General features: G+C 65.5%; 56 protein-coding genes, 1 tRNA gene and 1 pseudogene (1 of these 58 running past the window's edge). 25 read left to right on the top strand and 33 right to left on the bottom strand.

Annotated elements, in window-relative coordinates; genetic code table 11:
- The 3 genes from mgtE to QUV11_RS13340 form a co-directional block, all read left to right on the top strand.
- Positions 1–658: the 3' end of a magnesium transporter gene (gene mgtE / locus QUV11_RS13350; RefSeq protein WP_300883386.1), read on the top strand. The gene continues 770 nt to the left of window position 1, outside the view; only the last 658 of its 1,428 coding nucleotides appear in the window; its start codon lies off the left edge, out of view; it ends in the stop codon at positions 656–658.
- 3 nt (positions 659–661) lie between these two features.
- Entirely contained in the window at positions 662–1,063 is a 402-nt protein-coding gene (locus tag QUV11_RS13345) for a DUF1489 domain-containing protein (protein WP_300883385.1), read from the top strand.
- An 87-nt stretch (positions 1,064–1,150) separates the two neighbouring features.
- Complete coding sequence (locus QUV11_RS13340; RefSeq protein ID WP_300883384.1) at positions 1,151–1,486, top strand: GIY-YIG nuclease family protein; 336 nt, start codon at positions 1,151–1,153, stop codon at positions 1,484–1,486.
- A 95-nt stretch (positions 1,487–1,581) separates the two neighbouring features.
- On the opposite strand, the gene QUV11_RS13335 is transcribed toward QUV11_RS13340, so the two are convergent.
- Together QUV11_RS13335 and QUV11_RS13330 are read right to left on the bottom strand one after the other, a co-directional pair.
- Positions 1,582–2,247: a DsbA family oxidoreductase gene (locus QUV11_RS13335; RefSeq protein ID WP_300883383.1), complete on the bottom strand. Its 666-nt coding sequence runs from the start codon at positions 2,245–2,247 to the stop codon at positions 1,582–1,584.
- 87 nt (positions 2,248–2,334) lie between these two features.
- Positions 2,335–3,204 (bottom strand): 3-hydroxybutyryl-CoA dehydrogenase, encoded by an 870-nt coding sequence (locus QUV11_RS13330; RefSeq protein ID WP_300883382.1) that lies wholly within the window; start codon positions 3,202–3,204, stop codon positions 2,335–2,337.
- A gap of 86 nt (positions 3,205–3,290) precedes the next feature.
- Here QUV11_RS13330 and QUV11_RS13325 point away from each other — a divergent pair, with 86 nt between their 5' ends.
- Positions 3,291–4,337, top strand: a complete 1,047-nt coding sequence (locus QUV11_RS13325) for a DUF1176 domain-containing protein (RefSeq protein ID WP_300883381.1) — start codon at positions 3,291–3,293, stop codon at positions 4,335–4,337.
- A 6-nt stretch (positions 4,338–4,343) separates the two neighbouring features.
- Here the strand turns inward: QUV11_RS13325 and QUV11_RS13320 are convergent, their stop codons facing one another.
- A complete protein-coding gene (locus QUV11_RS13320) occupies positions 4,344–4,826 on the bottom strand; it encodes a GNAT family N-acetyltransferase (protein WP_300883380.1) in 483 nt (160 codons plus the stop codon).
- Between the two features lie 180 nt (positions 4,827–5,006).
- Between QUV11_RS13320 and QUV11_RS13315 the strand changes: the two genes are divergently transcribed.
- Positions 5,007–6,071, top strand: a complete 1,065-nt coding sequence (locus QUV11_RS13315) for an isoaspartyl peptidase/L-asparaginase family protein (protein WP_300883379.1) — start codon at positions 5,007–5,009, stop codon at positions 6,069–6,071.
- Between the two features lie 3 nt (positions 6,072–6,074).
- Here the strand turns inward: QUV11_RS13315 and QUV11_RS13310 are convergent, their stop codons facing one another.
- From QUV11_RS13310 to QUV11_RS13285, 6 genes are all read right to left on the bottom strand, one after another.
- Positions 6,075–7,883, bottom strand: a complete 1,809-nt coding sequence (locus tag QUV11_RS13310; RefSeq protein WP_300883378.1) for a DUF885 family protein — start codon at positions 7,881–7,883, stop codon at positions 6,075–6,077.
- Between the two features lie 226 nt (positions 7,884–8,109).
- Entirely contained in the window at positions 8,110–8,562 is a 453-nt protein-coding gene (locus tag QUV11_RS13305; RefSeq protein WP_300883377.1) for a MaoC family dehydratase, read from the bottom strand.
- A gap of 230 nt (positions 8,563–8,792) precedes the next feature.
- Positions 8,793–10,712 (bottom strand): acetyl/propionyl/methylcrotonyl-CoA carboxylase subunit alpha, encoded by a 1,920-nt coding sequence (locus tag QUV11_RS13300; protein WP_300883376.1) that lies wholly within the window; start codon positions 10,710–10,712, stop codon positions 8,793–8,795.
- On the bottom strand, positions 10,706–11,122 hold the full coding sequence (locus tag QUV11_RS13295) for an endonuclease domain-containing protein (RefSeq protein WP_300883375.1): 417 nt from the start codon (positions 11,120–11,122) through the stop codon (positions 10,706–10,708). Before QUV11_RS13295 ends, QUV11_RS13300 begins: the two co-directional genes overlap by 7 nt.
- A 160-nt stretch (positions 11,123–11,282) precedes the next feature.
- Positions 11,283–12,884: a carboxyl transferase domain-containing protein gene (locus tag QUV11_RS13290; RefSeq protein ID WP_300883374.1), complete on the bottom strand. Its 1,602-nt coding sequence runs from the start codon at positions 12,882–12,884 to the stop codon at positions 11,283–11,285.
- A 157-nt stretch (positions 12,885–13,041) separates the two neighbouring features.
- The gene (locus QUV11_RS13285; protein ID WP_300883402.1) at positions 13,042–14,190 is read right to left on the bottom strand and encodes an acyl-CoA dehydrogenase family protein; all 1,149 of its coding nucleotides are present in this window, start codon (positions 14,188–14,190) and stop codon (positions 13,042–13,044) included.
- Between the two features lie 108 nt (positions 14,191–14,298).
- Between QUV11_RS13285 and QUV11_RS13280 the strand changes: the two genes are divergently transcribed.
- Complete coding sequence (locus QUV11_RS13280) at positions 14,299–15,228, top strand: LysR family transcriptional regulator (RefSeq protein ID WP_300883373.1); 930 nt, start codon at positions 14,299–14,301, stop codon at positions 15,226–15,228.
- Here QUV11_RS13280 and QUV11_RS13275 read toward each other — a convergent pair.
- Both QUV11_RS13275 and QUV11_RS17200 read right to left on the bottom strand, forming a co-directional pair.
- Entirely contained in the window at positions 15,217–15,921 is a 705-nt protein-coding gene (locus tag QUV11_RS13275) for a hypothetical protein (protein ID WP_300883372.1), read from the bottom strand. The genes QUV11_RS13280 and QUV11_RS13275 overlap by 12 nt on opposite strands.
- 65 nt (positions 15,922–15,986) lie before the next feature.
- Positions 15,987–16,118 carry a helix-turn-helix domain-containing protein gene (locus QUV11_RS17200; protein WP_367279861.1) on the bottom strand — a complete coding sequence of 44 codons (132 nt, stop codon included), beginning with the start codon at positions 16,116–16,118 and terminating at the stop codon, positions 15,987–15,989.
- A gap of 3 nt (positions 16,119–16,121) precedes the next feature.
- Between QUV11_RS17200 and QUV11_RS17195 the strand changes: the two genes are divergently transcribed.
- Positions 16,122–16,301 carry a hypothetical protein gene (locus QUV11_RS17195; RefSeq protein WP_367279860.1) on the top strand — a complete coding sequence of 60 codons (180 nt, stop codon included), beginning with the start codon at positions 16,122–16,124 and terminating at the stop codon, positions 16,299–16,301.
- Positions 16,302–16,825: 524 nt separating this feature from the next.
- Here the strand turns inward: QUV11_RS17195 and QUV11_RS13265 are convergent.
- The 5 genes from QUV11_RS13265 to QUV11_RS13245 all read right to left on the bottom strand — a co-directional run bounded on the left by QUV11_RS13265 (position 16,826) and on the right by QUV11_RS13245 (position 21,865).
- Positions 16,826–17,347, bottom strand: a complete 522-nt coding sequence (locus QUV11_RS13265) for a tetratricopeptide repeat protein (RefSeq protein WP_300883370.1) — start codon at positions 17,345–17,347, stop codon at positions 16,826–16,828.
- A gap of 26 nt (positions 17,348–17,373) precedes the next feature.
- Positions 17,374–18,600 carry an RsmB/NOP family class I SAM-dependent RNA methyltransferase gene (locus QUV11_RS13260; protein ID WP_300883369.1) on the bottom strand — a complete coding sequence of 409 codons (1,227 nt, stop codon included), beginning with the start codon at positions 18,598–18,600 and terminating at the stop codon, positions 17,374–17,376.
- Positions 18,597–18,857 carry a hypothetical protein gene (locus QUV11_RS13255; RefSeq protein ID WP_300883368.1) on the bottom strand — a complete coding sequence of 87 codons (261 nt, stop codon included), beginning with the start codon at positions 18,855–18,857 and terminating at the stop codon, positions 18,597–18,599. Before QUV11_RS13255 ends, QUV11_RS13260 begins: the two co-directional genes overlap by 4 nt.
- 6 nt (positions 18,858–18,863) lie before the next feature.
- On the bottom strand, positions 18,864–20,321 hold the full coding sequence (gene guaB / locus QUV11_RS13250; RefSeq protein WP_300883367.1) for an IMP dehydrogenase: 1,458 nt from the start codon (positions 20,319–20,321) through the stop codon (positions 18,864–18,866).
- 65 nt (positions 20,322–20,386) lie between these two features.
- Entirely contained in the window at positions 20,387–21,865 is a 1,479-nt protein-coding gene (locus tag QUV11_RS13245) for a M28 family peptidase (protein ID WP_300883366.1), read from the bottom strand.
- A gap of 99 nt (positions 21,866–21,964) precedes the next feature.
- Here QUV11_RS13245 and QUV11_RS13240 point away from each other — a divergent pair, with 99 nt between their 5' ends.
- Positions 21,965–22,138 (top strand): hypothetical protein, encoded by a 174-nt coding sequence (locus QUV11_RS13240; RefSeq protein ID WP_300883365.1) that lies wholly within the window; start codon positions 21,965–21,967, stop codon positions 22,136–22,138.
- A gap of 164 nt (positions 22,139–22,302) precedes the next feature.
- Here the strand turns inward: QUV11_RS13240 and QUV11_RS13235 are convergent, their stop codons facing one another.
- From QUV11_RS13235 to QUV11_RS13205, 7 genes are all read right to left on the bottom strand, one after another.
- A complete protein-coding gene (locus tag QUV11_RS13235; RefSeq protein ID WP_300883364.1) occupies positions 22,303–23,109 on the bottom strand; it encodes an RNA methyltransferase in 807 nt (268 codons plus the stop codon).
- Between the two features lie 19 nt (positions 23,110–23,128).
- The gene (locus QUV11_RS13230) at positions 23,129–23,401 is read right to left on the bottom strand and encodes an HPr family phosphocarrier protein (protein ID WP_300883363.1); all 273 of its coding nucleotides are present in this window, start codon (positions 23,399–23,401) and stop codon (positions 23,129–23,131) included.
- The gene (locus QUV11_RS13225) at positions 23,398–23,808 is read right to left on the bottom strand and encodes a PTS sugar transporter subunit IIA (RefSeq protein ID WP_300883362.1); all 411 of its coding nucleotides are present in this window, start codon (positions 23,806–23,808) and stop codon (positions 23,398–23,400) included. Before QUV11_RS13225 ends, QUV11_RS13230 begins: the two co-directional genes overlap by 4 nt.
- Before the next feature lie 114 nt (positions 23,809–23,922).
- Complete coding sequence (gene rapZ, locus QUV11_RS13220) at positions 23,923–24,882, bottom strand: RNase adapter RapZ (protein WP_300883361.1); 960 nt, start codon at positions 24,880–24,882, stop codon at positions 23,923–23,925.
- Positions 24,883–24,931: 49 nt separating this feature from the next.
- Positions 24,932–25,366: an HPr kinase/phosphorylase gene (locus QUV11_RS13215; RefSeq protein WP_300883360.1), complete on the bottom strand. Its 435-nt coding sequence runs from the start codon at positions 25,364–25,366 to the stop codon at positions 24,932–24,934.
- Positions 25,367–25,413: 47 nt separating this feature from the next.
- Positions 25,414–27,024, bottom strand: coding sequence for an ATP-binding protein (locus tag QUV11_RS13210; RefSeq protein ID WP_289619735.1), 1,611 nt, complete (start codon positions 27,022–27,024; stop codon positions 25,414–25,416).
- A complete protein-coding gene (locus QUV11_RS13205) occupies positions 26,993–27,700 on the bottom strand; it encodes a response regulator transcription factor (protein WP_289619734.1) in 708 nt (235 codons plus the stop codon). Before QUV11_RS13205 ends, QUV11_RS13210 begins: the two co-directional genes overlap by 32 nt.
- A gap of 286 nt (positions 27,701–27,986) precedes the next feature.
- Here QUV11_RS13205 and QUV11_RS13200 point away from each other — a divergent pair, with 286 nt between their 5' ends.
- Both QUV11_RS13200 and QUV11_RS13195 read left to right on the top strand, forming a co-directional pair.
- Positions 27,987–29,594, top strand: a complete 1,608-nt coding sequence (locus tag QUV11_RS13200) for a phosphoenolpyruvate carboxykinase (protein ID WP_300883359.1) — start codon at positions 27,987–27,989, stop codon at positions 29,592–29,594.
- Positions 29,595–29,783: 189 nt separating this feature from the next.
- Positions 29,784–30,101 carry a hypothetical protein gene (locus tag QUV11_RS13195; protein WP_300883358.1) on the top strand — a complete coding sequence of 106 codons (318 nt, stop codon included), beginning with the start codon at positions 29,784–29,786 and terminating at the stop codon, positions 30,099–30,101.
- 27 nt (positions 30,102–30,128) lie between these two features.
- On the opposite strand, the gene QUV11_RS13190 is transcribed toward QUV11_RS13195, so the two are convergent.
- From QUV11_RS13190 to QUV11_RS13155, 8 genes are all read right to left on the bottom strand, one after another.
- Complete coding sequence (locus QUV11_RS13190; protein WP_300883357.1) at positions 30,129–31,184, bottom strand: SDR family oxidoreductase; 1,056 nt, start codon at positions 31,182–31,184, stop codon at positions 30,129–30,131.
- Between the two features lie 394 nt (positions 31,185–31,578).
- On the bottom strand, positions 31,579–33,090 hold the full coding sequence (gene rmuC / locus QUV11_RS13185; RefSeq protein ID WP_300883356.1) for a DNA recombination protein RmuC: 1,512 nt from the start codon (positions 33,088–33,090) through the stop codon (positions 31,579–31,581).
- 325 nt (positions 33,091–33,415) lie between these two features.
- A complete protein-coding gene (def, locus tag QUV11_RS13180; RefSeq protein ID WP_300883355.1) occupies positions 33,416–33,937 on the bottom strand; it encodes a peptide deformylase in 522 nt (173 codons plus the stop codon).
- 75 nt (positions 33,938–34,012) lie between these two features.
- On the bottom strand, positions 34,013–34,462 hold the full coding sequence (locus QUV11_RS13175) for an Hpt domain-containing protein (RefSeq protein WP_300883354.1): 450 nt from the start codon (positions 34,460–34,462) through the stop codon (positions 34,013–34,015).
- 132 nt (positions 34,463–34,594) lie between these two features.
- Positions 34,595–36,001 (bottom strand): ribosome biogenesis GTPase Der, encoded by a 1,407-nt coding sequence (gene der, locus QUV11_RS13170; RefSeq protein ID WP_300883353.1) that lies wholly within the window; start codon positions 35,999–36,001, stop codon positions 34,595–34,597.
- Between the two features lie 68 nt (positions 36,002–36,069).
- Complete coding sequence (locus QUV11_RS13165) at positions 36,070–37,395, bottom strand: PQQ-like beta-propeller repeat protein (protein ID WP_300883352.1); 1,326 nt, start codon at positions 37,393–37,395, stop codon at positions 36,070–36,072.
- Positions 37,396–37,459: 64 nt separating this feature from the next.
- Positions 37,460–38,227 (bottom strand): tetratricopeptide repeat protein, encoded by a 768-nt coding sequence (locus QUV11_RS13160; RefSeq protein ID WP_300883351.1) that lies wholly within the window; start codon positions 38,225–38,227, stop codon positions 37,460–37,462.
- A 117-nt stretch (positions 38,228–38,344) separates the two neighbouring features.
- Complete coding sequence (locus QUV11_RS13155; protein WP_300883350.1) at positions 38,345–41,251, bottom strand: TonB-dependent receptor; 2,907 nt, start codon at positions 41,249–41,251, stop codon at positions 38,345–38,347.
- A 293-nt stretch (positions 41,252–41,544) separates the two neighbouring features.
- On the opposite strand from QUV11_RS13155, the gene infA reads away from it, so the two are divergent.
- The 12 genes from infA (at position 41,545) to QUV11_RS13095 (ending at position 50,179) form a co-directional block, all read left to right on the top strand.
- Positions 41,545–41,763 (top strand): translation initiation factor IF-1, encoded by a 219-nt coding sequence (infA, locus tag QUV11_RS13150; protein WP_300883349.1) that lies wholly within the window; start codon positions 41,545–41,547, stop codon positions 41,761–41,763.
- An 11-nt stretch (positions 41,764–41,774) separates the two neighbouring features.
- Positions 41,775–42,371, top strand: a complete 597-nt coding sequence (locus tag QUV11_RS13145) for a nucleoside triphosphate pyrophosphatase (protein WP_300883348.1) — start codon at positions 41,775–41,777, stop codon at positions 42,369–42,371.
- Positions 42,368–43,336 (top strand): ribonuclease E/G, encoded by a 969-nt coding sequence (locus tag QUV11_RS13140; RefSeq protein ID WP_300883347.1) that lies wholly within the window; start codon positions 42,368–42,370, stop codon positions 43,334–43,336. Before QUV11_RS13145 ends, QUV11_RS13140 begins: the two co-directional genes overlap by 4 nt.
- A gap of 9 nt (positions 43,337–43,345) precedes the next feature.
- The gene (locus QUV11_RS13135) at positions 43,346–43,510 is read left to right on the top strand and encodes a DNA gyrase inhibitor YacG (RefSeq protein ID WP_300883346.1); all 165 of its coding nucleotides are present in this window, start codon (positions 43,346–43,348) and stop codon (positions 43,508–43,510) included.
- A 126-nt stretch (positions 43,511–43,636) separates the two neighbouring features.
- A tRNA-Phe gene (locus tag QUV11_RS13130) sits at positions 43,637–43,712 on the top strand.
- 129 nt (positions 43,713–43,841) lie between these two features.
- Complete coding sequence (locus tag QUV11_RS13125) at positions 43,842–44,495, top strand: NADPH-dependent FMN reductase (RefSeq protein ID WP_300883345.1); 654 nt, start codon at positions 43,842–43,844, stop codon at positions 44,493–44,495.
- A gap of 88 nt (positions 44,496–44,583) precedes the next feature.
- A complete protein-coding gene (locus QUV11_RS13120; RefSeq protein WP_300883344.1) occupies positions 44,584–45,153 on the top strand; it encodes a DUF1993 family protein in 570 nt (189 codons plus the stop codon).
- 71 nt (positions 45,154–45,224) lie between these two features.
- Positions 45,225–46,061: an alpha/beta hydrolase gene (locus tag QUV11_RS13115; RefSeq protein ID WP_300883343.1), complete on the top strand. Its 837-nt coding sequence runs from the start codon at positions 45,225–45,227 to the stop codon at positions 46,059–46,061.
- A 99-nt stretch (positions 46,062–46,160) separates the two neighbouring features.
- Positions 46,161–47,411 (top strand): putative DNA modification/repair radical SAM protein, encoded by a 1,251-nt coding sequence (locus tag QUV11_RS13110; RefSeq protein WP_300883342.1) that lies wholly within the window; start codon positions 46,161–46,163, stop codon positions 47,409–47,411.
- A gap of 11 nt (positions 47,412–47,422) precedes the next feature.
- Positions 47,423–48,865, top strand: coding sequence for a UdgX family uracil-DNA binding protein (locus QUV11_RS13105; protein WP_300883341.1), 1,443 nt, complete (start codon positions 47,423–47,425; stop codon positions 48,863–48,865).
- Positions 48,866–48,909: 44 nt separating this feature from the next.
- Positions 48,910–49,605: a guanitoxin biosynthesis heme-dependent pre-guanitoxin N-hydroxylase GntA gene (gene gntA / locus QUV11_RS13100; RefSeq protein ID WP_300883340.1), complete on the top strand. Its 696-nt coding sequence runs from the start codon at positions 48,910–48,912 to the stop codon at positions 49,603–49,605.
- The gene (locus QUV11_RS13095) at positions 49,595–50,179 is read left to right on the top strand and encodes an urea carboxylase-associated family protein (RefSeq protein WP_300883339.1); all 585 of its coding nucleotides are present in this window, start codon (positions 49,595–49,597) and stop codon (positions 50,177–50,179) included. Before gntA ends, QUV11_RS13095 begins: the two co-directional genes overlap by 11 nt.
- Here QUV11_RS13095 and QUV11_RS13090 read toward each other — a convergent pair.
- Positions 50,176–51,054, bottom strand: a complete 879-nt coding sequence (locus tag QUV11_RS13090; protein ID WP_300883338.1) for a class I SAM-dependent methyltransferase — start codon at positions 51,052–51,054, stop codon at positions 50,176–50,178. The two genes, QUV11_RS13095 and QUV11_RS13090, sit on opposite strands and share 4 nt — an antisense overlap.
- A gap of 188 nt (positions 51,055–51,242) precedes the next feature.
- On the opposite strand from QUV11_RS13090, the gene QUV11_RS13085 reads away from it, so the two are divergent.
- Positions 51,243–52,157, top strand: coding sequence for a GNAT family N-acetyltransferase (locus tag QUV11_RS13085; RefSeq protein WP_300883337.1), 915 nt, complete (start codon positions 51,243–51,245; stop codon positions 52,155–52,157).
- Positions 52,158–52,279: 122 nt separating this feature from the next.
- On the opposite strand, the gene QUV11_RS13080 is transcribed toward QUV11_RS13085, so the two are convergent.
- Complete coding sequence (locus QUV11_RS13080; protein WP_300883336.1) at positions 52,280–53,296, bottom strand: hypothetical protein; 1,017 nt, start codon at positions 53,294–53,296, stop codon at positions 52,280–52,282.
- A 447-nt stretch (positions 53,297–53,743) separates the two neighbouring features.
- Here QUV11_RS13080 and mdh point away from each other — a divergent pair, with 447 nt between their 5' ends.
- The gene (mdh, locus tag QUV11_RS13075; RefSeq protein WP_300883335.1) at positions 53,744–54,706 is read left to right on the top strand and encodes a malate dehydrogenase; all 963 of its coding nucleotides are present in this window, start codon (positions 53,744–53,746) and stop codon (positions 54,704–54,706) included.
- A 101-nt stretch (positions 54,707–54,807) separates the two neighbouring features.
- A pseudogene (locus QUV11_RS13070) lies at positions 54,808–55,253 on the top strand (succinate--CoA ligase subunit alpha); the annotation flags it as partial.

Here is a 55,253-nt window from a genome sequence, read left to right as displayed (position 1 = left end):
CGTCACCGATGCTGCAGGCCGTCTGGTCGGTCAGATCACGGTCGACGACATCATCCACATCGTCCAGGAAGAAGCGGGCGAGGATATCCTGCGGATGTCGGGTGCGGGCGAAGGCGACATCAACGAGCCGATCCGCCAGTCCTACAGCAGTCGCGTCCGCTGGCTGATCGCCAACCTCGGCACCGCTTTGGTAGCGAGCAGCATCATCGCGGTGTTCGGCGGCGCGATCGAGCAGCTCGTCGCGCTCGCGGTGCTGATGCCGATCGTCGCCTCGGTCGGCGGCAATGCCGGCACGCAGACCATGGCGGTCGCGGTGCGCGCGCTAGCGATGAACCAGCTCACCCAGTCGAACACTCGCCGCATCATCGCGCGCGAACTGCGCATCGCGGTGCTCAACGGCGCGACGGTGGCGGTGCTGACCGGGATAGGCACCGCGCTGGTGTTTGCCGACGTGATGCTCGGCGGGGTGATCGCGCTCGCGATCCTGGTCAACATCATCGTCGCCGGCATGGCCGGGGTGATCGTGCCGGTGATGCTCGACCGACTGGAACAGGACCCGGCGGTGGCGAGTTCGGTGTTCGTGACGATGATAACCGATTCGATGGGCTTCCTTGCGTTTCTCGGCCTGGCGGTCGCGAGCGGACTGGCGAGTTTCTGACCCGTGCCGCTCAGCATGACCAAGATCGCCTTTGGGGCGCAGAGCGCGGCTTCGCTGCGGGAGTGGCTGGAGAGCCATGCATCGCTCGGTGAGGCGCGGCTGACCACGCGCTATATGCCCAAGCGCCACGAGGAGATGGCGAGCGGATCGCTCTACTGGATCTTCAACAAGGCGATCATCGGCCGCAGCCCGCTGCTGGGCTTCATGGACAATGGCCAGGGGCGCACCTGGATCCGGATCGAACCGCGCCTGATCGCGGTGCAATCCATCCCCCGCCGCGCGCACCAGGGCTGGCGCTATCTGGAAGAGGCCGACGCGCCTGCGGACCTTGGTGAGGGGATGAGCGAGGCGGACATGATGCCCGCCGAGATGCTGGGCGAGCTGGCGCGATTGGGGTTGGTTTAGGGCTCCCCACCTAGTCTCTGGCCTTGTGCCCAGCTCCGCTCAGCCTGAGCTTGTCGAAGGCCCCGCGAAGACGCCAGCGTATAGGACATGGCCTTTTACGCGTACCTCCTGCGATGCAACGATGGCAGCTATTACGCCGGTCACACCGATGATCTCGATCACCGTCTCTCTCAACATCAAGCTGGCGCACTGGGCGGATACACGGCCAAGCGCCGACCGGTAGAACTAATCTGGTCGGAAGATTTTGCGACACGCGACCATGCCTTTTGGGTCGAGCAGCAGATCAAAGGCTGGTCTCGTGCAAAGAAGGAAGCATTAATAGCGGGAGACTGGGAATTGATTTCGAACCTTGCGCGGAACCGATCTCAATACGGAAAGGGTGGGCGCGGGGCCTTCGACAAACTCAGGCTGAGCGGGGTATGATGTGACCCCGCCATAGGAAGGCGCGGGGCCTTCGACAGGCTCAGGCTGAGCGGAGGTGAGTTTGAACCCGCGACTGAGCGACCGTACTTACCCTCTCAAGCCATCGCCTTCTCACGCACCTTGCGGATGACATTGACGAAGGTCTCCGCCTCTTGCGCGCCGGGGACGAGGTATTTGCCGTCGAAGATGATCGCGGGCACGCCGCTGATGCCCTGTTCGATCCAGTGGGCGAGATGCGCGCGGACTTCGGCTTCGTTGTCGGGATCGTTGAGCACCGCGCGGCCCTCGTCTGCGTCAAGCCCGGTATCGGCGACGACATCGAGCAGCACCTCTTCATCGCTGACATCGCGATTGTCCTGAAAATACGCCGCAAACAGCGCCAGCTTGAGACGCGTCTGCGCCTCGCTGCCCTGGGTATCGCCCGCCCAGGTGAGCAGTTGATGCGCCTTGAACGTGTTGTAGATCCGCATCCCGGGCGCGTGGTTGAAGGCGAAACCCAGCCGCTCGCCGGTGTCCTTGAGCCGCGACCGGTTGGCCGCGCTCTGCTCGGGCGACGCGCCATATTTGCGCGCGACGTGCTCGGAGATGTCCTCGCCCTCGGGGGCCATCTGCGGATTGAGCTCGAACGGATGCCAGGTGATCTCGGGCACAACCTCGTCGCCGACGATATCGAGCGCCTTTTGCAGCTGCTTGTAGCCGATGATGCACCACGGGCAGACCACGTCTGACACGATATCGATCTTGAGCGAATGGGCGGTCATTGTCGGTCTCCGGTAGTTGAACTGTCGGCGCGCCCCGGCGAACCGCAGTATATCGCAGTTCGCCGGGTCTGTCAGCCTGCCAGACTATCAGCGCGTCGGCACGGGGGTTTCGCCCGAATAATCGTAGAACCCGCGCTTGGTCTTGCGGCCCAGCCAGCCGGCCTCGACATATTTGACCAGCAGCGGCGCGGGCCGGAACTTGGGGTCGCCGGTCGAGCTGTGCAGCACCTGAGTGATGCTCAGGCACGTGTCGAGCCCGATAAAATCGGCGAGCGTCAGCGGGCCCATCGGGTGGTTGAGCCCCAGTTGCACCGCAGCATCGATATCCTCGATGGTGGCCACGCCCTCGCCCAGCGCGAAACACGCCTCGTTGAGCATCGGCAACAGGATGCGGTTGACGATGAAGCCCGGCGCGTCGTTGGCCTGCACCACGCGCTTGCCGATGCGCTCGGCATAGCCGCGGACGAATTCGACCGTCGCATCCGATGTCGCCAGCCCGCGGATCAGCTCGATCAGCCCCATCACCGGCACCGGATTGAAGAAGTGCACGCCGACGAAGCGCGAGGCATCGGGACTGGCCGCGGCCATGCGGGTGATCGGGATCGACGAGGTGTTGCTGGCGAGGATCGCGTCAGACGCAAGCACCTTGCCGACATTCTCGAAGATCGCGCGCTTGATGTCCTCGCGTTCGGTCGCCGCCTCAATGATCAGGCCAGCGTCCGCCATCTTGGCATAATCGCCCACCGGCTCGATCCGCGCCAGCGCCGCGTCGGCGTCGGCGGAGTCCAGCTTGCCTTTTTCGACCGCGCGCGCCAGCTGCTTGGCGATGCCGGCCTTGCCCTTTTCAGCAAGCTCCACCGACACATCCGAGAGGAACACGTGATAGCCTGCCTGCGCGCTGACCTGTGCGATGCCCGCGCCCATCTGGCCCGCGCCGATAACTGCCATTTTGTCCATAAGTGTCTCTTTCTGGTGCCGCTGGAATAGGATAGGCCCGCCGCATAACCGATGATTCCGTCTCTGGCTAGGATCGAGGAACGCCCATGCTGATGCCTGCATTGCTCATCGCCGCCGCAGTGGCGACCGCCGCCCCGGATCAGGTGCCCGGCGAGACCAAGACCTTCAAGGACTGGTATGTCGCCTGCGACAATGCATGGAACTGCGAGGCAGGGACGCTGGCCGAGGAAGGCGGCGATTTCACCACCGCGATGGCGCTGCGCCTCTGGCGCGAGGGCGGCCCCGACGCACCGTTCCGCGTCGAACTCACCCCGCCTGAAGAGATGGCGACCGGCCCGGCGCGGCTGAAGATCGACGCGCGGCCGGCGCTGTCCGGAACGCAGGACACCGAAGGTGACACTGTGCTGGACGAGGGCCAAGCGCTTGCCATCGCCCGTGCGCTGGCCAATGGCAGCCAAGCCTCGATGATCCTGTCCGACGGCAGGACGGTGGCGCTGTCGCTGGCGGGCTCTTCGGCGGCGCTGCGCTTCATCGATGCGACGCAGCAGCGCGCAGGCACCCGAGGCGCGATCATCGCCACCGGGACCAAGCCCGACACCGCCCTGCCCCCGCCGCTGCCGCAGCTCACCGCGCGCGCCGCCTCGAAGCTGACCGAGCTCCCCGATCTCAAGCGCTACCCCGAGATCATCGCCGAAAGCGGGTGCGAATACCGGATGGAGGGCGCCGAGGACACGGTGCATCCGCTGGGCCAGCGCGGCGGGCTGGATATGGCTTTGGTGCTGATCGCCTGCGATTCGGGCGCGTACAATTTCGGGTCGGCGGTGATGGTCGCCACCCGGCCGATGGAAGACCCCAATGCGGGGTGGGAATTCGCCCCCGCCAAATTCGACAGCCCCACCGGCTGGGGCGGCGACGATCAGGTGCCGCAGGTGGTCAACGCCGATTGGACGGCAGAGACCGGCACCTTGTTCGACCGTGCCAAGGGCCGCGGCATCGGCGATTGCGGGGTGGCGAGCAGCTATGCCTGGGACGGCGAGATGTTTCGCCTGAGCGAAAAGCACGAAATGGGCGAGTGCCGCGGGGTGTGGGAATGGCCGCGGGTATGGATCGCCGACGTTTCGGTGATCCGCTGATCGAGCCTAGAGCATGCGCGTCATGCACATGCTGAACGGGTCTTCGAAATAGTCGCCGAAAGGCGCGCAGCGTTCGAAGCCGTGCTTGCGATACAACGCGTGCGCGGGATGGAATGGTTCGGGCAATCCGGTCTCGAGGCTCAGCCGTGTATAGCCGCGTGCCCGCGCCTCGGCGATCAGGTGCAGCAGCATCGCCTCGCCCAGCCCGCGCCGCACAAAAGCCGGATCGGTGCGCATCGACTTGAGCTCGCCATGCCCCGCGTCGATCTGCTTGAGCGCGCCGCACCCGGCAAGCCTGTCGCTCACCCGCAGCGCATAGAAGGTGACATCGGGCGCGCGCAGCCGCTCGACCGGAAAGGCATGGACCGAGCAGATCGGCGAATGCGCCGCCATCTGCGCGAGATGATATTCGAGCAGCGCCCGGATATCCGCCCCGCTCAGATCATCCTGCGCAATCGTGATTTCGCCTGTCGCCTCGTTCTGTGTCATGCTTGCCCCCGCTATGCCGGTCGATCGCGTGGAACCATGCTTGCCGCACAGAGGTTTGCTTTTCTAGCCCCGGTTGTGCACGAAAGTTGAATTGCGCGGCGCGGACAACCTGCCTAGTCCCGCATGCCTGACCTGAGGAGCTGTCCCGTGCGTCTGTCCCTGTTGCTTGGAGCCTTATTGATGTCGCTTGCCACCCCCGCCGCCGCCACGCCCGAAACATCGGCAGAACCCGGCTGGTCGCTGGTCATCCACGGCGGCGCCGGCATCATCGAACGCTCGCGAATCAAACCGGAAACCGATGCTGCGGTGCGCGCGGCGCTGGCCAGGGCGCTCGAGGCGGGATCGGCGGTGCTCCAATCGGGCGGCGCAGCAATGGATGCGGTGCAGGCCGCGATCCTGGTGCTGGAGGACGACCCCAATTTCAACGCCGGCCATGGCGCGGTGTTCACCTATGAAGGCACCAACGAGCTCGATGCCGCGGTGATGGACGGTGCCGAGCGCAAGGCAGGCGCGATCGCGCGCGCGCACCACACCCGCAACCCGATCCTGCTCGCGCGCAAGGTGATGGAGGAAAGCCCGCACGTGCTGCTCTCGGGCGAAGGCGCGGATCGCTTCTCGAAGGAACAGGGGCTCGATCAGGTCGACAACGCCTATTTCGGCACGCCCGAGCGCAAGCGCCAGCTTGAGGAGCTCAAGGCCAAGAAGGTCGGCTGGTTCGATGTCGATCTCAAATACGGCACCGTCGGCGCGGTGGCGCGCGATGCGCAAGGCAATGTCGCGGCGGGCACCTCGACCGGTGGCCTCACCGGCAAGCGCTATGGCCGCATCGGCGATTCCCCGCTGATCGGCGCGGGCACCTATGCCGACAACCGCGCGTGCGCGATCTCCGCCACCGGCGCGGGCGAGTTTTTCATCCGCGTCGGCGTGGCGCACGAGATCTGCACCCGCATCCGGATGAAGGCAGAGGCGCGCGCCGAATTCCTCACCCAGGAGGCCGCGCGCGGCGGCAAGACGCTTGATGCCCCCGCGCAGGACCGGCTGCTCGCCAGCACCCTGTCGGCCGAAGAGGTGCAGGGCATCGCCGATGCCGTCATCGCCGAGATGGGCGCGTTGGGCGGATCGGGCGGGATCATCTATCTCACCCCCTGGGGCCATCAGGGCTACAGCTTCGACACGCCGGGCATGTATCGCGGCATGGCGAGCAGCGATGGCACCAGCAGCGTCGCGGTCTACGGCGACGAATAGGGCCTATCGCGCGGGCTTGCCAGCGTTGGCGAGCTTGGTCTTCTCCCGCGCGATGAACTCTTCCATCTTCGCTTCCATCACCGGCAGCGGGACCGACCCCAGGTTGAGGAAGGCATCGTGGAACGGCCTCTGGTCGAACGCGGTGCCCAGCTCCGCCTCGGCCTTGGCGCGCATCCGGCGCAGGCTCAGTTCACCCAATTTGTAGGCGAGCGCCTGTGCGGGCCAGGAGATATAGCGGTCGACCTCGGTCTCGACATCGCGCTGCGCCAGCGCGGTGTGCCCGGCGAGATAATCGATCGCCTTCTGCCGGCTCCAGCCGCGGGTGTGGATGCCGGTGTCGATCACCAGCCGCACCGCGCGCCACATCTCGAAGGTCTGACGGCCGAACTCCTCATAGGGGGTCTCGTACAGCCCCAATTTGGTGCCCAGCCATTCGGTGTACAGCCCCCAGCCCTCGCCATAGCCCGAGAAATAGGTCTGGCGGCGGAAGTCGGGGCGATCGGGCGCCTCGAGCGCCACCGCCGCCTGGAAGCTGTGCCCCGGAATGCACTCGTGCAGCGTCAGCGCGGTGAGGTTATACAGCGGACGCGAGGGCAGGTCATAAGTGTTGAACAGGCAGCTATCGAGCCCGCCGCGCCCCGAGGTGTAGATCGGCGCGATGACGTCGGGCACCGGCAGGATGCTGAACCGATAGCGCGGCAGGAAATTGAAGGTTTCCTTGAGCTTGCCATCCATTCTCTTGGTGACATAGGCGGCATAGGACAACAATTCGCGCGGGGTCTTGGCATAGAATTGCGGGTCGGTTCGCATGAACTGCAGGAACTCGGGGAAGGTCCCGGTGAACCCCGTCTCGCGCATCGTCTTCTGCATATCGGCATCGATCCGCGCGACCTCCTTGAGACCGATCTCGTGGATTTCGTCGGGGGTCAGGTCGAGCGTGGTGTAGAGCTTGACCTGGTCCTGATAGAAGGCCTTGCCGTTGGGCAGCGAATAGGCGTCGATCTGCGTCCGCGCCTTGGGCATATATTCCCCGCGCATGAAGGTCAGCAGCGTGGTGTAGGCGGGCGCAACCGAGGTCTGAATCGCCTTGAGCGCCTCGGCGCGCAGCGCGGCCTGCTCGGCCGCCGGAATGCTCTCGGGCATCGTGCGGAACGCATCGTAGAACGGGTTAGCCTCGCCGGTGACGGCATAAGCCTCGATCGTCGCATCGCGGCCTTCGATGGCAACGCGCGGCACGGTGTAGCCGCGTGCCAGCCCAGCGCGCATGTTGACGATGTTCTCGTCGAAATAGCGCGGCAGATCGCCCATCCGCCCCAGATAGCGGCGATAGCTGGCGGCGTTGGGGAAGCCCTGGCGCGGGTTCAGCCCGCCCCAAAAGAAGGTGTCGCTGTTGAACGGCGCCTCATAGGTCTTGTGCTCGATACTGTTGGCATTCTCCCACACCGACTGGCGGAACACCGCGGCGTTGACCTGTTCCTCGGGCGAGAGCTGGTCCATCGGGATGGCATCGAGCTGGCGCAGCACATCGGTCCAATAGGCCAGCCGCCGCGCCTGCGCCTCGGCGGTGACGTCGCCCAGCCGATCACCCTGGATCCAGCGACCGCCCTCCTTCACCCGCGCATATTCGGCCTGCCGCCACTCCCATTCGGCATCGTAGAGCGCCTTCAGCGTCGCATCCATCGGATCCGGTGCAGCCTTGGGCGCGGAAACGGCGGCGGGGGGTGCGGCGGGCTCCTCCTGCGCGAACGCAGGGACAGCCGGGATGGCCGCAGCGCCCATCAGAAACGAAGCGAGAAGACGTGATGCGCGCATGATGTTTGACCCCGGATTGCCGTTTCTTGGTTAACTGCATTAGACGCAGGGCGGGCTTGCGGGGTCAAGGGGTTGGGTTGCATTTTCGTATACAAATCAACGCAAGGCACTGATTTGATTGCAGCCTATGCGAAAGGCTGATCGTCACCCCCGCGCACGCGGGGGTCCCGCTTGTGCGCCGCCCTCAGCTTAGAAGCGGGATTCCCGCGCTGGCGGGAATGACGGGTCAGGCGGGCTTGCGCTTCATCAAGGCCGACCGCAGGCAGCGGCACACCACCTCGTCGCGCTGGTTGATCAGCTCGTGGGTGAAGGTCACGATCCCGGCATTGGGCCGCGACTTCGATGGCGTCAGTTCCATCACCTCGCTGGTCGCACGCATGGTGTCGCCGATGAACACCGGCTTGGGCATGACAAGCTTGTCGTACCCCAGGTTCGCCACCAGCGTGCCCAAAGTCGTATCCCCCACCGACAGCCCGACCATCAGGCTGAAGGTGAAGGTGCCGTTGACCAGGATCTGCCCGAACTCGCTCGCCTTGGCCGCCTCGGCATCGAGGTGCAGCGGCTGCGGGTTGTGGGTCATCGTGCTGAACAGCAGATTGTCGGTCTCGGTCACCGTCCGCCGGATCTCATGCTCGATCCGGTCGCCGATGGTCCACTCGTCGAAATATTTGCCTGCCATTGGTTTTTCCTTATCAACCCCTCTGCCTCGACGCGCCCCCTCTCCCCTCCGTGGGAGAGGGTTGCGAAGACTTGGCAGCTCGCTGCCTAGTCGAAGCTGGGAGAGGGGGCAGCAACGGTAGAATGATAGATGGCCCATAGGCCACTCACCCTCATCCAACTGCGCCTAGCCTCGCTGCGCTCAGCAAGGCTGCGTATCCTTCTCCCGTCAAGGGAGAAGGTTTACGCGCATCACTCCGCCGCCGCCTCGATCCGCACCAGCAACGCCTCGACCTGCACCTGCGCACCCTCGCTGGCATTGAGCTCCGCCACCACGCCATCGAACGGCGCGACCAGCGAATGCTCCATCTTCATCGCCTCGAGCGTGAGCAATTTCTGCCCCTTGGTCACCGACTGGCCCGCAGTCACATCCACCGCGATCACCTTGCCCGGCATCGGGGAGAGGATCGAGCCGCTCCCAGCCGCCGCATGGCCCGAGCCGCGCGCAACCAGATCGAACGCGTAGGCCATGCCATCGGCAAAAAGGATCGCCTGGTCGCCGCTCAGATGCCCGGTCACCACCGCCGCTTCGGTGTGTTCGGGAAGGTAACAATCCACTGTATCGTCCCCGACCGAGATAACCCGATCGCCGATCGCCGCGATGTCGACCGTCCGGGTGTCCCCGGCGCTGGTCAACGTCACGCGATGCGCCGGCGCGGCGTTGAGGCGGAAGCCGGCATTGGGCACGGGCGTGCTAGAATCCTGAACCAGCCGGGCGGCGACGTCGAACAGGGCGTCCTCGGGTTCACTGGACGGAATCAGCGCATCGCCGGCCCTGGCGATAAAGCCAGTATCCAGATCCGCCTCGACGAAGCTGTCTGACCACAGCGCGCGGACCAGAAAGCCCGCATTGGTCCTGACCGGCCAGATTTCGGTTTCGCTAAGCGCCTGCGCCAGCGCCGAAATGGCGTCGCTGCGCGTCTCGCCATGGCACACGATCTTGGCGATCATCGGATCATAGAAAGGCGAAACCTCGCCGCCCTGCTCGACCCCGGTTTCGATCCGATCGGCGTCACCGAAGATCAGGTGTTCCAGCCGCCCCGTGCTCGGCAGAAACCCCTTCGCCGGGTCCTCGGCATACAACCGCGCTTCCATCGCCCAGCCTTGGATAGCTAGCTCGTCCTGCCTGAGCGGGACCGGCTCGCCGCTCGCCACGCGCAGCTGCCATTCGACCAGATCGACGCCGGTGATCTCCTCGGTCACCGGATGTTCGACCTGCAGCCGGGTGTTCATTTCCATGAACCAGATACGGTCCGCGCGCAGACCTTCCGACCCATCGGCGATGAACTCGATCGTGCCCGCGCCTTCATAATCCACCGCCTTGGCCGCGCGCACCGCCGCGCCGCACACCGCCTCGCGCGTCGCTGGGTCCATGCCGGGCGCGGGCGCTTCCTCGATCACCTTCTGGTGGCGGCGCTGCAGCGAGCAATCGCGTTCGAACAGGTGGACGACATTGCCATGGGCATCGCCGAACACCTGCACCTCGATATGCCGCGGGCTTTCGATCCACTTTTCGAGCAGCACGACATCGTTGCCGAAACTGGCCGCGGCCTCGCGCTTGCAGCTGACCAGCGCGTCGGCGAACTCCGCCGCCGCATCCACCTTGCGCATCCCCTTGCCGCCACCGCCCGCGACCGCTTTGATCAGCACCGGATAGCCGATTGTGTCCGCCTGTTCGGCGAGGAAATCGGGGTCCTGATTGTCCCCCAGATAGCCCGGCGTGGTCGGCACGCCCGCGGCGTCCATCAGCTTCTTGGCGGCATCCTTGAGCCCCATCGCGCGGATCGAATCCGGCTTCGGCCCCACCCAGATCAGCCCCGCGTCGATCACGGCCTGCGCGAACTCCGCGTTCTCCGAGAGGAAGCCATAGCCCGGATGGATCGCTTCGGCGCCGGTCTGTTTCGCGGCGGCGATGATCTTCTCGCCCACCAAATAGCTCTCGCGCGCCGGCGACGGCCCGATATGCACCGCCTCATCGGCTTGGCGCACATGCAGCGCCTTGGCATCGGCGTCCGAATACACCGCGACCGTGCGGATACCCATGTCACGCGCGGTGCGGATGATCCGGCAGGCGATCTCGCCGCGGTTGGCGATGAGGAGGGATTTCAGCATGCGCCCAAATCCTCCCCGGCACGGGGAGGGGGACCGTCCGCAGGACGGTGGAGGGGAAGCCTCTGCAATGCGATGTCCACGATATGCTCCACAACACTCTCCAGATTGTTCAAAACGTCCGCAGCGTTGATCCGCAGCGTTTTTATTCCATGCAGGTCGAGCCAAGCCCCCCTGCTGTCATCAAATTCAGGCTGGTCGCCCGCGTTATGCTGTTCGCCGTCGATCTCGATGCACAGCGATGCCTCGGCGCAAAAGAAGTCGAGCACATAATGCCCGACGGTGTGCTGCCTGCGAAACTTCAGCCCCGAAGGCCGCTTGCGCAACTCCTGCCACAACAGCACCTCGGGCAGCGACATAGCCTTGCGCAGCTTACGGCTGCGTTTGACTAGAGCTCGAGGCGAACGCAGCACGACTAAAATCCTCCCCCTTGGGGGAGGGGGACCGCGAAGCGGTGGAGGGGTAGCGGGATTGTGACTCCGCTTAGAACACGGCACAATCCGGCTTCCCCTCCACCATCCTGCGGATGGTCCCCCTCCCCGTTTCGGGGAGGATTTTGCGACGAGACCGCCATCACATCCGGAACACGCCGAACCGCGTGCCCTCCTCGACCGGTGCGTTGAGGCACGCCGCGAAGGCCAACCCCAGCACGTCCCTCGTCTGCGCGGGGTCGATGACCCCGTCGTCCCACAGCCGCGAGGTCGCGTGGTACGGACTGCCCTGCGCCTCGTAATCATCACGGATCGGCTGCTTGAAGGCTTCGGCCTGCTCGGGGGTCCAGCTGTCGGCATCGCGGTGGACGGTCGCGAGCACGGACGCCGCCTGCTCGCCACCCATCACGCTGATGCGCGAGTTCGGCCAACTGAACAGGAACCGTGGGCTATAAGCGCGCCCGCACATGCCGTAATTGCCCGCGCCGAAGCTGCCGCCGATCAGCACGGTGACCTTGGGAACGCTCGCGGTGGCGACTGCGGTGACCAATTTCGCGCCATGTTTGGCAATGCCTTCGGCCTCATACTTGCCACCGACCATGAAGCCCGAGATGTTCTGCAGGAACAGCAAGGGAATGCGCCGCTGGCAGGCGAGTTCGATGAAATGCGCGCCTTTGACCGCGCTTTCGCTGAACAGCACGCCGTTGTTGGCGAGGATAGCCACCGGCATTCCCCAGATATGCGCGAAACCGCAGACCAAGGAACTGCCGTAGAGCGCCTTGAACTCGTGAAACTCGCTGCCGTCGACGATCCGCGCGATCACCTCGTGCACATCGTATGGCGCGCGGACGTCCGAGGGGATGATGCCGTACAGCTCTTCCGCATCGAACCTGGGCGCGCGTGGTTCGCGGACATCGATGTTCGGCTTGGGGATCGGGCCCAGATGCGAGACGATGTCGCGCACGATGGTCAGCGCGTGCTCGTCGTTCTCGGCGACATGATCGACCACGCCCGATTTGCGCCCGTGCAGGTCGCCGCCGCCCAGATCCTCGGCTGTTATCTCCTCGCCCGTCGCGGCCTTGACCAGCGGGGGGCCGGCGAGGAAGATCGTGCCCTGGTTGCGCACGATGACGCTTTCGTCAGACATTGCAGGCACATACGCCCCGCCCGCGGTGCAGCTGCCCATCACGCAGGCGATCTGCGGGATGCCCTTGGCAGACATGTTCGCCTGGTTGAAGAAGATGCGGCCGAAATGGTCGCGGTCGGGGAAGACCTCGGCCTGGTGCGGCAGGTTGGCGCCGCCCGAATCGACCAGATAGACGCACGGCAGCCGGTTGGCCTCGGCGATCTCCTGCGCGCGCAGGTGCTTCTTGACCGTCATCGGGTAGTACGTGCCGCCTTTGACCGTGGCGTCGTTGCACACGATCATGCACTGGCGGCCCGACACACGGCCGATGCCGGCGATCATCCCTGCGCCGGGGATCTCGCCGTCGTACAGGTCGTTTGCGGCGAGCTGGCCGATCTCGAGGAACGGCGAGCCCGGATCGAGCAGCCGCTCGACGCGTTCGCGCGGAAGCAGCTTGCCGCGCGATGTATGCCGCTCGCGCGACTTGGCGTTGCCGCCCAATGCGGCTTCGGCGACTTTGCTCCAGAGTTCATCGCGCAGGGTGACATTGTGCGTGAACGATGCGCGGTAGGTGTCTGAATGGGTGTCGATCTTGGTGTCGAGCGTGGGCGCGGTCATGCTGAAAATCCTCCCCTGCCAGGGGAGGGGGACCGCGAAGCGGTGGAGGGGAAGCGCGATTGTGCCCCCCTCGCCGCATGGCGACCAGCCGCTTCCCCTCCGTCAGCGCTGCGCGCTGCCACCTCCCCGTTCCGGGTGAGGATTTGAAATGCCACCATCACCGTGCCCCAATCAGTTCGCGCGCGATCAGGAACCGCCGGATCTCGTTGGTGCCTGCCCCGATGTCGTACAATTTCGCATCGCGCAGGAAGCGTTCGACCGGCCAGTCGGTGGTATAGCCCGCCCCGCCCAGCGCCTGGATCGCCTCGAGCGAGCATTTCACCGCGTTCTCGCTGGCGAGCAGGATTGCCCCCGCCGCATCGAACCGCGTGGTCTTGCCCGCATCGCAGGCGCGGGCGACCGCATAGACATAGGCGCGCGCGCTGTTGAGCGCGACGTACATGTCGGCGACCTTGGCCTGCACCATCTGGAACGACCCGATGGGCGAGCCGAACTGCTTGCGCTCGCGCACATACGGCAGCACCACGTCGAGGCACGCCTGCATGATGCCCAAGGGCCCGGCAGCAAGCACCGCGCGCTCGTAATCGAGGCCCGACATCAGCACGCCGACGCCGCCGTTCATCGGGCCCATGATGTTCTCTTCCGGCACGAAGCAATCGTCGAACACCAGCTCGGCGGTGGGACTCCCGCGCATCCCCATCTTGGCGATCTTCTGCCCGATCGAGAAGCCCGGCATGTCCTTTTCGATGATGAACGCGGTGATCCCGCCCGATCCCTCACCCGTCTTGGCATAGACGATCAGCGTGCTCGCATAGGCCGCGTTGGTGATCCAGAACTTGGTGCCGTTGAGCCGGTATCCGCCATCTACCGCGCTGGCCTTGAGCTTCATCGAGACCACGTCGGAGCCCGCGCCCGCTTCGGACATCGCCAGCGATCCGACATGCTGGCCCGAAATCAGCCCCGGCAGATACTTGGCCTTCTGCTCGGGATTGCCCCAGCGGCGCAGCTGGTTGACGCACAGGTTGGAGTGCGCGCCGTACGACAGCCCCAGCGACGCGCTCGCACGGCTGACCTCTTCCATCGCGATGACATGCTCGAGATAGCCGAGGCCCAGCCCGCCGTCTTCTTCGCCCACGGTGATGCCGTGCAGGCCGAGCGCGCCCATCTGCGGCCACAATTCGACCGGGAACCAGTCCTCGGCGTCGATCTTGGCGGCGAGCGGGGCGATCTTGTCGGCGGCAAAGCGCGCGGTGGTGTCGCGGATCATGTCGGCGGCTTCGCCCAGAGCGAAGTCGAAATCGGGCATCGTGGACATTGTGGCATCCTCTCCTGGAGCTCTTAATGCTCCGGTTCTAGGCCCCCAAGTCAACAAAGGAAAATTGATATTGAAAGGGGTTTATCCTAGACGCTGTCTATGATCGAACGCTATCTGCTGCGCTACTTCCTCGCCGTGGTCGAACACGGCAATTTCACCCGCGCTGCCGAGAGCTGCAACGTGACTCAGCCGACGTTGTCGGTGGGCATCGCGCGGCTCGAGGAATCCTTGGGCCAGCGCCTGTTCCACCGCACCAACCGCCGCGTCGACCTCACCCCCAATGGCGCGCAGTTCGCCGAGCATGCGCGGCGGATCGAGGCGCAGTTCAACCTGGCCGAACAGGCGATGCAGCAGCGCCAGCCCGAGGCGATCGTGCGGCTGGGCGTGCTCTCGAGCATCCCCACCGGCGTGGTCGCAGGCATCGCGCAGGCGCTGGGCGAGATCGACGGCATCCGCACCGAGTTCGTCGAGGGCCGCGCCAGCGAGCTGATCGACCGGCTGACCGCAGCGCGGATCGACCTGGCGATCACGCTCGAGCCGCAGGGACGGATGCGCGCGCATTTCGAGCCGGTGGCGAGCGAAGGCTATGGCCTGGCGCTGCCCGCCAACCACCCGCTCGCCGGCCGCACTTCAATCGCCGCGCACGAGCTCGCCGACAACGTGATGCTGGTGCGGCGGCACTGCGAATTGCTCACCGCGACCAGCCAGCACTTCACCGCGCGCGGCGTCCGCCCCTTCTTCGCGGCAAGATCACGCAACGACGACCGCATCCTGGCGTTGGTCGCAGCCGGCGTGGGCGTGACGGTGATGCCCGACTGCTTCACCGCGCCCGGCGTGGCGCGGGTCCCGATGGAAGACTTCGCGCATGTGCGGACTTTGGGGCTGATGCGCGAGGCGGACACGGTGCCCGAGGCGGTGGTGGCGCGGGTGCGCGGGGTGCTGGCGGAGCGGATTGGTGGGAGTTGGGGGGATGAACCGAAAGTCTCGTATCCCATTGGAACTATGCCAATCGGTTCATTATCTAGATAGAGGATCATCTTTCGTAGCTTCAAGCTCAGCGTCTCTGGCCTCGACCCACTTTTCAACTTTCTCCAATAGCTCAGGCCAAACATCGTCGTACTCGTGGTGAAACGTGCCCATGCACAGCATCATCGCATCGAGATGGCGGTCGCCGTGCAGTTCCATCCAACGGTTCGAAAACGTCGTTTCGTACTCGTCGTAATTGGTGGTCGCGTAGCCCCCCATCATCCCTTCATAGTTCGGGTGCGCGCTCTCTGACAGGTCCTCATACAGCTTCATCAGCCCGGGATATCGCTTGTCACACTTTCCCAAGACAGTCAGGATGTTGACCGCGCTTGGCATAACTTCGTTGTTGCGCGAACCGAGCAGGAGCAACGCGGTCTTTTCGCCGAAAAGGTGAAAATTAAGCTGTCCGTCAAGCACCTGCTTCATCAGCAAATTGAGATAGGTGAGCGTCGCCAGTGTCTCGAACCCGGACCGCAGCAGTATTCGCGCCCCAAGCACGTGCCCCTGCTGATGCAACGCATACGACTGGACCATCAGATCATACTCTCGCCAGAGTGCTAGCTCCCGCAGCATCCATACGCGATAAAGTGACTTCCATTTATAGGCGACGGCGTTTCGGGCAATCAAACCACCTACTGGGATGCTCTGGAACAGCGAAGCGCCCCAGTTCGCCATGTTCTGTTCGACCTCATTCATGGCAGCGATTTAGCACGGATGGCTAGCGGTGGTCATCGGGTATCTAAGGCATCTGAAACACCAATCTAGCCCAAAACTCCCAACCCATGCTTCTGCACGACGGCGAGCAGTTTGAGCGCCATGCCGCTGGGGCGTTTGGCTCCGGTTTCCCATTTCTCAACGGTACTTTCGCTGGTGTTGAGATAGCGGGCAAACACCGGATGGCTTACGCGATCCGTTTCGCGCAGTTGTTTGATCTGTTCGGGGTTGGTGTAGGCGGCGCTGCCAGACAGCTTTTGTCGAAACTGCGCATGGTCGCCCTGTCGATCGCCCCCACCTTACGCAGCGTGGAGGCGGACGCGTGGATCGCTTCGAAGGCATCGCTGTTGAATTTGGCCTAGCTGGGCATGACGCTTCTCCATGCTGTCACCGCAAGCAAGATTGGCCCAAAGCTGGCCTGCGCACCACCCCAAAATCCTCCCCTGCAAGGGGAGGTGGCAGGCGTAGCCTGACGGAGGGGTGTCACCCTCTCGCCGACGTGGACACCCCTCCACCACCCGCTATGCGGGCGGTCCCCCTCCCCTGCCAGGGGAGGATTTTAAGGGGTCGCGAAGACCTCGGGCCTCGGCCCACCTGCGTTCAAGGATGCCCGGTCACCGCTGCATCAGTGATCGCCGAAGAAGCATCACATTGGAACGGCTGCCCCAAGACGAGCCCACCGCCAGAAATTCCATGGAAACACCATTCGACTTTTGCTCGAAATCCTCCCCTGCAAGGGGAGGTGGCAGGCGTAGCCTGACGGAGGGGTGTCACCCTCTCGCCGACGTGGACACCCCTCCACCACCCGCTGTGCGGGCGGTCCCCCTCCCCTGTCAGGGGAGGATTTCAAGGTGTTGCGAAGGCTGCGGGCCTCAGCCCAACCGGCTCAAGGCTGCTCGGTCACCGGCGCCACCGTGGGCGTGGACGCGACCGCCTCTGCCGACAGCACCGGGCGGGCGGCGGCGGTGTCGATGGCGGTGGTCAGGCGGCCGGCTTCGGTGCAGCCGGTGGTGCACAAAGCTTCGATGCGCACCAGGTTGCGGCGGGCCTTTTCGACCGCGCCGCGCTGGACCATCGCTTCGCCCTGGCCTGCCAATGCGGCGACGTCATTGGGGTCGAGACGGAGCGCCTCGCGGTAGAAGCGGATCGCCTTGCCGGGCAGGTTCTGCGCACTCGCGACCTGCGCCAGCGCGATATAGGCGCTGCGGTTGCCCGGATCGACCGCCAGCGCGGCCTCGTACAGCCCGATCGCCTCGTCGAGATCGCCGGTCTGCTGCACGCGCGAGCCTTCGTCGAGCAGCGCCTGCGACGCGGGATTGACGACATAGCGGATCGGCTGGCCGATGCCGGTGCTCGATACGGTGGCAAGAGCCAGTGACAGCGCGATGGCTGCGGGCGTGAAACGCATGATAGTCTCCCAGGTTGGCCGCAAGGCTAACACGACCGGATCGCCCTTGTGAAGAAAAAGCCATCGGTGCCGTCGTGATGCGGCGTCAGGAGCATTCCGGCGGGCTGGGCGGCGGAATCGTGCGATCCGGCCAGCGCGCCATCGGCCCTAACAGGACGGCCAATGTTCATATGTTCCAAGGATATATGCCAACCGGGCTGGTCCTTCAAGGCGCGTGCGACCTGCCGGGGCCCCTCGTCGGGGAGCAGCGAACACACCGCATAGACCAGAGCCCCGCCGGGCCGCACCAGCCGCATCGCGATGGCGATCAGCCGCGCCTGTTCGGCGACGAGCTTGTCGAGCCGATCAGGCGTCAGCCGCCAGCGAGTCTCGGGGTTGCGCCGCCAGGTGCCCGAGCCGCTGCACGGTGCATCGACCAGCACGACATCGGCCTGGCCCTCGAAGGGCTCGAGGCTGTCCCATTCGCGCTTGGGGTTGAGCAGCACAGTCTCGATGGTGTCGGGTCCGGCCCGCCTGCGGCGCGGTTCCATAGCCGCGAGCCGGTCGCGGCTGGTGTCCGATGCGATGATCCGCGCGGTGGGCAGCATCGCCGAGAGCGCCAGGGTCTTGCCGCCCGCGCCGGCGCACAGATCGATCACTAAGGTGGCATCGGCGCCATCGCACGCCGCGACGATCGCCTGGCTGCCCCAGTCCTGCACGTCGACCGCACCCTGTTGCCACAGGTCGCTGTCCTCGATGGCGGTGCCGTTGGGCAGCCGCGCCGCACGGGGCAGCGCGTCGCTGAATTCGATCTCGGGCCAGTGCGCGGCGAGCGCGGCACGATCAGTGCGGTTGGGAGCGTAGCGCAGGTCGAGCGCGGCGCGGTCGAGCAGCGCGTCCTTCTCCGCGGCGTCGAACAATCCGGGCAGGCGCGCCTCGATCCAGCCGGGGATCACCCCGCCGCTCGCCACCGGTTCAGTCTCGCTGAGCGCCGCAGGGCCATAGCCGCTGCCGTCGAACAACGCGGCTAGCTCTGCATCCTCGCGCGCCAGTGCGGCCATCGCGGCGCGGCCGGTATCGGGGATCTCGCCGAAGCGCCGGACCGCGCGATAGGCAAGCTCGCGCACCGCGCGGCGGTCGCCCGAGCCCATATAGCGCCGATCGCGGAAGAAGTTGCGCGCCAAGGTGTCCGCGCTCGCCCCCTGCCCGCGCGCGGCCTTGAGGATCGCATCGACCAGATCGATCGCCGCCTGGACGCGGGCCGCAGGCGTCATTCGCCGCGCTCGGGCGAAGGTGCGCTGCGTTTCGCGTCGATCTGCGCGAACAGCCGGTCATATTCTGTGGTGTTGGGCACCGGCAGGCAGCGATGCGCCATCGCTCTGCCCGACGCGTCGGCGACCAACTGTGCTGCCGCCTGGTCGCAGTCCGCCTCGCTGGCGAACAGGCTCGCTACCCGCTCGATCTCGAACCCGCCGGGCTGATCGGGCGCGGGCCAGACCAGCATCAGCATATAGGGGATCAGTTCGATCATCGAGCGTCAGCGGGTCGGGTAATTGGGAGCCTCCCGGGTGATGGAGACGTCGTGGACATGGCTTTCGCGCAGGCCGGCATTGGTGATGCGCACGAACTCGGCGTTGCGGCGCAGCGAGTCGATCGTCGGCGATCCGGTATAGCCCATCGCCGCCTTGATCCCGCCGACAAGCTGGTGGACGACATCGCGCGCCGGGCCCTTGAACGGCACCTGGCCCTCGATGCCTTCGGGGACGAGCTTCAACTGGTCCTTGATGTCCTGCTGGAAATAGCGGTCGGCGCTGCCGCGCGCCATCGCGCCGACGCTGCCCATGCCGCGATAGCTCTTGTACGCCCGGCCCTGATACAGGAAGGTTTCGCCCGGCGCCTCTTCGGTGCCCGCGAGCATCGATCCGATCATGATGGTCGAGGCGCCCGCAGCGAGCGCCTTGGCGGCATCGCCCGAGGTGCGCAGGCCGCCATCGCCGATCACCGGAATGCCCGACTTGTCGGCTTCCTCGGCCGATTCCATGATCGCCGAAAGCTGCGGCACGCCGACGCCCGCGACCACGCGGGTGGTGCAGATCGACCCGGGGCCGATTCCGACCTTGATGCCGTCGGCGCCCGCATCGATCAGCGCGCGGGTGGCGCCGGCGGTGGCGACATTGCCCGCGATCACCTGCACCTTGCTCGAATATTTCTTGATCGCCTCGACCGCGACCGCGACCATCTTGGAGTGGCCATGCGCGGTATCGACCACGATGACATCGCATTCGGCATCGATCAGCGCCTTGCTGCGCTCGAAGCCCGCCTCGCCCACGGTGGAGGCGGCAGCGACGCGGAGACGGCCCGCGGCGTCCTTGGTCGCATCGGGGTTCATCACCGCCTTTTCGATGTCCTTGACCGTGATCAGCCCGATGCAGTGATAGTTGCCATCGACCACCAGCAGCTTTTCGATGCGGCGCTGGTGCAGCAGGCGGCGTGCGTCTTCCTGGCCAACATCGGCGGGAACGGTGGCGAGGTTCTCGCTGGTCATCAGCTCGCGCACCGGCTGGTTGGGGTTCTCGGCAAAGCGCACGTCGCGGTTGGTGAGGATGCCGGCGAGCTTGCCCGAGGCTTCGACCACCGGGATGCCCGAGATCGCGTGCAGCCGCATCAGCGCCTGCGCTTCGGCGAGCGGCGCATCGGGGGTGATGGTGATCGGGTTGACCACCATGCCGCTTTCGAAGCGCTTGACCTGGCGCACCGCGGCGATCTGTTCCTCGATCGTCAGGTTGCGGTGGAGCACGCCGATGCCGCCCAATTGCGCCATCACGATCGCCATCCGCGCCTCGGTCACCGTGTCCATCGCCGAGGACAGCACCGGGATGTTCAGCCGGATCGATTTGGTGAGGTATGTCGCGGTATCGGCCTGGCTGGGCACGATTTCGGATGCCGCAGGCCGCAGCAGGACATCATCAAAGGTAAGGCCGAGGGGGATGTCCATGCGGAATGCCACTTTCTTGATCCGAATCTGGTTTCTGGTGGCGGCCCATGTAACCAAGCTGCGCGTCAATCGCCAGTGGCTGCGGGGGTATATTTCGCTTCATCGGCAAAATGTCGCACCAGATCGACGTGCAGATTGGCATCATCCGCCGCTCCGCCCAGCGGCGTGGCATCGGTCAGCTCGTCTTCGGGCTGGTGATAGACCGTGGTGAGGAACGCCTGCAGCAGCGCCATGTCGGCAAACGAGCCGCCCGCCATGATCGATTTGACCCCCTTGGCGGCGAGCGCCCAGCCGTCCTGGCGGCGGATGAAGGCGTTGGCCTCGGTCCCGGTTTCGACCGTGCGCCCGGCCGCGATCGCGATGCTGTCGACGATCTCGTCGAGCCCGGTCTCGCCGCGCCCGACGATCGCGACAGGCGCACCCTTGGGCGCGATCGCCACGGTATCGACATTGAGCGCGACCAGGATCTGGTCGAGCGGCACATTGGGGTTGTCCGCGAAATGATACGCGCCCAGCAGCCCGCGCTCCTCGGCGGTGGTGCCCATGAAATAGACATCGCGGTCGAGCGGCGCACCCATCTCAGCACTGCGTGCCAGCCGTTCGGCGATGGTCAGCAGCACCGCCATGCCGCTGGCGTTGTCGACCGCGCCGTTGCAGATCCGGTCCTCGGCCTCCTCGCTGCGGCAGATGCCGAAATGGTCCCAATGCCCCAGCAGCAGGATCGCGCCCGATCCGGGCCTGGCACCCGGCAGCTTGGCGATGACGTTGTGGCTGTCGAACGCGCGCACGCTGGTGGTCGCGGCGAGGTCGAGCGTCACCGGCAGGCTGACCGGCGCAAAGCCGGGCTCACCCGCCTGGCGCATCGCCGCGGCCGGTGACAGCCCGGCGGGCCTGAGTAGCGCCTTGAGCGCATCGGCGCGCAACAGCCCGCTGATCGGCGGCGCGGCATCGTCGCTCGCCCGCCGCATCGACCCGCTGCCCAGGGCAGAGCGCACGGCGCCCCAGGACATGCCATCGGGCGCGGTCAGCAGCACGGCGGCCGCGCCTGCCTCGGCGAGCAGTTTCTCGCGCTCGCGCCGGCTGGGCAATTTGGCGGCGCCTTCGAACTTCGGCTCGGCCGACAGCATGATGACGATGCGCCCGGCGACATCGGCGTTGAGCGTGCCGTCCGCCGCGACGCCGTAGCCGACGAACAAAGGTTCGCCGCGCGCCTGGCCCTGCGTATCCTTGCTCGCAAGGATCACGGCGTCGCTGTCGATCCGGATCGTCCGGCTGCCGCGCATCGCGCTAAAGCGGTGCGCATAAGGCTTGCGCTCGACCAAAGGCACCGGCTGGAACCAGGGCGTGGCCGCGTCATTGGTGCCCGAGACCAGCCCGTAGGACGCCCAGGTCTTGGCGAGATAATCGAGCGTCTTGGTCTCGCCCGAGGTACCCGGCGCGCGGCCCTCGAAATCGTCGCTGGCCAGGATCGCGATATGGGTGCGCACCTCGGATTCGCTGATCGGCGCGGGCTTGTCCTGCGCGGCGGCGGCGAGAGGTGACACAGCGGCCGCCAGGGCCAGAACGGAGAGGGCGCAACGCCGAAAGCAAGTGATCATGCCATCGTCATGGCGCAAAGCGCGGCGCTGGTGCAAGAGGGAACCATGCCCAGCACCCGCCTCAGCATCTGCCAGCGCAAGCGCCAGTATGCGAGCGAAGCAGAGGCCGTCGCTGCGGCGCTGGCGGCAGACGTCGAACTGCGCCCTTATGCCTGCGATCGCTGCGGGCGGTATCACCTGACCAGCCGGCTGAAGGGGAAGAGGCGGTTGCGGGGATGAAGCCCTCTCTCCTTCAGGGGAGAGGGTTGGGAGGGGGGGGCGTCGTGCAACCTCGCGATTGCCACAGGCCCTCTCAACTCCGGCTAGCCAGCACGCTGGCAAGCCTGCGTATCTCTCCCCTGAGCCGCAGGCGAGCGAAGCTCAACGGGAGAGAGCCGCCGCCCTCACCCCTGCTGTGCCAGCACCTCGTACGCCATCACAGCACCGGCCACCGCGGCGTTGAGGCTGTCGGCCTTGCCCAGCATCGGGATCTTGACCAGCAGGTCGCACTCGGCCTCGTACGCCTCGGGGAGCCCCTGCGCCTCGTTGCCGATCAGCAGGAAGGTGGGGCGGGCATAGGCCGCGCCGCGATAGTCGTGGGTGGTGTTGAGGCTGGTGCCGACCAGCTGCCCGGGGCCAGCGCGCAGCCAGGGCAGGAACTCGTCCCAGCCGGCCTGCGCCAGCGGCACGGTGAACACCGCGCCCATGCTGGCGCGCACCGCCTCGACCGAGAACGGATCGACGCACTGGTCGACCAGGATCAGCCCGCCCGCCCCCACCGCGTCGCAGGTGCGCAGCATGGTGCCGAGGTTGCCGGGATCGCGCATCGCCTGCGCCACCAGCCAGATGGCCGAGCGCGAGCGGTCGAGATGATCAAGCGCAGTCGGCAGGTCGGCGAACACGCCCAGCACGGTCTGCGGATTGTCCTTGCCCGAGATCTTGGACAGGATGTCGGTGGTGGTCTCGTAGATCGTCCCGCCGGCGTCGCTCACCGCGCGTTCGAGCGCGTCGACCAGAGGGTGCGGGTCGCGGTGCTGGCCCAGCCACAGGGCTTCGGGCACGATCCCCGCCTCGCGCGCCTCGGTCAGCAGCCTGAGGCCCTCGGCGAGGAAGCGGCCCTCGCGCTTGCGGTGCTTCTTCTCGCGCAAGCTGCGCGCCGCCTTGACCGCGGGGTTGGAAAAGCCGGTGATGATGAGCCGATCGGTGGTCATGGCAAAACGGACGGGACGGTCAGTCCTCGCCGAAACCGTCCATCACCAGCCCGACGAGCTTCTTGAGCGCGGCGTCGGCGCCTTCGCCCTCGACGCTGATGGTGATGCTGTCGCCGCGTGCTGCGCCGAGCATCATCAGCCCCATGATCGAGCTGCCGGTGACGACATTGTCATCCTTGCTGACATGCACCGTGACCGTTTCGGGCAGCCGCGCGACCGCGGTGACGAACTTGGCGCTGGCGCGGGCGTGGAGCCCCCTTGCGTTGGTGATCGTCACCGTTTGCGTGTTCATTGCGCGCTTTCCTGCCCCAGAAGGTCGGAGGCCACGCTGATGTATTTCTGCCCGGCCTCGCGCGCCGCGGCGACCGCGTCGCGCACGTTCATCGATCGGCGCGCGCCTTCCAGCCGGATCAGCATCGGCAGGTTGACGCCCGCGATCACCTCGACCCTGCCCGCATCGAGCAGCGAGATCGCCAGGTTCGAGGGCGTGCCGCCGAACAGGTCGGTGAGCACGATGACCCCCTGCCCGCTGTCCACCTTGGCGATGGCGCCTGCGATATCCGCACGGCGCTGCTCCATGTCATCGTTGGGTCCGATGGCGATGGTTTCGATGTTCTGCTGTTTGCCGACCACATGTTCCATCGCGACCAGAAACTCCTGCGCGAGCCGTCCATGGGTGACGAGAATAAGACCAATCATAGGGGATGCTTGTACCAATGTGCCTGTATCTGAGCCAAGTTGTTTGGTTCTTGAAGATGTCTCGGTCTGACCCTGCGCCGAATTCCTGAACTCTCCTCGCCCTCTTTGCCGCCATCAAACGGGCGGCTGCACGGGGCTACCTTCTATGGCATCGACGGGTCTTGACGTCAGGTTGCGATGCTGGACAGTGGGACAAAAGCCCGCTGCTTGCAAGCGTTTGGTTATCTCCTCGGCGACGAACACCGAGCGGTGTCTCCCCCCGGTACACCCGATCGCGATATGGACATAGGCCTTGGCGCCGGCCTGATAGCGCGGCAGCAGAAAGGTCAGCAGATCGACGATTCGGTCGACAGCCCCCTGATAGGCGGTGTCCTTCATCACGAACTCCCCCACCGGCGCATCCAGCCCGGTCATTTCGCGCAGGGAGCGGTCCCAGTGGGGATTGCGCAGGAAGCGCATGTCGAACACCAGATCGGCGCTGGGCGGCATTCCGCGCGCAAAGCCGAAGCTGGTGACGATGATGCTGGTGGGCGATTGCTCGAGCGCGAAACGGCGGCGGATTTCCTGCTGCAGGTCGGACATCGGCATGTCGGTGGTGTCGATGACGTTTTCCGACCAGCGGCGCAGCGGCTGCAGCCACTCGCGCTCCTCGGCGATCCCCGCTTCTGCCGAACGGTCCTGCGCCATCGGGTGCCGGCGCCGGGTCTCGGCATAGCGGCGCTGCAGTTCGCGGCCCGCACAATCGAGGAACAGGGTGCTCACAGCATAATCGGGATGCTTTTCCAGATCGCGCACCTGCCGCACGATCGATGCGGGGTCGAACCCTCGGGTGCGCGTGTCGAAGCCGATCGCCAGCGGACGGCCCATCTCGTGCCGTCCCACCGATTGCGGCGTGTCCATCAACAGCGGCAGCAGCCGGATCGGGAAATTGTCGATCGCCTCCCAGCCTAGGTCTTCCAGCGTCTTGAGCGCGGTGGTCTTGCCCGCGCCCGACAGGCCGGTGACCAGCATCACCCGCTGGGGGGAAGCACGCTCTGCGGCCCCTGCGGCCGCATCATTTGTGGAACCGGTCATAACGCCACCCCTGGCGCGGCACGCAACGCGCCGCAACTCTGCGCCAGGCCTAGCCTTTCAGGCCATAGGCTTGCAACGCCATTTCGGCCTTGATCGCCAGCACCGCACTGTCGGGGGTCAGCAGAATCTGCGGGATGGCGATGCCCAGGATCCCCCGACGCTCGCATTGCTCGATCCAGCGCGGCGCGGCGCGGTTGAGCTCGATCAGCAGCGCCACCGGGCAGTCCGGCCCGGGCGGCATCGGCATCAACCCCAGATTGCGCATCTCGATCTGCCCGGCGATGTTCGGCGCGGGCGATGCCACCAGCCGTTCGCCCTCGCAGCGCAACGCCACCTGGTCGTCGCTGATCAGCTGCGCGCCGCGATCGATCAGCGCCAGCGCCAGCTCGGATTTGCCGATCCCCGACGCACCGGAGATCAGCACGGCGGCCCCGCCGATGCTGACACAGCTCGCCGGATAGATGCACTGTCCTGCCGGGTGCATGGCCCCTCCCCCCTCGTGGCTCCGTTCGCTGCGTCCCTTGGCGGACGTCAGGCGGGTGATATCGGCAGCCCGGCCGGATCCATCCCCGGCAGCCGAATTTCGAAACACGCGCCGGTCATTCCGTCATCGCGGTCATCGACGCTGATCGCGCCATGATGCCCTTCGATGATCGTCCGCGCAATCGCCAGGCCCAGTCCGCTGTGCTGGCCGAAGGCCTCGCCCTCGGGCCGGGCGCTGTGGAAGCGGCGGAAGATTTCCTCGCGCTCGCTGGGTTCCACCCCCGGGCCCTCGTCGATCACCCGCACCAGCACCCGCGCCTGCTCCTCGGTGCGGACCTGCGTCGCCTCGATCCGCACCAGCCCGCCCGGCAGCGAGAACGACACCGCATTGTCGAGCAGGTTCGAGATCACGCGCTCGAGCCGCGTCCCTTCGCCCATCACCACCGCGACCCCGCGCCGGGGCCGGGCAAAGACGATCTCGCGCCCCTGGTTAAGGCCGCGTGTGCGGCGCAGTTCGAGCAGATTCTCGATCATCTCGCCCAGATCGATCGGCTCGAATCGGGTGCGGGTGAGCTGCGCATCGACCCGCGAGGCTTCGGAAATGTCGGTGATCAGCCGGTCGAGCCGGCGCACATCGCTGCACGCGATATCGAACAGCTGCGCGCGCAAACCCTCGTCCTTGACGCTGCCCAGCCCCTCGAGCGCCGATCGCAACGAGGCGAGCGGGTTCTTGAGCTCATGGCTGACATCGGCGGCAAAGGCTTCGGTGGCGTCGATCTTCTGCCGCAGCGCCAGGCTCATGTCGGACAGCGAGCGCGCCAGCAGGCCGATCTCGTCGCCGCGCGAGGGCAATCGCGGCACCACCACCTCGCGCGCGCGGCCGAGCCGCACCCGCACCGCAGCGCTCGCCAGCCGCCGCAGCGGCTGGACGATGGTCCTCGCCAGGAACAGCGAAAACAGGATCGAGACCAACGCCGTGGTCAGCACGATAAGCGCGAGATTGTAGCGCTCCTCGCGCACGATCCGGGTGATGTCTCGGGCGTTGTAGCTGGTGAACAGCACGCCTGAACCCTGTGGCAGCGCGATCGCGGCGCTGATCATCGGGGTGCGATCGGCAGCATAGCGCATCCGCGCATGCGCACGCTGGCTGCCGCGTGCGGCGACTGCCTCGGCCCAGTTGGTCAGCCGGTCGGGCTGCCGCTCGACGAACCTGTCGACGCGCTGGGCATCGACCAGCCAGTCGAAGCCCTGATCGAGCAGCCGCGCCGCATGGCGCTGCCAGGGTTCATCATCGGGATTGCGCAGTTCATAGGTCGGCGCAGCCAGCTGGAAACTGTCGAGCTGCAGCGCGCCGCTCTCGGCATACAGCCTGACCCGCGAGCCATAGCGCGCGCCGACTGCGGTCATCATCGCGACCCGGTCGGGACCATCCAGCCGCTCCAGCGCGTGGGCCAGCAGCCAGATGCTCTGCTGCTCCTGTTCGAGCCGCTCCTGGATGATCTGTTCGCGATAGCTGTCGAGATACAAAAGCCCCCCGCCGAGCATCGCGATCGCGAAGATATTGACCGCCAGAATCCGCCATGTCAGCGAAACCCGCCGCGTCCAGCCCATCGGCTGCGCGAGCGGGTTACTCGCCCGAGAAACGGTAGCCGGCGCCATACAGGGTATCGATTGCGGAAAATTCGGAGTCGACTTCGCGGAACTTGCGCCGCAGCCGTTTGATATGGCTGTCGATGGTGCGGTCATCGACATAGACGTCGTCCTGATAGGCCGCATCCATCAGCTGGTTGCGGCTCTTGACCACGCCGGGCCGCGCCGCCAGCGCCTCGAGGATCAGGAATTCGGTGACGGTCAGCGTCACGCGCCTGCCGTCCCAGCTCACCATGTGCCGCGCCGGATCGATTTCCAGCCGCCCGCGCACAATGGGGTCTGCCACAGGCTCGTCGCTCACCGCATCGGGCGTGCGCATCAGCTCCGAGCGGCGCAGGATCGCCTTGATCCGCGCGATCAGCAGCCGCTGCGAAAACGGCTTGGAGATATAGTCGTCCGCGCCCATCGCCAGGCCCAGCGCCTCGTCGAGCTCCTCGTCCTTGGATGTCAGGAAGATCACCGGAACCGCGCTGTGCTCGCGCACCCGGCGCAGCAGCTCCAGCCCGTCCATGCGCGGCATCTTGATATCGAACAGGCACAGATCCGGCGGCGTTTCGACGATCGCCTTCAGCGCGGTCTCGCCGTCCGAATACAGGCGCGTGACAAAGCCTTCCGCTTGCAGCGCAATCGATACAGATGTCAGAATGTTGCGGTCGTCATCGACCAGCGCAATCACTGCTGCCATGCCAGGGATGGAACCTCCTCGATCAACCTGCCTGCCGGTCGCATATCGCAGCGTCAGGGACAACCGCTTTGTGCAACCGGCTGCAATGCTGCACACGCGAGCGGCTTGCTCGCGATTCGGTCACCCATGTTATGACACCGGTAGCAGCTATTGACAGACCTGCGACCAGTGGTCTTGGACGGTTGCAGTCTACAGATGATCAACGCGAGTCGCCTCGTATCGAGAGAGGCTGGTGCCCGGGCGCAAGCCCAGCCATCGGCGACCGCGACATGGGAGAATATGACCAGTGGCTAACACATCCAAAGTTTCGCTTGCCGATCAGGGCTTTACCGCAACCGACAACCAGAAATGGAACCTCGGCACCGAGGCGCTGGTCGAAGAGGCCCTGCGCAATGGCGAGGGTTCGCTGGCCGCTGGCGGCGCGCTGGTGGTAGCGACCGGCAAGCACACCGGCCGCAGCGCGACGGACAAGTTCATCGTGCGAGATGCCGAGACCGAAAACTCGGTGTGGTGGGGCAAGACCAATGTCGCGATGACGCCTGAGCACTTCGCCGCGCTCAAGGAAGATTTCCTCGCGTTCCTTGGCACCAAGCCGCAGCTTTACGTGCAGGACCTGTTCGGCGGATCGCAGCCCGAGTACCGCGTCAACGTTCGCGTGATCAACGAGTTCGCCTGGCACAGCCAGTTCATCCGCACGCTGCTGGTGCGCCCGACGGCTGAACAGCTTGCCGGTTTCGCGCCCGAATACACCATCATCGACCTGCCGAGCTTCCGCGCCGATCCGGCGAAGCACGGCACGCGCAGCGAAACCGTGATCGCGGTCAATCTCACCGAAAAGCTGATCCTGATCGGCGGCACGGCCTATGCCGGCGAAATGAAGAAGTCGGTGTTCGGCATCCTCAACTACCTGCTGCCCACCAAGGGCGTGATGCCGATGCACTGCTCGGCCAACATCAGCCCCGAGGGCGAAACCGCGGTGTTCTTCGGCCTGTCGGGTACCGGCAAGACGACGCTGAGCGCCGATGCCAGCCGCACGCTGATCGGCGATGACGAGCATGGCTGGTCGGACACCGCGGTGTTCAACTTCGAGGGCGGCTGCTACGCCAAGATGATCAATCTCTCGCCCGAGGCCGAGCCCGAGATCTATGCCACGACCCAGCGGTTCGGCACCGTGCTCGAAAACGTGGTGATGGACCCCGAGACCCGCCAGCTCGATTTCGCCGACAACACGCTGGCCGAAAACAGCCGCGGTTCGTATCCGATCGACTTCATCCCCAACGCGTCGGCGGACAATCTGGGCCCCGTCCCCAAGACCATCATCTTCCTCACCGCCGATGCCTATGGCGTGCTGCCCCCGATCGCGCGGCTGACCGCCGAGCAGGCGATGTACCACTTCCTCTCGGGCTATACCGCCCGCGTTGCGGGCACCGAGATCGGCGTGACCGAACCTTCGGCGACCTTCTCGACCTGCTTTGGCGCCCCGTTCATGCCGCGCCACCCGTCGGTCTATGGCAACCTGCTGAAAGAGCGCATCGCCAAGGGCAACGTCACCTGCTGGCTGGTCAACACCGGCTGGACCGGCGGCAAGTACGGCGTCGGCAACCGCATGCCGATCAAGGCGACCCGCGCGCTGCTCAACGCCGCACTCGACGGCAGCCTGGGCAACACCGAGTTCCGCACCGACCCGAACTTCGGCTTCGAGGTTCCGGTGAGCGTTCCCGGCGTCGACAGCGCAATCCTGGATCCGCGCGGCACCTGGGCGGACAAGGCGGATTACGACGCCACCGCGCAGAAGCTGGTCGGCCAGTTCATCGACAACTTCGCGCAGTTCGAAGACCATGTCGACGAAGCGGTCCGCGCCGCCGCCCCGCAGCGCCAGACCGTCGCCGCCTGACCCGACCACAACCGGTTCACAGCATCATCGGCCGTTCGCCCACCCGGCGAGCGGCCGTTTTGCGTTTGGAGCGCGGCGATTTTACCAGATGTTGGGCCGTTGACGGGGTGAAACCCATGGCGAACCGCCGTCGCCGATGTTAACCTCGCCACGTTCTTCGGCATTCGCGCGAGACAGGAGCAGGCACCAATGGATTTCCTCAACAACATCGTCGGCCAACTGGGCGGCACCGACAAGATCGCAGCGCTCGCCCGCCAAGTGGGCCTGAGCGAAGCACAGGTGCAATCGGCGATGGCCGCGTTGGGCCAGGCCGCCCCCCAGCCCGGCGACACCGTCACCACCGCCGCGCAATCGACCGGACTGCCGATGGACAAGCTCAACGATCTGCTGGCGCAGGTCGGCGGTGAGGACGCGCTGAAGAAGGTCACCGGCTTTCTCGACCGCGACGGCGACGGCAACCCGATGAACGACATCATGGGCTTCGCGAAGAAGTTCACCGGCAAATGACCTGACCCGCGCGCCTGCCGCGCGCCGTCAGGGGATGATGCGCTCGGCCCGCAGCTGCTCGAACAGCGCAAAGAACGCATCGTCGGTCGGCTGATAGGCGGCAAAGCCCATCCGCCGGCTCTTCGACACATCGGTGACCACCTCGATCGGGCGGCCCAGATCCGCATCGGTGTGCCAGGGCGACGCCAGCCGCGCGAGATCGGGTTCAACCAATTGCTCGCGCTCGGCGATCTGCCGCCACACAGCGCTATCATCGGCCATCTGCTGCGCCAGCGGGCGCTCGGTGCCGTCGAAGGGTGCGGCTTGCAGCCCGAACCATTCGGCGATCCGACCCCACATCCATTCCCAGCGGAAGATATCGCCGTTGACGATATTGAACGCCTGGTCGTGCGCTGCCGGGGTTTCGGTGGCCCATAACAGCTGCTGCGCGAGCTGGCCGGCGTCGGTCATGTCGGTCAGGCTGCGCCATTGCGCTGCCGAGCCGGGAAAGGTGAACGGCCGCCCGGTCTCGCGGCACAAGGTCGCATAAACCGCCAACGTCGTGCCCATGTTCATCGCATTGCCCAGCGCCTTGCCGATCACGGTATGCGGGCGGTGGACGCTCCAGCTGAAGCCGTCGCGCTCGGCGGCCGCGAACAGCTCGTCCTCCTGCGCATAATAGAAGTTCTCGATATCGAGCCGCCCCTGTTCCTCGCGAAACGGCGTCTGTGGCAGCGAGCCTTTGCCATAGGCCTCGAACGGGCCGAGATAGTGCTTGAGCCCGGTGACCAACGCGACATGCCGCGGCCCCTTCGGCAAACCGGCGAGAAGATTGCGCACCATCGCCGCGTTCACCCGGATGTTCTCGGCCTCGGTCTCCTGCCGGAGCCAGGTGGTGATATACACCGCGTCTGGATTGATGTCAGCGAGCGCCGCTGCCGTGCCCTTAGCGTCGAGCAGATCGGCAGACACCGGGATGACCCCCGGCTGCTCGGTGCCGCTGCGCGCGAGCCCGTAGACGGTCCAACCCTGCTCGACCAGAAGCGCCGCAATCGCGCTGCCGCCGATCCCGGTGACGCCTGCCACCAAAGCTGTCTTGCTCATCACGAAATTCCTTAGCGGGTGTGGGGGGATCGAAAAGCGTCAACGCCCCGCGCGCCGCTTGGCTCCGCCGCATCGTGCGTGGCGGGCTAGCCCTTGATCGCGAAAATCCTCCCCGAGCTCGTCTCGGGGAGGGGGACCGCCGACCACAGGTCGGTGGTGGAGGGGAAGCGGGATGGCACTACGATCGATGGACAGCACGATCCCGCATCCCCTCCACCCCCCGCTACGCGGGCGGTCCCCCTCCCCCAGCAAGCTGGGGGAGGATTTGGATTGCATCGCCCTCATTATTCGTCACCCCGGGCTTGACCCGGGGCGCAGGGTCGAACGCGTGAACGATCCCGCTCTGGGTCCCGGATCAAGTCCGGGATGACGGTGGAGGCTCGCGCTGGCGCAGTTACTCGGCTGCGTCCTTCATTTCCTCAACCGCATCGGCCAGCGCGGTATCGCCATATCTTGGCAGCGCCTCGATTTCGGCGATCGGTTCGAGTTCGCGCTTGCCGGTCTCGATGTTGAGCTTCTCGAACTTGCGGCCGGTGACCATCAGGCGGCCCTCGAAGCTGTTGGCGAAGCCGTTATAAGCGGACACCGCCTTGCCCAGATTGGCGCCGACCTTCTTGAGGTCCTCGGCCGCCTTGGCGAGGCGCTCGTGCATTTCCTTGCCCAGATCGGCGATCTCGCGCGCGTTCTTGGCGAGCGCTTCCTGCTGCCAGACGCTCGAGACGGTGCGCGCGATCGCCACCAGGTTAGTCGGCGTCGCGATCAGCACCTTGCGCGAGAAGGCGAAGTCCCACAGCGTCGAATCATGGTCGAGCGCGGCGGACAGGAAATGCTCTCCAGGCACGAACATGATGACGTAGTCGGGCGCGTCGCCGAACTGGGTCTGGTACGCCTTGCCGCCGAGCAGATTGACGTGGTTCTTCATCGACTGGCAGTGCCGCGCCATGCTGGTCGACTTGGCGAGATCGTCCCCCGCCTCGAACGCGTCCTGGTAATCGTTGAGCGAAACCTTGGCATCGACGATCAGCGAGCGGCCGCCGGGAATGCGGATCACGGCATCGGGGCGCATCCGCACGCCGTCATCGGTCTCGATGCTGACCTCCATCAGGAAGTCGGTGTGCTCGGCCAGACCGCAGTTTTCGAGCACGTTGCGCAGCTGCTGCTCACCCCAGCGCCCGCGCGCCTTGGGGGCGTTGCGCAAGCTGTTGACCAGCCGCGCGGTCTCGTCGCGCACCTGTTGCTGCCCGCTGCGCATCTGGTCCATCAGCCCCTTGAGGTCGCCATAGGCCTCGGTGCGCGACTGCTCGATCTTGTCGACCTGCTCGCGATACTCCTTGAGCCGCTCGCCCACCGGCGCGAGCAACGTCTTGATCTTTTCCTCGTGCCGCTCTTCGGACTGAATGAAGCGCTGGTCGGCGCGCTCGAGAAACGCCTTCTGCGCCTCGCCGAGCAATTTGTTGCCGACCTCGCCGAACTGCTGGGTCAATTGCTCGCGCGCCTCGACCAGCTGGCGGACCTGCTTTTCGTGGTTGGCGGCGTCGGCCTTCATCGCCGCAAGTTCGCGCGCAGCCGCAGCGTGGTCGGCGCGCAGCGTGTCGAGCCGGACGGCGAGATCATCAGCCTGGCGCGCGCGCTCGGCGGCAGCGGCAAGCTGGCCCGAAAGTGCGGCGTTATCGGTCCGCACAGCCTCGAGCCGCAGCAACAGGTCGTCGGCGAGCTTGGCGCGCTCGCTCGCGCCCGCCAGATCGCGGATCGCGGCGTTGAACTGATCCTGCAGGTCCTTGAGCGCAGCCTGTGCCCCTTCGCGCGCGGTGCGCGCCTCGGCGACCGGCTTGCCGCCCAGCCACCAGCCGATGGCAAGACCAATGACCAGGGCGATAACGATAAAGACGGCGACCACGGGGTCCATGCTGGTACTTTCCGATCTGGAATGTGAGAACGAAAAGCGAACTTAAAGCGCAGGCAGTGGCTTGGCAATGGGGCAACGCCTTCGCGCTGGGGACAACTGCCGACCCCATCTGCGCTCCCCCGCGAAGGCGGGGTTCACCTCCGGATGGTGCATCTGGTCGCGACGTCAGGAGATGGGCCCCTGCCTTCGCAGGGGACCGGTAGGCTCAAATCCCCGTCATTCCCGCGAAAGCGGGAATCCCGCTTTGGCGAGGCTCGGCGCAGAAGCGGGACCCCCGCCTGCGCGGGGGTGACGATTTAATTCAATCTGTGAAAACGCAGGCCGCTCAAGCCGCCTTGCGCAGCTTCTCGAGCTTCTTCAGCACCATCTGGCGCTTGAGGCGCGAAAGGTGGTCGATGAACAGCACGCCTTCGAGGTGGTCCATCTCATGCTGCAGGCAGGTTGCCATCAGGCCGTCCATCGGCTCTTCATGGACCTTGCCGTCGAGGTCCTGCCAACGCGCGCGGATCGTCGAGGGGCGCTCGACCTCGGCATACTGGTCGGGCACCGAAAGGCAGCCCTCGTTGTAGAGCGTATGCTCGTCCGATGGATCGAGGATTTCGGGGTTGATGAACACCTGCGGAGTGCGCACCGGCTCGCCATCCTCGCCCTCGTGCTGCAGGTCGATCACCAGCACGCGCTTGGGCACGCCGATCTGGATCGCGGCCAGGCCGATGCCCGGCGCGTCGTACATCGTCTCGAACATGTCCGCGACGAGTGTGCGCAGATCGTCGTCGAACGTCTCCACACGGGTGGAAACGGTCTTCAACCGCGGATCGGGCACTTCAAGGATGGGACGGATAGCCATGCCGCCCAGATATGACTGCAAGGCGGTCCGGTCAAGATACCGGTGCGGTGGAATGCACGGTGGACCGCGTCCGGGTCAGCCGCGCCCGAAGCTGCGCTGGGTGCCCATGACGGCACCGGCAGTGGCGCTGCGGCGGCCGAAGCTGCGCCGCTCGACCAGCGGATTGGCCTCTTTCTCCAACGCCGCCAGCGACTGTTGGAACATATCGCGCAGGCCGACGATATCCTCGAGCAGCTCGTCGGGCTCCTGCTGGGTCTCGACGCAGTGCCGCGCGGTCGTCTCGATCTTCTCAGCCAGCATGGCCAGCTGCTCGGCACCGAACTGCCACGATTCGCCCTTCAGCGTATGCGCGGGCAGCACCAGCTTCGCCGCGCTCCGCTCACGCATCGCGGCTTCGATCGTATCGACCGACTTGGTACCGTCTTCGCGAAAATAGCCCAGGATCCGGACAAAATCGGTCCCCAGCGTGGCCCGCGTGTCGGCGAAGGTCGACCAGTTGATCAACGGTGCCTCCAGATAGGACATGATGCAATCTCCCGGCGTGCCCCAAAGCACTCAGGGTTCAAATTACGCCCGCAATGGTAAACGAAGTCTTGCACCGCAAGAGAAGCGGATGAAATATTCCGCGTAATACAGCCATTTTGAAGCGGTTTGTGCCTAATCCTTGGCAAACGGGTTCTTGGGCGCACGATACGTCAGCCGCACCGGCACCGCACCGAAGTCGAGATCGCGCCGCAGACTGTTGATCAGGTAGCGCGAATAGCTTTCGGGCAATTCTTCGACCCGCGTTCCGAAAATGATGAAACCCGGCGGGCGCACCTTGGCCTGGGTGATGTAGCGCAGCTTGATCCGCTTGCCGCCGGGCGCGGGCGGCGGATTGGTCTCGACCGCCATTTCGAACCAGCGGTTGAGCTTGCCGGTGGACACACGGCGCGACCATGCGGTGCGGGTTTCGAACGCCACCTTGAGCAGCACATCGATGCCCTTGCCGGTAATGCCCGATATGGTGAGCACCGGAACGCCCTTGAGCTGCGCCAGCCCCTCGTCGAGCGCGGCCTTGATGCCGTTGAACAGGCTCGAGGCGTCCTCGGCGACATCCCATTTGTTGATCGCGATGATCAGCGCGCGGCCTTCCTTGATGACGTTGTCCGCGATCTTGAGCTCCTGCAGCTCGAGCCCCCGGGTCGCATCGAGCAGCAGCACGACGACCTCGGCATAGTCGATCGCACGCTTGGCATCGGCGACCGAGAGCTTTTCGAGCTTGTCGACCACCTTGGCCTTTTTGCGCATCCCGGCGGTGTCGATCAGCCGCACCGGACGCGAGGGCGCGCCGTCGGCAGGGTTCCAGGACCAGTCGATCGCGATCGAATCGCGGGTAATGCCCGCCTCCGGTCCGGTGATCAGGCGGTCCTCGCCCAGGATGGTGTTGATCAGCGTGGATTTGCCCGCATTGGGGCGCCCGACGATGGCGAGCTGCAGCGGTGCGGCCTCGAGTGCGCTTTCGTCGACCGATTCGGCATCGAGGTTGACCGCCGGCATCTGGGTGTCGTCGCCATTGCCCTCGTCCCAGTCCTCGATCAGCGGGCGCAATTCGTCGAACAGCTCGGCCAGGCCCACCCCGTGCTCGGCGCTGAACGCGATCGGTTCGCCCAGCCCCAACGAATAGGCTTCCATCAGGCCCGGCTCGGCGGCGCGGCCCTCGGCCTTGTTGCCCATCAGGATGATCGGGGTGCGGGTGGTGCGCAGCCAGCGCGCGATTTCCTCGTCGAGCGGGGTGATCCCGGCGCGCGCATCGAACACGAACAGCGCCGCGCGCGCCGTGGCGACGGCCTGCTCGGTCTGCTTGCGCATCCGGCCCGGAAGCGTTTCGGGGTCCTCGTCCTCATAGCCTGCGGTGTCGACGATCTGGAAGTGCAGGCCGAGCAGCTCCGCCTTGCCCAGCCGTCGGTCGCGCGTGACGCCGGGCTGGTCGTCGACCAGCGCCAGCTTCTTGCCGACCAGACGGTTGAACAGGGTGGACTTGCCGACATTGGGCCGGCCGATGATGACGATTTCAGGTAACATGGCCTGCCCTTATCGCGGAAGAGGGACTTTGTCTCCCCCCGCGATTGAGAAGCGTGGCTTAGCGACGATCAGCGCCAGGCGGTGATCGTGCCGCTGTCATCCAGGATGTACATCGTGTTGTCCGCGATGATCGGTGGCAGCGAGACCTTTTCCTTGAGGTCGTCTATCAGGGTCAGGGTGCCGTCGGCGGGATTGATCGTGCCCACTTCGCCAAGCGTGTTGACCGTGAACAATCGGCCACCGGCCAGAACCGGGCCATTCCAGTAAACCTGGCCTTCCTTCTTCTTTTCCTTGCGATACTGCTGCAGCTGGGTCGACCAGCGCACCTTGCCGGTCGCGCGCGCGATGCACAAAATGCGGGCATCGTCGGTCAGCACGAACAGCCATTCGCCCGCGATCACCGGGGTCGAAATGCCTGCGATGTTGAGTTCCCAGATGCGCTGGCCGGTGACCAGCTCATACGCGGCCATGCGGCCGCCCTCGCCCACCGCATAGACCCGGCCGCGATCGATGATCGGGTCGGCATCGATATCGGTCAGCGACGATACCGAGGTCGAAATGCTGGTGCGCGCAAGCGCGTCGGACCACAGGTTGCGGCCGTTTTCGTAGCGATAGGCGATCAGCTCGCCGCTCGAGAAGCCGGCGACCACGGTGCCCTGCCCGGCAGCCGGTGCCGCCACGCCGAACACACCGGCCTGGCCGAGGGATCCGCCCTGGTTCCAGTTGATTGCGCCATCGACCTGGTTGAGCGAGACGACCTGGTTGTCCTGTGTCATCACATAGACCGCGCCGAACGCCAAGGTCGGTGCACCACGCAAGGGGCCGGCAGGCTTTACCCGCCAGACCTGCGTACCATCGGCCGCATTGAGCGCGGCAACCTCGCCCACGCCGTTGGTGGCATAAACACGGGTTGCATCGGCACTGACGCCCCCGCCAAAGACCGAGCCCGAGCCGTCATCGCGCGCCTCGAGCGCGACCTGCCACACCTTGGCACCGTTCGCGGTGTCGAACGCGTGGACCATGCCGTTGGTATCGACCGCATACAGCCTGCCGCCGTAGACCACGGGCGCTGCCGCCAACCGCACGCGCAGGCTGGAGCCGGCGATCCTGGCCGACCAGGCGCGAGTCAGCGTGTCGCCGATGGTGACGTGCCCGATCGCCTTGGTGGCGCTGCCGCCAGGCTGGTTCCAGTTGGGGTTGGCGACGGCCGCGGGCAGAATCACCGAAACCCCGGCCAGATCCTTGTCGACCGAAGCGCCGCTTTCAGCGCGGGTGAGAATGGAGGTCCGGTTGCCCACGGTGGGCGTGGTGGGCTTGTCCTTGCCGCCCAATACGCCGCAGCCTGCGACCGTAGCCGACAGCGCGAGAATCATCGCCCATTTTGCGTTTTGCATTGCCAGTCCAGCTCCCGAATCTTCAAAAGTGCATCATCAACGGTAGCGACCCGCACACAATAATCTATTGGCCCGCCGCCTGAGGGCCCAGACCCGCCGCTGTGACGGGTTCCGCAACGCCCTGCGCCTTGCTGGGATCGCTGACCGCGTCAACGCCCATGACGCCTGCCAACTGACGGCTACGTGAACGAATGGTCTCGGGCACCTGCTTGTCATCGGCCAGTTGCAGGAAAAGCGGTCCGGCAAGCTCGGGCTTGTTCATCCGCATGTGCGCGATCGCGACCATTTCGCCCGCGCTGCCAAACCACGGATTGCCCGGCACTGCCAGCGGCTTGAGCCGTGCGATGACATCGGCAGGCTTGAGGCTGTCATATTCGGCTGCGGTCTGGCGGATCAGCGCCAGATTGCGCAACGGCTGCGGCAGGCTGTCATCGCCAGCGACCTTGGCAAAGGTCGCAGCAGCAGCCTTGGGGTTGTCCTGTTCCTGGGCAATCGCGCCGGCGAGCAGCTGCGACACCGCGCGATAGCCCGGCTGATCGGCGGTTTCGAGCGGCTTGAGCGCATTGGCGGCGCCGGCCAGATTGTTGTTGCGCACCGCGTCGAGCGCGTTGGTCAGTTCCTCGCCGCGCTCGCCCGCAGCCTGTGCCTGGGAAGAACGATAATAGAACCACCCGCCCAATGCGAGCAGCAGGGCGACAACGCCGACGAGGATGAGCTTGCCGTAATTCTGGACGATCCCGGCCATCTGGTCCTGCCGCAGGGCGTCGTCGACTTCGCGCATGAACATGTTGTCGCGCGCGGCATCTGCGTCCTTGTTAGGTGTCAGCGCCAATTGGGACTCCTCGGAATCATTCTACACTGCCGAAAGGCGTCTGCCCCGGCTCAAGGTCGCGTCTTTACCCGCCGCAAATCGCAAAAGCCATGGCAAATTTGGCGTCAACCCTCCGGGTCAGAAGCGCTTGCGGAAGCTCAACGAGACGACGCGGCCCAGCGGATCGATGAAGCCGGGCTGAAAGCGCAGCGGCACGGTGCCATCCTGCGTGGTCACCCGCTGCTGCGCGTTGAAGATGTTGTCGATCGAGAACCGCAGCCGCGAACCTGCGAGGAACGGCACAGCCTCGGTCAGCGCGGGCTTGTTGTCGAAGTTGACGAAGGTGCGCACGCCGAAGGTCGCGATGTCGTTGAAGCGCAGATCGGTCGCGCCCACTGCCGTGCCGCCATCGACGCGCGATCCGCTTTGATAGTTGCCGTTGAACCGCAGGCCCACGCCGTTGAGGAACAGTCCGCCTTCCATCTCCACGCCGTGGCGCGGAACGCCACCATTTGCGCCGATCGCCGATCCGCCGAGCAGGTCGAGGTCGGCAAGACCCGGGCGAATCCGGATGGTCTCGGCAAAGCGCACGGTGTGATAGACCGAGATGTTCCAGCGACCGCCACGGCCGCCCGGGCCGAACCCGCCGGGAGGTCCGCCACGCGGAGGACCGCCCGCAGCGCGACCGGCACCTGCGCCCGGACCGCGCCCGGCGCCCTCGCCCCGTGGCGCACCATCGGCGCGCGGAGCCCCGTCTGCTGGCCGAGCACCGTCTGCTGGCGGAGCACCGTCTGCCGGCGGAGTGCCTTGCGGGGCTGACCCCGTCTCGCCCTCGCCGCGCGGCGGGCCACCGGCGCCGCCCCGGCCACCGCCGCCGCGATCATCGCCGCCGATCCGTTTGGAGAAGTTGATGCCATAGCGCACGCGGTCGCTGGTCACCCGGTCATAGTTGATCGCGCGCTGATCGATGGCGAGCAGCGTGCCATCGGTGTCGCGGATGATGCGGTCGGGAAATGCCGCCTCGATCTCGGGGGTGAGGATCGGGAACGACGATGTCGTGCCATAGCTGCGGTTGCGGATGAACTCGGCGAGGAAATCCAGCCCCTCGACGAAAGGCGGACGATAGTTGATCGAGACCTTGACGTCGCGCCGTTCCTCGGGCGTCAGCAGCGGGTTGCCGCCGGTGATGATAGTCGCAAGCACGGTCTCGTTGCGGGCCAGATCGAAGGTGCTGATATTGGGGGTGACGATGCGCGGATCGCCGAGCTGGCTGATCCCCGGGGCAGCCTCTTCGGCGATCAACGAGGCCTGGATGGTCAGCGTGTCGGTGGGCGACCAGTTGAGGCCATAGCCGAAGCTGAGCAGGCCGCCGGCATCGCTCAGCTGGCGATAGCCCAGATTGCCGTTGACCGAGAGCTTGCCGAACCAGTCGCTCATGTAATCGTCGACCAGCGGCACATCGATGTTGGCCGAGACATTCGCCTCGCTGCGTGTGAGCGAGGTGCTGCCCTGCCCTGCCAGCCGGCTGTCGGTCGAATCCTGCAATCGCCGGGCAAAGCCGCCGACCAGGGTCATGCTGACCGGACCTGCGGGCAGATCCGTCAGCGTGCCGTTTACCGTGAGCTGCGAGTTGAACAGCTGGTTGCGGCTGAGCGCCGAGTCGCTGATCAGTCCAGGCAGCAGCGAGCCCAATGTGCCGGTGAAGGGATTGATCGCGCCGCTGGGGGCCGAGATCGCCGCCTGCAGCCCCGTCACATCGGCAGTGCGATCGATAATCGTCAGCGTGTCGACGCGGGTGTAGTCGCCGGTCAGGGCCCATTTCCAGCTGGCGGGCAGCACGCCATTGGCGTTGAACCCCAGCGAATAGGTGTCGCTGTCGACCGTGCGGGTGATTGCGCGCGGATCACCAAAGGCAGTGAGCAAGGCGACATCGCGGCTGAACGGTGAAAACGGGTTGGTCGAGGGTACCGTCAGCGTCGCGGTGTTGAGCCCAAGCAGAGAGGTGGCGAAATCATTGGTGTAGGTGGCGTTGACCTGGACATTGGTGTCCGTCCCCAGGTTACGGATATAGGTCGCGTTGGCCTGGATGCGGTCCGAATTGGGAATGAGCGTGCGGAATTCGCCCAGGTCGGTGGTGTTGGGGCCGCCCGTGAACGCCGACAGCGCGGGCGCGCCGGTAATCCCCTGCGGCACGCCGACCAGCGCCAGCGGACGGCCGGCAAGGCCGCTCAGCGCCGGATCGATTTCAGCCCCCGAGCCAAACGGCGAGGCGCCGATATTGCCGCCCAAGGCAAACGGCGCGCTGCTGCCGGGTTGAACGATGCCGCGTTCGCTTTCCCGAAGGGCGGTTGCGGTTTCATATTCGACATCGAGGATCAGCCGCGTGTTCTTGCCGATCTTGGTGAATGTCGCCTCGACCTCTTTGGTGCCGTAACCACCCTGCGTCGCCAGCCCGCCCTCGAGTTCGGCAGCGAGGCTTTGATAGTTATCGACCAGGATGAAGTTGATGACGCGCTGGTCCGGGCGGAAGCCATAGCGCAGCGCCAGTTCCTCGGGGTACACCTCGACCTTCTGGATCGCCTCGGGGGGAAGGTCGCGGATCGCGCGGAAGCCCGAGACGCGCTGGCCGTTGAGCAACACCACCGGGCCGCCGCTGCCACGGCCGCGGGCGCTTCCGGTCTGCGGCGCGATCTGCTCGAGCAGTTCGGCGATCGAGGAGGCGCCATAGCTTGCTATGTCGGTCGCGTTCAGTTCGGCTACTGGCGGCACATCGGTGCGGATCGATCCGCGCAACTGCTCTGCCCGCACCACGATGGTGTTGCCGTCGTCATCAGGCTGGGTATCGTCGGGCGTCGTGGGATCGGGTTGCGCCTGTGCAGAATCAGCCGCCGTTCCTGTCGCGGCCCGGGCGGCTTCGTCGCCAACCAGCGAGGCGGCGACCGCCGCCGGACTTGCTGCCAGCGACAGCGCGGTGGCGAGGGACAGGCCGAGCGCAGGACGCACGAAAGGCATGGGGGTGACAGGGGGTCGCAGCGAAAACATCATGGGAGATACGGCTCTTTTTATCTATCGGACGCCGGGGGAGAGGCGCGATGGGGAATTTATTTGTTGCAGCGCAATATGATGGAGCGCCGAGCCTTAGCCAGTGCTGAATTGTAACAAATATTCGCGCAACGACAGATCAGGTGCGACAGACGGCATGAACTCCCGTCTTTTCTTTTGCACGGTTTGTCTGTAAGGCGCGCTCACCTTTGCGCAGGGCATTCCCCGGAACAGCGGCGCATAACGACGATGCAAAGGCTGCATCTTCGTCACCAGAACCACATTGCAGGGGCCGAATGGCAAAAGAAGAACTTCTCGAAATGCGCGGCCAGGTGGTCGAACTGCTTCCCAATGCCATGTTCCGCGTGAAGCTGGAAAACGATCACGAAATCCTCGGCCACACCGCCGGCAAGATGCGCAAGAACCGCATCCGCGTGCTGGTGGGCGATGAAGTTCTGGTCGAACTGACGCCTTACGATCTGAGCAAGGGCCGGATTACCTACCGATTCAAATGAGCATGGCGGCCATGCCCCCGCTCATTCTTGCATCGGCCAGTCCGCGCCGCCAGCAGTTGCTGGCCCGGATCGGCGTGACCGCCGATGCCATCGTCCCCGCCGATATCGACGAGACCCCGCTCAAGACCGAACTGCCGCGCGTCTACGCCCGGCGCATGGCGGCGCAGAAGGCCGCGGTCGTGGTCGCACAGCAGCCCGACGCTGCGGTGCTGTCTGGCGATACCGTGGTCGCGGTCGGCCGCCGTATCCTGCCCAAGGCCGAGAGTGAAGCCGAGGCGCGGATGTGTCTCGATCTGGTTTCGGGCCGCCGTCACATGGTGCTGTCGGCGGTGACGCTGATGCTGCCGGGTGGCCGCAGCCTGCACCGCTTGTCCGAAAGCACCGTCATCTTCAAACGTCTGCACGCCGACGAGATCGACGCGTATATCGCCAGCGGCGAATGGCTGGGCAAGGCGGGCGGCTATGCCATCCAGGGCAGCGCCGAGGCGCTGATCCGCACCATGGCAGGAAGCTATAGCGGCATCATGGGCCTTCCACTTTACGAGACCCGCAGCATGCTGGTCACCGCCGGCCTGCTCGCCCCCGCAAGATTGAACCCCGCATCATGACCCACTGGATCTACGAAGACGGCATCGGCGAAGAGCGCGCCGCGCTGATCGAGCATGGCCGCATTGTCGAGGCACGAATCCAGCGCAGTGACATGCCGCTCGGCTGCGGCGCGGTGGTCGAGGGACGGCTGCTGGCCAAAAGCGCGGGTGGTCACCGCGCCCGCGTCGCGCTGGCCGATGGCAGCGAGGCGATGCTGCAGCCGGTGCCGAAGGAGCTGAGCGAAGGCAAGACGCTGCGCGCCGAGGTGCTGCGCGAAGTGCTGTTCGAACCCGGAACCGCGCGGCACAAGCCCGCCCGGTTGCGCGCGGTAACCAACGCGACGCCGCTCACCCCCGGCCCCACATTGCTCGAGCGAATCACCGCCGATGGCCACGAGATCACGCGGACATCCGCGCACGGGCCCGACCTGCTCGCCCAGGCCGGCTGGCACGACATTCTGGCCGAAGCCGAAACCGGTCAGATCGACTTCACCGGCGGATCGCTGACCCTGTCACCCACCCCTGCGATGATGGTGATCGACGTCGATGGCGACATCGCCCCGCGCGCGCTCGGGCTGGCGGCTGCGACCCAGGCCGCGCTCGCGATCCGTCGCCACGGCATCGGCGGCGGCGTGGTGATCGATTTCCCGACGCTCGCCGACAAGGCTGACCGCAACGCGGTCGCCAATTATTTCGATGCTGCGATGACGCTCCCCTGCGAGCGCACCGCGATTAACGGCTTCGGCTTGATGCAGATCGTGCTCAAGCGCACCCGCCCCTCGCTGATCGAACTGCACGCCGCCGACCCGGTCCGCTGGCACCTGCTGGCGGCACTGCGCAGCGCCGAACGCGATGGCGGCACCGGAACGCTGACGCTGACATTATCGCCGCCCGAATCGCTGGCGCTGGCGCGCGAATGGTCGCTGGTGCATGGCCTGGAGCAGCGCACCGGACGCCCGGTTGCGGTCGCGCCCGTCGCCGCCTAAATACGCGCCATGGCCAATCCCCGCCCCTGCCCGCTGTGCCGCAAACCGGCGAGCCCCGAATTCACGCCGTTCTGCAGCAAGGCCTGCAAGGACCGCGACCTGCTGAAATGGCTGGGCGAAGGCTATACCGTGCCCGGCCCTGCGGTGGACGATCCCGATGCGGACTATGATTGACGCGCCGATCGGACCGATGAACCCGGCAGGTGATTTTGCTATGGACAAGCCCTGCCTCGCCTGACTATAGGCGGCGCTCCAAATCGCCGGTGAGGCGATGCAGGCAGCACCACCATGCCGCCAGATGCCCGGGTAGCTCAGTTGGTAGAGCATGCGATTGAAAATCGCAGTGTCGGCGGTTCGACCCCGTCCCCGGGCACCACTTTTTCCCCTTACCTCTCTTTACCTCGCGATTGACCGCGCGCGTCGCGCCGTCGCACAAACGTCTGGCATGTCGCCCGTCTGCGGCCCAAGGTCGCTGAACGCCCTTTGATGCGACAAGGAACACCAGATGCCCGGCAAAATTCTCGTGATCCTGGGGTCGGAGCGAGTTTCCGGCCCGCCCGAGCCTGCGCGGCTCGGCGAGCGGGTGGCCGCGGCGTGCCTGCTCCGGCTGGTGGCCAAGGCGGTGCCGGCCACGCTGGTCGATCCGGTCGAGATCGAGCTGCCGCACCCGTTCAAGCCGCATTTCGCCTATCGGCGCGGCTCGTCGCCCGATGTGCTCGACCGGCTGGCCGAACAGATCGCGGCCGCCGACGGCTATGTGATGGTCAGCCCCGAATACAACCATCTGATGAGCCCTGTGCTCGCCGACCTGCTCAACCATTTCGGCAGCTCGCTGTTCTCGTACAAGCCGAGCGCGATCGTGACCTATTCGGCGGGGCAATGGGGCGGGACGCGCGCTGCGGTGAGCATGCGGACATTCCTCTCCGAACTGGGCTGCCTGCCGGTCTCCGCGATGATCCACGTGCCGCACGCGCAGGATGTGTTCGGAGCCGATGGCAGCTATCTGCCCGGGGTCGATGGCGGCAGGTGGGACGGGTATCTTGACCGAACGCTTGATCAGCTGGGCTGGTGGGCCGCAGCCGCAGCCCGGCAGCGCGCCGATGGCGGAAAACGACCCGCCGCATTCCGCACCGATCCATCGCAAAGAAACGCGCCCTGAAGCGGCCAAGGATCGCGGCGTTTGGCCGGACAATGCTTGCCCCGATAATGTCTCGGTCTATGGTCCCGCGTCACCCGAGGAGACCATCATGACGCTCAACGATACGCTCGTTCCCACCTATCTCCAGATGCTGGGCGCGCTGTCGGCGTGGCTAGGCAAGGCGGCAGAGCAATTGCCTCAAGACCGCGCGGCGACCCTTATGAACGCACGGCTCGCGCCTGACATGTTTCCGCTGTTCACCCAGATCTGCTTCACCTGCGTCCAGGCACAGGAGGGCATCGCGCGGCTGCAGCAGCACGCCCTGCCCGCCTCGCTCGCCGCGCTGCTCGACCAGGGGCGCAACGCCGGATCGGGCGCGGAGACTATCGCCGACGCGCAGGCGCTGATCGCCGGGACCTTGCGGGCCGTCGAGGCCGCGGCCGCCGAGATACCCGATCTGTCGCCCGACACCGCGATCGCGCACACCCTGCCCAACGGCATGATCTTCGACCTGACCGCAGCGCAATACGTCCGCGACTGGGCGATCCCGCAATTCTATTTCCATCTGATGGCGGCCTATGCAATCCTGCGCGCGCAAGGGGTCAATCTGGGCAAGGCGGATTATGTCGCGCATATGTTCGGCTTCATCCGCCCCGGAACGATGCCGGCCCCCGGCTGAATGGAACCGCGCCCCTCGCTTGCCGTTGTGCAGATGGCCCGGTGGGCTCAAACCAGCAAGGGAGACCCGCGATGGGCTATGTTTCCGCATCCGATGGCACGCAGATTTTCTTCAAGGACTGGGGGCCGCGTGATGCCCAGCCGATCATGTTCCACCACGGCTGGCCGCTGTCGTCCGACGACTGGGACGCACAGATGCTGTTCTTTCTGGACAAGGGCTTCCGCGTCGTCGCGCACGACCGGCGCGGGCACGGCCGCTCCGAGCAGGTGAGCGAGGGCCATGACATGGACCATTATGCCAGCGATGCCGCCGCGGTCACCGCGCATCTCGATCTGAAGAACGCGGTGCATATCGGCCATTCGACCGGTGGCGGCGAAGCCGCGCGCTATGTCGCGAAGCACGGAATCCCGCAGGGCCGCGTCGCCAAGGCGGTGCTGGTCGCGGCGGTGCCGCCGATCATGGTCAAGACCGAGCGCTATCCCGACGGGCTCGACATGGAGGTGTTCGACGGCTTCCGCAACGGACTTGCCGCCAACCGCGCCGCCTTCTTCCGCGATGTCGCTTCGGGCCCGTTCTACGGCTTCAACCGCGAGGATGCCGAGCCCGACGAGGCGGTGGTCGAGAACTGGTGGCGGCAGGGGATGATGGGCAGCGCCAAGGCACACTACGAAGGCATCAAGGCGTTCTCCGAGACCGACCAGACGGAGGATCTGCGTGCGATGACGGTGCCGACGTTGGTGCTGCACGGCGATGACGATCAGGTGGTGCCGTGCAAGAACGCGGCGATCAACCAGTCCGAACTGCTCCCCGATTGCGAGATGAAAATCTATGAGGGGCTGTCGCACGGCATGCTGACGGTCAACGCCGACAAGCTCAACGCCGACATCCTCGCCTTTATCCGGAAATAATCCGGCGTGCGCGCCGCCCGGTCCGGATTTGCGACGGACCGGGCGGACATTTAACCTAAGCTACTGTTCTTTCTTTGTTCCCGGCTCTATATCGAGGGGATGAGCGAAAAACCGATTCTCGAAAAGCTGGCCATCCTCGCGGACGCGGCGAAATATGACGCCTCGTGTTCGTCGTCGGGAACGGTCAAACGCGATTCGACCGGCAGCAAGGGCATCGGCTCGACCGGGGGGATGGGCATCTGCCACAGCTACGCACCCGATGGCCGGTGTATCTCGCTGCTCAAGATCCTGCTCACCAATTTCTGCATCTACGACTGCCGCTTCTGCATCAACCGCGCCTCGAGCAACGTGCCGCGCGCGCGGTTCAATCCGGCCGAGGTCGTGCGGCTGACGCTCGATTTCTACAAGCGCAACTATATCGAGGGGCTGTTCCTGTCCTCGGGGATCATCCGCTCGGAAGACTACACGATGGAGCAGCTGGTCGAGGTCGCGCGGCTGCTGCGCGAGGAGCACCGCTTCGGCGGCTATATCCATCTGAAGACCATCGCCGGCGCGTCGCCCGAATTGATCGCGCGCGCCGGGCTCTATGCCGACCGGCTCTCGACCAATGTCGAGCTGCCCACCGAAGCAGGATTGAAGAGCTTTGCGCCCGAAAAGACCTCGGCGACGATCCGCAAGACGATGGCGGGGGTCCGCGTGGGGCTCGACGATGCGGCGGAAGCTGCCCGCGGGCGGTTGCTCAAAAAGGCCAAAGCGCCACGCTTTGCGCCTGCGGGCCAGTCGACCCAGATGATCGTCGGCGCGGATGCCTCGCGCGATGACGACATCCTGCAATCGGCGACCAGCCTGTATTCGGGGTACAAATTGCGCCGCGTCTATTACTCCGCCTACAGCCCGATCCCCGATGCGAGCAGCGACCTGCCCCCGGTGCGCCCGCCGCTGATCCGCGAGCACCGGCTGTACCAGGCCGACTGGCTGCTGCGCTTCTATGGCTTTTCGCGGTCCGAGATCATGGAGGGTGCCGACGATGGCATGCTCGACCTGACCATCGACCCCAAGCTCGCCTGGGCGCTGCAGCGGCGCGAGGCCTTTCCGGTCGATATCAACCGCGCCCCGCGCGAGATGCTGCTGCGCGTGCCCGGGCTCGGCACCAAGGCGGTCGAGCGGATCATCATGGCGCGGCGGCTGGGCGCGGTGCGGCTGGGCGATCTGGCCAAGCTCACCGCATCGGTCAAGAAAGTGCTGCCGTTCATCACCACCCCCGACTGGCGCCCCGGTGGCCTCACCGACAGCGCCAATTTGCGCGCGCGGTTCGCGCCGCCGCCCGAGCAGATGAGCCTCGCGCTCTGAAGCCACGAACGATGCGCGAGATCATCCTCAACACCCCGGGCGACTTTGCCGAATGGCGCGATGCCGCGCGTGGGCTGCTGGCCGCTGAAGTGCCGCCCGAGGATATCGTCTGGCGGCAGGCGGGCGAGAGCGCGTCGTTGTTTTCCGACACCACGCCGCTGGTGCCGAAGCGCGTGGTCACCCTGCCCCGCGATCTGGTGACGACGCTCGACCGCGTGATCTGCCACCGCGACGCCAACGTGCCGACACGGCTCTACACCATCGCCTGGCGCGCGCTGACCGACCGGCGGCTGCTCGAGCGGCGCACCGATGACGACGTCGACTGGCTCGCCAAGGCCGACAAGTCGATCCGCCGCGATCTGCACAAGATGCACGCCTTCGTCCGCTTCCGGCGGCTGGGCGAAGACGAGACCGGCCGCGAGTCCTTTGCCGCCTGGTTCGAGCCCGAGCACCGCATCGTGCGGCTGGGCGCGCGGTTCTTCCGCAAGCGCTTCTACGGCATGGACTGGGCGATATTGACGCCCGACGCGCGCGCGATCTGGCAGAACGAAACGCTGACCTACGGCCCCGGCGGCACCCGTAACGAAGTGCCCGACAGCGACGTGGTCGAAGCGCAGTGGCGGATGTATTACGGATCGATCTTCAACCCCGCGCGGGTCAAGATCGCCGCGATGCGCGCCGAGATGCCCAAGAAATACTGGCACAATTTGCCAGAAGCACAGGACATCGCGCCTTTGCTCGCGGGCGCCGGCGCGCGGGTCGAACGGATGCGCGAAACCGCCGTCCAACTCGCCAACCCGCGCAGCGACAAATGGCGTGTGCGCGGCGAAGCGGAGGCTGTGATCGCAGGCGAAACCGCGACACTCGAGGGCCTGGCGCGCGGGCTGCAGGCGTGCACCCGCTGCCCGATCCACTGCAACGCCACCCAGGCGGTTGCCGGCGAAGGCAAGGCCGATGCGCGGATCATGCTGGTCGGCGAACAGCCCGGCGACCGCGAGGACCTGGAGGGCCGCCCGTTCGTCGGGCCTGCAGGCCAATTGCTCAACGAGGCGCTAGACGAGGCCGGGCTCGACCGTGCGCAACTCTACGTCACCAACGCGGTCAAGCACTTCAAGTTCGAACCGCGCGGCAAGCGCCGCCTGCACCAGAACCCGTCCACCGGCGAGATCGACATCTGCCGCTGGTGGCTCGATCAGGAACGCGATCTGGTCAGGCCCGACATCATCGTCTCCCTGGGCGGGAGCGCGCTGCGCGGGCTCACCGGCAAGAGCGCGAGCATCGCCTCGGTGCGCGGCAGGCCGATCACGCTGGCAGGCGGCGAGACGCTGGTCGCGACGGTGCACCCCTCGTTCCTGCTGCGGCTGCCCGACCGACAGCGCGCGGCGGCGGAACGCACCGCGTTCATCGCCGATCTCGCCGCGGCGCGGTCGCTGGCCAAGGGCATCTCGGCGTGATTCAGTTTTTTGCAACCCGTGCTGTCCCGGTGCGTAGGGGTGGAATGTTCACCCCCTGCAACAATCAAGATCACCCGCTGGCGCAACGTTTCCGCGCCTTTATCAAGAATCCCGAGTTCCCTTGCGTGGGTGCCAAATCGGCGCTGGCCAAGGGGCAGATGCGGATCATCGTCGGCCGCGACCTGCGGTCCGGCTGGGACGATCTGCGCATCCTGCCCTCGCTGATGAACATCGCGCAGGATTATGCGCGCGACCCTGCACCCTTCCAGTCGCTGGCGGTGGTGTTCGAGGAAGACGCGGGACTGACCGAAGAACAATTCGAAAAGCACCTCTGGCAGCGCGTGCAGTCGTTGACCGACAAGGACGCGTGGCTGGGGCAGAAGGCCGATCCGCGTGTCAGCGCCGATCCCGACGATCCGCATTTCTCGCTGAGCTTCGGCGGCGAAGCCTTCTTCGTCGTTGGCTTGCATCCGGGCGCGAGCCGCCCTGCGCGCCGCTTCGAGCGCCCGGCTCTGGTGTTCAACCTGCACGACCAGTTCGAGCAGCTGCGGGCATCGGGCCTGTATGAGAAACTGCGTGGCACGATCCTCGACCGCGACATCAAGCTGGCGGGCGACATCAACCCGATGCTGGCGCGCCACGGCACGATGTCCGAAGCGCGGCAGTATAGCGGCCGCGCGGTCGATACGGCGTGGAAATGCCCGATGCACCAGCGCAAGGTAACCGAAAATGTCCTGTGAAATCCCGCCCCGCTCGGGCACCGCGTTCGAGCTGCGCAAGGGCCAGACGCTCACCGTCACCGATGTGCGCGGCGAACAGGTCGCCGATCTGCTGGCGTTCGACCGAGAGGATATCCACGAGGTGATCTCGTCCGGCCGCACGCTCGATTATGCCAGCCGCATCTATCTTACCACCGGCGATCTGCTCTATTCCAACCGCAGCAACGTGATGCTCGAGATCGTCGCCGATGATGTCGGTCGCCACGATTTCCTGCTGACGCCGTGCTCCAAGGACACCTTCCGCATCATCTATGGCGATACCGATCCGCACCGCGGCTGTTTCGGCAACCTCGCCGCCGCGCTGAAGCCCTATGGCGTGACCGAGGACATGATCCCGGTCGCGTTCAACTGCTTCATGAACGTGCCCGTCGATGGCACCACCGGCGAACTGCGGGTCGATCCCCCGCTCAGCAAGGCGGGCGACACCGTCCGGTTCAAGGCGCATCGCGACCTGATCATCGGGCTCACCGCGTGCTCGGCGCTGCAGTCGAACAACGGCTCGTTCAAGCCGATCGCCTACGAGATCACCGACTAGACCTTGCGCGCGGCCAGGTAGAACCAGTCGCCCATCCCCAGTGTGGGCCCCGCCCACGCCAGCGGCGCAAAAGCAAGCGCATAAGCCAGCCGCTTGGGGCTGCGCTTGAGCGTGTCCATCGCCCCGAACGTGTAGGCCAAATCGATGCAGGTGTGCTGCGTCCCCAGACAGGCAAAGCCGCGCTTTTCGAGCATCGCCGAAAGCGTGCGCACCGAGAACTGATACAGATGCCAGGGCGGCTCAGGGTGCGGCCAGTGGCCCAGCAGCTGTGCAAATGGCTGCGAGGCGCGCGGAAACAGCCCGTCGATATTGGGCGTCGAGAGAATGAACAGCCCGCCGGGCTTGAGCAGCCGGTACGCCGCTGCGATATCGCCTGCCGGATCGCGGACATGCTCGATCACATCGAACATGGTCAGCATGTCGAAGCTCTCCGGGGGTGCATCGACCGCGTGAATATCGCCATCGGTCACCGACAGCCCGAACTGATCGCGCGCGAACCGCGCCGAGGCGGCAGAAAACTCCGCACCTGTCGCATCGAACCCGGCGCGGCGCGCCTGATCGAGGAACAATCCGGTCGAACAGCCGATGTCGATCAGCCGCCCTTGCGAGGCCCAGCGCCGAGTAAACGCCAGATGCTCGCCCGCCACCTGGGTCATCCGGGCGAAGGCCGGGCTCTGCGGATCGTGCAGTTCGGTGTGATAGTCCGCCTCGCCCTGATACATCGCGGCGAGCCTTTCGGGCTCGGGCGGATCGGCGATGAAGGCGAGAGAGCAATCGGCGCATGCGACCAGCGTATAATCCGCCACGCGCGCGACAAGCTGCTGCCGGCCTGATCCGCAATGATTGCACTCGGCCTGCGGCCAGGACTGCGCCATGTCTGGGTCCCTTTTCGACGGTTCATAGCCAATGCGAGGTCGCAACTCGCGCAAAGAGGTAGCTTGCCACGGTGAACAACGGGTAAACCGATGACGCCCGTGCTCCGGTTCAAGCGTTCTTAACCGTCTTGGATTAGACCTTTAGATGTCGCACGCACCAGCCCTTTTTCCGGACCCTTCCTGTCGCCATGCAGCCCGTCGCCAGCCCCATCCGCTTCCTGCTCGGCGACCGTCAGGTCCTCGCCCCGCGGCGGATGCTGGTGCCGATTGCCTATGGCCTCGATGCGATCCTTGCCAACGCCCCGCTCCCCGCCCCGCGCTTGCCCGCAGACGCCGACGGGTATCGGTTGCAATCGGTGCCGGTTAGTCTGCTTGCCAGACCTGGCCCCGCCTTCGCCGGGCTGATCGCCTCACCGCCGCAGCTCTATGCACGGCACTACATCGATATGGCGATCGGCCATGACGGCTATCTCGCGCAGTTCTCGTCCAAGACCCGCGCCACGCTCAAGCGCAAGCTGCGCAAACTGGCCGAAGCGAACGGCGGCGCGCTCGATATCCGCAGCTATCACCGGCCCGATCAGGTCGGTGCCTTTTTCGATGCGGCACTGCCCTTGTCGGCGCAGACCTATCAGGCGCGGCTGCTGGATGCCGGATTGCCCGGGCACGAGGCGTTCCGCGCGGAGGCGCTGCGGCTTGCCGAGGCGGACAATCTGCGGGCTTATGTGCTGTTCCTGCACGGCAAGGCGGCGGCGTATCTGTATCTGCCGGTCGCGGGCGACGTGCTGATCTACGCCTATCTCGGCTATGATCAGGCGATCGCGTCCTTGTCGCCGGGCACCGTGCTGCAGATGCATGCGCTCGAGGCGCTGTTTGCCGAACGGCGCTTCCGCTACTTCGATTTTACCGAGGGCGACGGCGCGCACAAGGCGCTGTTCGGCACGCATCAGGTCCCCTGCGCCACAGTGTTCCTGCTCAAACCCACGCTTCCCAACCGCGCCCTGCTCACAGCGCAGCAAGGCTTCAACGCTGCGGTGGAAGGCACCGGAACCTGGCTCGAAAGCATCGGGGCGAAAGCGAAGATCCGGAAGTTGCTGCGCGGGTAAGGCTGCGTGCCTTTTCGTCATTCCCGCGAACGCGGGAATCCCGCTTTGACGCCGAGGGAGAGGAAGAAGCGGGACCCCCGCGTGCGCGGGGGTGACGGGGCCGGTTGGCGAAGCGCGCGCGCTTAGATCGCGACCACGCTTTCGAACGCCACGAATTCGTTGATGAAGAACGTCGACAGAATTCCCGCCTCATAGCGGATGCGGCTGACCGCCTGTTCGCCGTAGCGCAACGCGGTGCGCACCAGATTGGCGGGCAGCTTGGTCAGCGACCGGCTGGTGCGCGGGGTGAGCGCAACAAAGCCCATCGGTTCGAGCCGGTTGTGCTCGGCGATGTTGCGGCACATGGCCTGGAAGCGGCGTACGACGATGGCGTTGGCGCGGCTGCGATCGCGGCTGAGCAGCTCGAAGCTGTGGCTGACGATGGTGAAGCACGGCCAGGCCTCGTCCGCCGCATGCGCCAGCGCGTCGCGCATTTCCCAGGCTGACAGCGCGCACAGCTGAACCGCGCGGATGCTGCCCGGCCGGTCCTCGATGAAGCTGACCGGGATGATCCCGACGCCCAGATGCTCGGCAAAGGGCGGCGTGTGCTGCGGCAGGTCGATATCGCATTCGCCCGCCATGAACGCCGGGTTGAAGCTGCTGTCATAGCGCACACCCAGCGCGCTGAGGGCGCGCAAGGTATCGTCGTTGGCGCCAAAATTGCCCGCCCGGAACGCGGTCGGCCGCGGCGCACCCGCAATCATCAGCAGCGCGCGGGCCTGATCGAGCAGACGGATCTGATCATCGAGCGAGAAATCGGCGATATTGCGGCCGCGCAGATGCGCATGCTCGTGCTCGCGCGCGAATTCCAGCCATTCGGTGTGGATGTGCAGCTGGACCTCGTGCCCGCGATCGAGGATCGGCTGGACGATGCGGGCGATAACGCCGGGGCCATAGACCAGAGCGGGCATCGGATCGACGAAGAACACCCCGGTCAGGCCGGCCGCCTCGAGCTGATCCATCTGATAGAAGATGCCGAATTCACCATCGCGGCATTTGCCGGCAATCGAGCTGTCGAAATTCTCCTGTGCGCTCGCGCCCTCCTGAAAGAGCTGGAGCGAAAGCTCGGTATCGACCGTATACTGCACCTTGGTGGCCATGATCCATGCTCTATGTCGAGGGTATTAAGACCCGCTTACCAACGTCGCAGCAGCGCTAGGATTATCGTCAATCGTTGCGGAAGTCCATCCGATGTTAATCCCAGCGTGTATCGAATTGAGCCATCGGGCAATCCGTTTGCGCCTGACACATGGGACGAAATGCACCTTATGCACGCTGATTGCCCGACCTATTGCTAATAGTTTTCAGTTGCATAGATAATTGGCCGCGACGGGCTTTTGACGGTTGAAATGCCCGCGCAAGCGGCCTAGGCAAGCGCGCTAGGCGCCGATTCAGGCCGGGAATACCCGGTCGGTGCCAGCTTCAGGTCGTGAAACGGACGCACATATTGCCGGATTTCTGCTCAGGGAACGCCCACGCGCCAATTATCTCCCTCTTCCTGACAGGCAGTCTCGGCCGGGATTCATAATTTTCGGAAAGGAATGACCATGGCACGCAAAAAGATCGCGCTGATCGGCGCAGGCAATATCGGCGGCACACTCGCGCACCTCGCAGCGCTCAAGGAACTGGGCGATGTCGTGCTGTTCGACGTGGTCGAAGGCGTGCCGCAGGGTAAGGCGCTCGATCTGTCGCAGTGCGGCCCGGTCGAAGGCTTCGACGCCAAGATCACCGGCACCAACGATTATGCCGACATTGCCGGCGCCGATGTCATCATCGTCACCGCAGGCGTCGCGCGCAAGCCCGGCATGAGCCGCGATGACCTCATCGGCATCAACCTCAAGGTCATGAAGGCCGTGGGCGAAGGCATCAAGGCCAACGCACCGAACGCGTTCGTCATCTGCATCACCAACCCGCTCGATGCCATGGTCTGGGCGCTGCGCGAATTCTCCGGCCTGCCGCACCACATGGTCGTCGGCATGGCAGGCGTGCTCGACAGTGCGCGCTTCAGCCACTTCATCGCCGACGAATTCCAGGTCTCGGTCCGCGACGTCAACACCTTCGTGCTCGGCGGCCATGGCGATACCATGGTGCCCGTGGTCCAGTACTCGACCGTTGCCGGCATCCCCGTGCCCGACCTGATCAAGCAGGGCCGCTCGACCAAGGAGCGCATCGACGAGATCGTCAAGCGCACCCGCGGCGGCGGCGGCGAGATCGTCGCTCTGCTCAAGACCGGCTCGGCCTATTACGCGCCCGCCACCAGCGGCATCGCGATGGCCGAAGCGTATCTCTCGGACCAGAAGCGCCTGCTGCCCTGCGCGGCCTATGTCGAAGGCAAATACGGTCTTGATGGCCTGTATGTCGGCGTTCCGGTGATCATCGGTGCCGGCGGCGTCGAGCAGATCGTCGAGATCGAGCTCGACGACGAAGCCAAGGGCAACCTGCAGGTCTCGGTCGATGCGGTCAAGGAACTGCTCGACGCCTGCCGCAGCCTGGATTCGAGCCTCGCCTGATGGCGGCCGTGATCGCCCGGGCCTGATTGCCCGGCGATCACGGCAGGCTCCCGCTATTTGCGCAGGATCGACGCGATCGATCCCGAACTGAAGGAATTATTATGTCCATTCTCGTCAACAAGCACACCAAGGTGATCACGCAGGGCATGACCGGCGCGACCGGCACCTTCCACACCGAACAGGCGCTGGCCTATGGCACGCAGATGGTCGGCGGCGTGACCCCCGGCAAGGGCGGCACCACGCATATCGGCCTGCCCAACTACAACACCGTCGCCGAAGCCAAGCACGCCACCGGCGCGACCGCCAGCTGCATCTACGTTCCGCCGCCGTTCGCAGCGGATTCGATCCTCGAGGCGATCGATGCCGAGATGGAACTGATCGTCGCGATCACCGAAGGCATTCCCGTGCTCGACATGGTCCGCGTCAAGCGCGCCCTCGTTGGCAGCAAGTCGCGCCTCATCGGCCCTAACTGCCCCGGCGTGCTGACGCCCGACGAGTGCAAGATCGGCATCATGCCCGGCAGCATCTTCAAGAAGGGCTCGGTCGG

Origin of the sequence: Blastomonas sp. (assembly GCF_030373265.1) — a bacterium.
Lineage (GTDB): Bacteria > Pseudomonadota > Alphaproteobacteria > Sphingomonadales > Sphingomonadaceae > Blastomonas.
The sequence above is the reverse complement of the archived record's forward strand: the minus strand, read 5'-3'. Positions and strand labels throughout refer to the sequence as shown.

What these genes read in the sequence shown, in the direction of transcription:
- QUV11_RS13340 (WP_300883384.1), top strand. Translation starts at nt 1,151, where the DNA reads ATGGCCTTTTACGCGTACCTCCTGCGATGCAACGATGGCAGCTATTAC.
- QUV11_RS13335 (WP_300883383.1), bottom strand. Translation starts at nt 2,247, where the DNA reads ATGACCGCCCATTCGCTCAAGATCGATATCGTGTCAGACGTGGTCTGC.
- QUV11_RS13330 (WP_300883382.1), bottom strand. Translation starts at nt 3,204, where the DNA reads ATGGACAAAATGGCAGTTATCGGCGCGGGCCAGATGGGCGCGGGCATC.
- QUV11_RS13325 (WP_300883381.1), top strand. Translation starts at nt 3,291, where the DNA reads ATGCTGATGCCTGCATTGCTCATCGCCGCCGCAGTGGCGACCGCCGCC.
- QUV11_RS13320 (WP_300883380.1), bottom strand. Translation starts at nt 4,826, where the DNA reads ATGACACAGAACGAGGCGACAGGCGAAATCACGATTGCGCAGGATGAT.
- QUV11_RS13315 (WP_300883379.1), top strand. Translation starts at nt 5,007, where the DNA reads ATGTCGCTTGCCACCCCCGCCGCCGCCACGCCCGAAACATCGGCAGAA.
- QUV11_RS13310 (WP_300883378.1), bottom strand. Translation starts at nt 7,883, where the DNA reads ATGCGCGCATCACGTCTTCTCGCTTCGTTTCTGATGGGCGCTGCGGCC.
- QUV11_RS13305 (WP_300883377.1), bottom strand. Translation starts at nt 8,562, where the DNA reads ATGGCAGGCAAATATTTCGACGAGTGGACCATCGGCGACCGGATCGAG.
- QUV11_RS13300 (WP_300883376.1), bottom strand. Translation starts at nt 10,712, where the DNA reads ATGCTGAAATCCCTCCTCATCGCCAACCGCGGCGAGATCGCCTGCCGG.
- QUV11_RS13290 (WP_300883374.1), bottom strand. Translation starts at nt 12,884, where the DNA reads ATGACCGCGCCCACGCTCGACACCAAGATCGACACCCATTCAGACACC.
- QUV11_RS13285 (WP_300883402.1), bottom strand. Translation starts at nt 14,190, where the DNA reads ATGCCCGATTTCGACTTCGCTCTGGGCGAAGCCGCCGACATGATCCGC.
- QUV11_RS13280 (WP_300883373.1), top strand. Translation starts at nt 14,299, where the DNA reads ATGATCGAACGCTATCTGCTGCGCTACTTCCTCGCCGTGGTCGAACAC.
- QUV11_RS13275 (WP_300883372.1), bottom strand. Translation starts at nt 15,921, where the DNA reads ATGAATGAGGTCGAACAGAACATGGCGAACTGGGGCGCTTCGCTGTTC.
- QUV11_RS17195 (WP_367279860.1), top strand. Translation starts at nt 16,122, where the DNA reads ATGGCTTACGCGATCCGTTTCGCGCAGTTGTTTGATCTGTTCGGGGTT.
- QUV11_RS13265 (WP_300883370.1), bottom strand. Translation starts at nt 17,347, where the DNA reads ATGCGTTTCACGCCCGCAGCCATCGCGCTGTCACTGGCTCTTGCCACC.
- QUV11_RS13260 (WP_300883369.1), bottom strand. Translation starts at nt 18,600, where the DNA reads ATGACGCCTGCGGCCCGCGTCCAGGCGGCGATCGATCTGGTCGATGCG.
- QUV11_RS13255 (WP_300883368.1), bottom strand. Translation starts at nt 18,857, where the DNA reads ATGATCGAACTGATCCCCTATATGCTGATGCTGGTCTGGCCCGCGCCC.
- guaB (WP_300883367.1), bottom strand. Translation starts at nt 20,321, where the DNA reads ATGGACATCCCCCTCGGCCTTACCTTTGATGATGTCCTGCTGCGGCCT.
- QUV11_RS13240 (WP_300883365.1), top strand. Translation starts at nt 21,965, where the DNA reads ATGCCCAGCACCCGCCTCAGCATCTGCCAGCGCAAGCGCCAGTATGCG.
- QUV11_RS13235 (WP_300883364.1), bottom strand. Translation starts at nt 23,109, where the DNA reads ATGACCACCGATCGGCTCATCATCACCGGCTTTTCCAACCCCGCGGTC.
- QUV11_RS13230 (WP_300883363.1), bottom strand. Translation starts at nt 23,401, where the DNA reads ATGAACACGCAAACGGTGACGATCACCAACGCAAGGGGGCTCCACGCC.
- QUV11_RS13225 (WP_300883362.1), bottom strand. Translation starts at nt 23,808, where the DNA reads ATGATTGGTCTTATTCTCGTCACCCATGGACGGCTCGCGCAGGAGTTT.
- rapZ (WP_300883361.1), bottom strand. Translation starts at nt 24,882, where the DNA reads ATGACCGGTTCCACAAATGATGCGGCCGCAGGGGCCGCAGAGCGTGCT.
- QUV11_RS13215 (WP_300883360.1), bottom strand. Translation starts at nt 25,366, where the DNA reads ATGCACCCGGCAGGACAGTGCATCTATCCGGCGAGCTGTGTCAGCATC.
- QUV11_RS13210 (WP_289619735.1), bottom strand. Translation starts at nt 27,024, where the DNA reads ATGGCGCCGGCTACCGTTTCTCGGGCGAGTAACCCGCTCGCGCAGCCG.
- QUV11_RS13205 (WP_289619734.1), bottom strand. Translation starts at nt 27,700, where the DNA reads ATGGCAGCAGTGATTGCGCTGGTCGATGACGACCGCAACATTCTGACA.
- QUV11_RS13195 (WP_300883358.1), top strand. Translation starts at nt 29,784, where the DNA reads ATGGATTTCCTCAACAACATCGTCGGCCAACTGGGCGGCACCGACAAG.
- QUV11_RS13190 (WP_300883357.1), bottom strand. Translation starts at nt 31,184, where the DNA reads ATGAGCAAGACAGCTTTGGTGGCAGGCGTCACCGGGATCGGCGGCAGC.
- rmuC (WP_300883356.1), bottom strand. Translation starts at nt 33,090, where the DNA reads ATGGACCCCGTGGTCGCCGTCTTTATCGTTATCGCCCTGGTCATTGGT.
- def (WP_300883355.1), bottom strand. Translation starts at nt 33,937, where the DNA reads ATGGCTATCCGTCCCATCCTTGAAGTGCCCGATCCGCGGTTGAAGACC.
- QUV11_RS13175 (WP_300883354.1), bottom strand. Translation starts at nt 34,462, where the DNA reads ATGTCCTATCTGGAGGCACCGTTGATCAACTGGTCGACCTTCGCCGAC.
- der (WP_300883353.1), bottom strand. Translation starts at nt 36,001, where the DNA reads ATGTTACCTGAAATCGTCATCATCGGCCGGCCCAATGTCGGCAAGTCC.
- QUV11_RS13165 (WP_300883352.1), bottom strand. Translation starts at nt 37,395, where the DNA reads ATGCAAAACGCAAAATGGGCGATGATTCTCGCGCTGTCGGCTACGGTC.
- QUV11_RS13155 (WP_300883350.1), bottom strand. Translation starts at nt 41,251, where the DNA reads ATGATGTTTTCGCTGCGACCCCCTGTCACCCCCATGCCTTTCGTGCGT.
- infA (WP_300883349.1), top strand. Translation starts at nt 41,545, where the DNA reads ATGGCAAAAGAAGAACTTCTCGAAATGCGCGGCCAGGTGGTCGAACTG.
- QUV11_RS13145 (WP_300883348.1), top strand. Translation starts at nt 41,775, where the DNA reads ATGCCCCCGCTCATTCTTGCATCGGCCAGTCCGCGCCGCCAGCAGTTG.
- QUV11_RS13140 (WP_300883347.1), top strand. Translation starts at nt 42,368, where the DNA reads ATGACCCACTGGATCTACGAAGACGGCATCGGCGAAGAGCGCGCCGCG.
- QUV11_RS13135 (WP_300883346.1), top strand. Translation starts at nt 43,346, where the DNA reads ATGGCCAATCCCCGCCCCTGCCCGCTGTGCCGCAAACCGGCGAGCCCC.
- QUV11_RS13125 (WP_300883345.1), top strand. Translation starts at nt 43,842, where the DNA reads ATGCCCGGCAAAATTCTCGTGATCCTGGGGTCGGAGCGAGTTTCCGGC.
- QUV11_RS13120 (WP_300883344.1), top strand. Translation starts at nt 44,584, where the DNA reads ATGACGCTCAACGATACGCTCGTTCCCACCTATCTCCAGATGCTGGGC.
- QUV11_RS13115 (WP_300883343.1), top strand. Translation starts at nt 45,225, where the DNA reads ATGGGCTATGTTTCCGCATCCGATGGCACGCAGATTTTCTTCAAGGAC.
- QUV11_RS13110 (WP_300883342.1), top strand. Translation starts at nt 46,161, where the DNA reads ATGAGCGAAAAACCGATTCTCGAAAAGCTGGCCATCCTCGCGGACGCG.
- QUV11_RS13105 (WP_300883341.1), top strand. Translation starts at nt 47,423, where the DNA reads ATGCGCGAGATCATCCTCAACACCCCGGGCGACTTTGCCGAATGGCGC.
- gntA (WP_300883340.1), top strand. Translation starts at nt 48,910, where the DNA reads ATGTTCACCCCCTGCAACAATCAAGATCACCCGCTGGCGCAACGTTTC.
- QUV11_RS13095 (WP_300883339.1), top strand. Translation starts at nt 49,595, where the DNA reads ATGTCCTGTGAAATCCCGCCCCGCTCGGGCACCGCGTTCGAGCTGCGC.
- QUV11_RS13090 (WP_300883338.1), bottom strand. Translation starts at nt 51,054, where the DNA reads ATGGCGCAGTCCTGGCCGCAGGCCGAGTGCAATCATTGCGGATCAGGC.
- QUV11_RS13085 (WP_300883337.1), top strand. Translation starts at nt 51,243, where the DNA reads ATGCAGCCCGTCGCCAGCCCCATCCGCTTCCTGCTCGGCGACCGTCAG.
- QUV11_RS13080 (WP_300883336.1), bottom strand. Translation starts at nt 53,296, where the DNA reads ATGGCCACCAAGGTGCAGTATACGGTCGATACCGAGCTTTCGCTCCAG.
- mdh (WP_300883335.1), top strand. Translation starts at nt 53,744, where the DNA reads ATGGCACGCAAAAAGATCGCGCTGATCGGCGCAGGCAATATCGGCGGC.